The sequence below is a fragment of the Pseudoalteromonas sp. SG44-1 genome, assembly GCF_014164315.1.
GTDB lineage: Bacteria > Pseudomonadota > Gammaproteobacteria > Enterobacterales > Alteromonadaceae > Pseudoalteromonas > Pseudoalteromonas rhizosphaerae.
The window spans coordinates 57672-115064 of record NZ_JACJEW010000011.1 but is presented as its reverse complement, the minus strand read 5'-3'; the positions used below and the strand labels follow the sequence as shown (position 1 = coordinate 115064).

Annotated in this window: 47 protein-coding genes (1 of these 47 cut by a window edge); 19 read left to right on the top strand and 28 right to left on the bottom strand. The window is 40.6% G+C overall.

The features are described 5' to 3' along the window. The 4 genes from H5187_RS07550 to H5187_RS07535 form a co-directional block, all read right to left on the bottom strand. The coding region (locus H5187_RS07550; protein WP_182739595.1) for a transposase family protein at positions 1 to 126 on the bottom strand (126 nt) is incomplete at its 3' end. A gap of 433 nt (positions 127 to 559) precedes the next feature. Then, the gene (locus H5187_RS25175) at positions 560 to 850 is read right to left on the bottom strand and encodes a GreA/GreB family elongation factor (protein ID WP_409072545.1); all 291 of its coding nucleotides are present in this window, start codon (positions 848 to 850) and stop codon (positions 560 to 562) included. A gap of 332 nt (positions 851 to 1182) precedes the next feature. Further along, positions 1183 to 4272, bottom strand: a complete 3090-nt coding sequence (locus H5187_RS07540) for an efflux RND transporter permease subunit (RefSeq protein WP_182739541.1) — start codon at positions 4270 to 4272, stop codon at positions 1183 to 1185. After that, entirely contained in the window at positions 4272 to 5321 is a 1050-nt protein-coding gene (locus H5187_RS07535; protein ID WP_182797688.1) for an efflux RND transporter periplasmic adaptor subunit, read from the bottom strand. The genes H5187_RS07540 and H5187_RS07535 overlap by 1 nt, the downstream gene beginning before the upstream one ends. 170 nt (positions 5322 to 5491) lie before the next feature. Here H5187_RS07535 and H5187_RS07530 point away from each other — a divergent pair, with 170 nt between their 5' ends. Further along, positions 5492 to 6097 (top strand): TetR/AcrR family transcriptional regulator, encoded by a 606-nt coding sequence (locus H5187_RS07530; RefSeq protein WP_145234238.1) that lies wholly within the window; start codon positions 5492 to 5494, stop codon positions 6095 to 6097. A gap of 17 nt (positions 6098 to 6114) precedes the next feature. Here the strand turns inward: H5187_RS07530 and H5187_RS07525 are convergent, their stop codons facing one another. Next, entirely contained in the window at positions 6115 to 6804 is a 690-nt protein-coding gene (locus H5187_RS07525) for a VC0807 family protein (protein ID WP_149980025.1), read from the bottom strand. 107 nt (positions 6805 to 6911) lie between these two features. Further along, positions 6912 to 7820 carry a LysR family transcriptional regulator gene (locus H5187_RS07520; protein ID WP_182797687.1) on the bottom strand — a complete coding sequence of 303 codons (909 nt, stop codon included), beginning with the start codon at positions 7818 to 7820 and terminating at the stop codon, positions 6912 to 6914. 120 nt (positions 7821 to 7940) lie between these two features. Between H5187_RS07520 and H5187_RS07515 the strand changes: the two genes are divergently transcribed. From H5187_RS07515 to H5187_RS07505, 3 genes are all read left to right on the top strand, one after another. After that, positions 7941 to 9929, top strand: coding sequence for a ligand-gated channel protein (locus H5187_RS07515; protein ID WP_182797686.1), 1989 nt, complete (start codon positions 7941 to 7943; stop codon positions 9927 to 9929). Between the two features lie 433 nt (positions 9930 to 10362). Continuing rightward, entirely contained in the window at positions 10363 to 12390 is a 2028-nt protein-coding gene (locus H5187_RS07510; protein ID WP_182797685.1) for an ATP-binding protein, read from the top strand. A 244-nt stretch (positions 12391 to 12634) separates the two neighbouring features. Next, positions 12635 to 13498, top strand: coding sequence for a diguanylate cyclase domain-containing protein (locus H5187_RS07505; protein WP_182797684.1), 864 nt, complete (start codon positions 12635 to 12637; stop codon positions 13496 to 13498). 72 nt (positions 13499 to 13570) lie between these two features. Here H5187_RS07505 and H5187_RS07500 read toward each other — a convergent pair whose 3' ends face one another. From H5187_RS07500 to H5187_RS07490, 3 genes are all read right to left on the bottom strand, one after another. Next, positions 13571 to 14434 carry a DMT family transporter gene (locus H5187_RS07500; protein ID WP_182717761.1) on the bottom strand — a complete coding sequence of 288 codons (864 nt, stop codon included), beginning with the start codon at positions 14432 to 14434 and terminating at the stop codon, positions 13571 to 13573. Positions 14435 to 14565: 131 nt separating this feature from the next. Then, positions 14566 to 16140: a PepSY domain-containing protein gene (locus tag H5187_RS07495; RefSeq protein ID WP_145234223.1), complete on the bottom strand. Its 1575-nt coding sequence runs from the start codon at positions 16138 to 16140 to the stop codon at positions 14566 to 14568. Next, positions 16137 to 16433, bottom strand: coding sequence for a hypothetical protein (locus tag H5187_RS07490; RefSeq protein ID WP_145234221.1), 297 nt, complete (start codon positions 16431 to 16433; stop codon positions 16137 to 16139). The genes H5187_RS07495 and H5187_RS07490 overlap by 4 nt, the downstream gene beginning before the upstream one ends. A gap of 356 nt (positions 16434 to 16789) precedes the next feature. Here H5187_RS07490 and H5187_RS07485 point away from each other — a divergent pair, with 356 nt between their 5' ends. After that, positions 16790 to 18865, top strand: coding sequence for a TonB-dependent receptor (locus H5187_RS07485; RefSeq protein ID WP_182797683.1), 2076 nt, complete (start codon positions 16790 to 16792; stop codon positions 18863 to 18865). A 61-nt stretch (positions 18866 to 18926) separates the two neighbouring features. Here H5187_RS07485 and H5187_RS07480 read toward each other — a convergent pair whose 3' ends face one another. From H5187_RS07480 to H5187_RS07460, 5 genes are all read right to left on the bottom strand, one after another. Beyond that, a complete protein-coding gene (locus tag H5187_RS07480; protein WP_182797682.1) occupies positions 18927 to 20588 on the bottom strand; it encodes a methyl-accepting chemotaxis protein in 1662 nt (553 codons plus the stop codon). Between the two features lie 236 nt (positions 20589 to 20824). Next, entirely contained in the window at positions 20825 to 21814 is a 990-nt protein-coding gene (locus tag H5187_RS07475) for a Gfo/Idh/MocA family protein (protein ID WP_182797681.1), read from the bottom strand. A gap of 2 nt (positions 21815 to 21816) precedes the next feature. Beyond that, entirely contained in the window at positions 21817 to 22620 is an 804-nt protein-coding gene (locus tag H5187_RS07470; protein WP_182717765.1) for a class I SAM-dependent methyltransferase, read from the bottom strand. An 8-nt stretch (positions 22621 to 22628) separates the two neighbouring features. Beyond that, on the bottom strand, positions 22629 to 23000 hold the full coding sequence (locus H5187_RS07465) for a hypothetical protein (protein WP_145234209.1): 372 nt from the start codon (positions 22998 to 23000) through the stop codon (positions 22629 to 22631). Between the two features lie 57 nt (positions 23001 to 23057). Beyond that, a complete protein-coding gene (locus tag H5187_RS07460) occupies positions 23058 to 23477 on the bottom strand; it encodes a DUF3429 domain-containing protein (RefSeq protein WP_182797680.1) in 420 nt (139 codons plus the stop codon). Positions 23478 to 23722: 245 nt separating this feature from the next. Between H5187_RS07460 and ahpC the strand changes: the two genes are divergently transcribed. From ahpC to H5187_RS07445, 3 genes are all read left to right on the top strand, one after another. Next, the gene (gene ahpC, locus H5187_RS07455) at positions 23723 to 24292 is read left to right on the top strand and encodes an alkyl hydroperoxide reductase subunit C (protein WP_145234205.1); all 570 of its coding nucleotides are present in this window, start codon (positions 23723 to 23725) and stop codon (positions 24290 to 24292) included. Between the two features lie 103 nt (positions 24293 to 24395). Next, positions 24396 to 25970 carry an alkyl hydroperoxide reductase subunit F gene (ahpF, locus tag H5187_RS07450; protein ID WP_182797679.1) on the top strand — a complete coding sequence of 525 codons (1575 nt, stop codon included), beginning with the start codon at positions 24396 to 24398 and terminating at the stop codon, positions 25968 to 25970. A gap of 135 nt (positions 25971 to 26105) precedes the next feature. Continuing rightward, complete coding sequence (locus H5187_RS07445; RefSeq protein WP_182717767.1) at positions 26106 to 26510, top strand: GFA family protein; 405 nt, start codon at positions 26106 to 26108, stop codon at positions 26508 to 26510. Positions 26511 to 26608: 98 nt separating this feature from the next. Here H5187_RS07445 and H5187_RS07440 read toward each other — a convergent pair whose 3' ends face one another. Both H5187_RS07440 and H5187_RS07435 read right to left on the bottom strand, forming a co-directional pair. Further along, positions 26609 to 27079, bottom strand: coding sequence for a DM13 domain-containing protein (locus H5187_RS07440; RefSeq protein WP_145234199.1), 471 nt, complete (start codon positions 27077 to 27079; stop codon positions 26609 to 26611). A 200-nt stretch (positions 27080 to 27279) separates the two neighbouring features. Next, positions 27280 to 28092, bottom strand: coding sequence for a transporter substrate-binding domain-containing protein (locus H5187_RS07435; RefSeq protein ID WP_259398462.1), 813 nt, complete (start codon positions 28090 to 28092; stop codon positions 27280 to 27282). A 140-nt stretch (positions 28093 to 28232) separates the two neighbouring features. Between H5187_RS07435 and H5187_RS07430 the strand changes: the two genes are divergently transcribed. Beyond that, positions 28233 to 29858 carry a methyl-accepting chemotaxis protein gene (locus tag H5187_RS07430; protein WP_182717769.1) on the top strand — a complete coding sequence of 542 codons (1626 nt, stop codon included), beginning with the start codon at positions 28233 to 28235 and terminating at the stop codon, positions 29856 to 29858. 156 nt (positions 29859 to 30014) lie between these two features. Here the strand turns inward: H5187_RS07430 and H5187_RS07425 are convergent, their stop codons facing one another. From H5187_RS07425 to H5187_RS07390, 8 genes are all read right to left on the bottom strand, one after another. Further along, on the bottom strand, positions 30015 to 30860 hold the full coding sequence (locus H5187_RS07425) for a patatin family protein (RefSeq protein WP_259398468.1): 846 nt from the start codon (positions 30858 to 30860) through the stop codon (positions 30015 to 30017). Positions 30861 to 30889: 29 nt separating this feature from the next. Then, positions 30890 to 32125, bottom strand: coding sequence for an ABC transporter permease (locus tag H5187_RS07420; RefSeq protein WP_145234192.1), 1236 nt, complete (start codon positions 32123 to 32125; stop codon positions 30890 to 30892). Next, positions 32125 to 33321, bottom strand: a complete 1197-nt coding sequence (locus H5187_RS07415) for an efflux RND transporter periplasmic adaptor subunit (RefSeq protein ID WP_182717771.1) — start codon at positions 33319 to 33321, stop codon at positions 32125 to 32127. Before H5187_RS07415 ends, H5187_RS07420 begins: the two co-directional genes overlap by 1 nt. Then, positions 33318 to 34478 (bottom strand): efflux RND transporter periplasmic adaptor subunit, encoded by a 1161-nt coding sequence (locus H5187_RS07410; RefSeq protein ID WP_182717772.1) that lies wholly within the window; start codon positions 34476 to 34478, stop codon positions 33318 to 33320. Before H5187_RS07410 ends, H5187_RS07415 begins: the two co-directional genes overlap by 4 nt. After that, a complete protein-coding gene (locus tag H5187_RS07405; RefSeq protein ID WP_182717773.1) occupies positions 34468 to 35439 on the bottom strand; it encodes an efflux RND transporter periplasmic adaptor subunit in 972 nt (323 codons plus the stop codon). Before H5187_RS07405 ends, H5187_RS07410 begins: the two co-directional genes overlap by 11 nt. Further along, positions 35433 to 36107, bottom strand: a complete 675-nt coding sequence (locus H5187_RS07400) for an ABC transporter ATP-binding protein (RefSeq protein WP_182717774.1) — start codon at positions 36105 to 36107, stop codon at positions 35433 to 35435. Before H5187_RS07400 ends, H5187_RS07405 begins: the two co-directional genes overlap by 7 nt. A 318-nt stretch (positions 36108 to 36425) precedes the next feature. Continuing rightward, positions 36426 to 36878 (bottom strand): NfeD family protein, encoded by a 453-nt coding sequence (locus tag H5187_RS07395; protein ID WP_145234181.1) that lies wholly within the window; start codon positions 36876 to 36878, stop codon positions 36426 to 36428. An 18-nt stretch (positions 36879 to 36896) separates the two neighbouring features. Further along, positions 36897 to 37850, bottom strand: coding sequence for a slipin family protein (locus tag H5187_RS07390; protein WP_145234179.1), 954 nt, complete (start codon positions 37848 to 37850; stop codon positions 36897 to 36899). A gap of 339 nt (positions 37851 to 38189) precedes the next feature. Between H5187_RS07390 and cas6f the strand changes: the two genes are divergently transcribed. Continuing rightward, complete coding sequence (cas6f, locus tag H5187_RS07385) at positions 38190 to 38399, top strand: type I-F CRISPR-associated endoribonuclease Cas6/Csy4 (protein ID WP_182717775.1); 210 nt, start codon at positions 38190 to 38192, stop codon at positions 38397 to 38399. An 874-nt stretch (positions 38400 to 39273) separates the two neighbouring features. Beyond that, positions 39274 to 41274 (top strand): transketolase, encoded by a 2001-nt coding sequence (gene tkt, locus H5187_RS07380; RefSeq protein ID WP_182797678.1) that lies wholly within the window; start codon positions 39274 to 39276, stop codon positions 41272 to 41274. A 107-nt stretch (positions 41275 to 41381) separates the two neighbouring features. Here the strand turns inward: tkt and tal are convergent, their stop codons facing one another. Then, positions 41382 to 42335 (bottom strand): transaldolase, encoded by a 954-nt coding sequence (tal, locus tag H5187_RS07375; RefSeq protein WP_182784227.1) that lies wholly within the window; start codon positions 42333 to 42335, stop codon positions 41382 to 41384. A 242-nt stretch (positions 42336 to 42577) separates the two neighbouring features. Between tal and H5187_RS07370 the strand changes: the two genes are divergently transcribed. The 8 genes from H5187_RS07370 to H5187_RS07335 all read left to right on the top strand — a co-directional run bounded on the left by H5187_RS07370 (position 42578) and on the right by H5187_RS07335 (position 53505). Next, positions 42578 to 44230 (top strand): ribulokinase, encoded by a 1653-nt coding sequence (locus H5187_RS07370; protein WP_182797677.1) that lies wholly within the window; start codon positions 42578 to 42580, stop codon positions 44228 to 44230. Beyond that, on the top strand, positions 44227 to 44928 hold the full coding sequence (locus H5187_RS07365) for an L-ribulose-5-phosphate 4-epimerase (protein ID WP_182717779.1): 702 nt from the start codon (positions 44227 to 44229) through the stop codon (positions 44926 to 44928). The genes H5187_RS07370 and H5187_RS07365 overlap by 4 nt, the downstream gene beginning before the upstream one ends. Positions 44929 to 44950: 22 nt before the next feature. Further along, the gene (araA, locus tag H5187_RS07360) at positions 44951 to 46450 is read left to right on the top strand and encodes an L-arabinose isomerase (RefSeq protein WP_182784223.1); all 1500 of its coding nucleotides are present in this window, start codon (positions 44951 to 44953) and stop codon (positions 46448 to 46450) included. An 88-nt stretch (positions 46451 to 46538) separates the two neighbouring features. Next, complete coding sequence (locus H5187_RS07355) at positions 46539 to 47129, top strand: HAD family phosphatase (RefSeq protein ID WP_182717781.1); 591 nt, start codon at positions 46539 to 46541, stop codon at positions 47127 to 47129. Between the two features lie 216 nt (positions 47130 to 47345). After that, a complete protein-coding gene (locus tag H5187_RS07350) occupies positions 47346 to 48413 on the top strand; it encodes an aldose epimerase family protein (protein ID WP_259398463.1) in 1068 nt (355 codons plus the stop codon). Next, positions 48413 to 50380 (top strand): glycoside hydrolase family 97 protein, encoded by a 1968-nt coding sequence (locus H5187_RS07345; RefSeq protein WP_182797676.1) that lies wholly within the window; start codon positions 48413 to 48415, stop codon positions 50378 to 50380. The genes H5187_RS07350 and H5187_RS07345 overlap by 1 nt, the downstream gene beginning before the upstream one ends. After that, entirely contained in the window at positions 50352 to 52322 is a 1971-nt protein-coding gene (locus tag H5187_RS07340) for an RICIN domain-containing protein (protein WP_182797675.1), read from the top strand. The genes H5187_RS07345 and H5187_RS07340 overlap by 29 nt, the downstream gene beginning before the upstream one ends. A 415-nt stretch (positions 52323 to 52737) precedes the next feature. Beyond that, positions 52738 to 53505 (top strand): ABC transporter substrate-binding protein, encoded by a 768-nt coding sequence (locus tag H5187_RS07335; protein ID WP_182717785.1) that lies wholly within the window; start codon positions 52738 to 52740, stop codon positions 53503 to 53505. A gap of 289 nt (positions 53506 to 53794) precedes the next feature. Here the strand turns inward: H5187_RS07335 and H5187_RS07330 are convergent, their stop codons facing one another. From H5187_RS07330 to H5187_RS07320, 3 genes are all read right to left on the bottom strand, one after another. Further along, positions 53795 to 54214 carry a hypothetical protein gene (locus tag H5187_RS07330; protein ID WP_259401715.1) on the bottom strand — a complete coding sequence of 140 codons (420 nt, stop codon included), beginning with the start codon at positions 54212 to 54214 and terminating at the stop codon, positions 53795 to 53797. A gap of 114 nt (positions 54215 to 54328) precedes the next feature. Beyond that, positions 54329 to 56230, bottom strand: coding sequence for a carboxylesterase/lipase family protein (locus H5187_RS07325; RefSeq protein ID WP_259399669.1), 1902 nt, complete (start codon positions 56228 to 56230; stop codon positions 54329 to 54331). A gap of 229 nt (positions 56231 to 56459) precedes the next feature. Then, positions 56460 to 57393 carry the final stretch of a LamG-like jellyroll fold domain-containing protein gene (locus tag H5187_RS07320; RefSeq protein WP_182761411.1) on the bottom strand. The gene runs 2495 nt beyond the window's last position, so 934 of the gene's 3429 nt are visible here — the last part of the coding sequence; its start codon lies beyond the right edge, outside the window; the stop codon is at positions 56460 to 56462.

The following is a 57393-nucleotide window of genomic DNA, read 5'->3' as shown; positions in this document are numbered from 1 at the left end:
TTGGCACCCAGATATGACAGCGCTGACAGCTAAGAATATGATATCAAAAAGTTTATGGACAACTTTACCCTGCTGGCGAGGGTCGTCAATTGATTCGAAATATTTAAATAGTTGAATATCAGGCACGGGGGCTCCTTAAAAAGGAGTATAAGATCATACTTTTAAGTCAAGGTAAAGTTCGTGATCTTGCCCTGGACTATAACGTAGATCCGCTAGGCTCTGTATCAATTATTACCGTGCCAACAATACAGTAGCTAATTCAGTTTTATTTAAACTTCATCTATAACAAAGGTCTCTATTGAGGCCTTTGTTATTAATATATTTAAACGATAAAAGCCCGACATTATTATAATGCCGAGCTTTGGACTTTATTAAGGTTTCCATGAAACGTTATATGTAAAGTGACAACTCTTTACTTTTCGGTTGTCTTTGTTTTCTCCTTACGTATTTTTCGCTTTTCTTTTAACGTCATTTTTGCTGGTTTTTTAGCTTTTTCTTTACTCATTATAAATAACTCCAATTAAATATATAAAAATTAATAAATAAAAATTGAAATGATTTACTCTATATAATTCTCCTTACTATTAATTGCTAATATTTGCCAAGAGTGAAAACATCCATATTCTTTACACTCAAAAATGTGACCTATTTTATGTCCTAAAAGATCAGTACCTATAGGAGAGTGTAATGACACAACATTATTACATAGCCCCTTTTTTGCAGCCGGAACTAAGCTTATACGGCGTTTATAACCCGTATCAGTATGCTGGATGACTACGGTACAGCCAATTTGTACATGTGGGCTAAACTTTGACCAAGGTCGTTGTGAATACTCTATTTTTTGCAACACATGCGCGAGTTTCAGCGGATGTAAAAATGCTGAACTTTGGCTTAAATAGTTTTTATACTTATAAAAAGCAGGGGTTTTGTACCCGAACAGAAAAGCAAACACGGACTAAATCTCCACGAAAACTGAACCGAACTTAAATTTAAAATAATACAGTGAGACTGCCGAGTGTAAGAGTTACACTCGGCTTAAATGTCGAAGGTGAGATTTGTTTTTTGTGGATGAGATATTAATATAAACATGATGTTCCTCTTATTTAAAGTAATCATACCTCATAAAAATATTATATCAATGGTGTTTTATAATTTAAAAATAAAGATATTAATTTAAATTTACTAGTGTGCGTTAATTCCATGTTTTTTTGTGCGTAGCGTGCGTTTTGATACTAAATAATATGCCACAGGAACAAAGTAAAATGACAACACAGTGGTTAATACAGTACCACCTGCGATAGCGACGGCAAACGGAGGCCAAAAACCTCCGCCGGCGAGTATGAGTGGTAAAAAGCCACCAACGGTGGTGATAGTCGTGGAGCTGATATGGCGTGAGCAAGTCATCACAGCGGCAACGATTTTGTTTTTATCAGTGAGGGCTTGCAGTGAATTTAACTCTGATAAAATGACAATGGCGGCATTTATGGCCAGTCCCATTAAGCCCAATAAACCAATGATCACAGTAAAACCAAACGGGTAGCCAGCAATAAATACACTGAGCAAGCCCAGCATTGCAGCTTGCAGGGCGTTTATTAAGATTAGCCCTGTGGTGGTAAATGAATTAAATGACATCACCAGTACGGTGATCAATAACACGACAATAATCCCCACTTGGCCAAGCAATTTACCAACCGCTTCGTTGCGTTTTTGCGACTCACCACCGAGCTCTAATCTGTAGCCATGGGGTAATACAAAGCCTGATTGTGCAATGGTGGCGGTCATTTCATTCAGTACGGTTTGCGGTAATACGCCAGTTGCTAAATAAGCTTCGATAATATTAACACGTTCACCGTCACGGCGAGCGATAGAGCCACGAGAAGGGCTCAGTGTTGCACTGGCAAATGATTCAACCACTAGCGGTTGTGCAGTATCTATTTGGTTTGAACTAGCTGGCGTATTTAACTGCGTACTAAATAGCGAGCTAATATCATCTCGGCGCTTATCTGCAACTCTAACACGTACGGGAACGGTTTCGGTATTATCAATAATACTGCCGACCACGACACCATTGAACTGGTTTTGTAGTTGTGTTGCCATATTACTTAGGCTTAATCCTGCATGAGTCAGCGCTGCTTCATCGGTGTTTAACCATAGTTTAGGCGAGCCCGACAATAAGGTTGGACGGGTGTGGGTTATATCGTTATGAGCAATGAGCTGCGTGCGTAATTGTTGGCCCAGTTCAGAGAGAGTATCTAGGCTTGGGCCATAAATACGCATTTCAATTGGTGCATTGAATGGTGGACCTTGCTCAAGCTTTCTGACTAAAGTTTGTGCGTTTGGAAATGCTTTATCAAGTTGTATTTGCAAGCTTTTTATTAACTCGTTGGCACGTTTAAAGTCGGTTACTTTTACCATCGCTTGCGCATAGTTATTGGCGCCGCGATTACGCTGGAGCATATTATAGTAAAAGCTTGGGAAATTAGTTCCGATCATCCAATCGAGCTTTTCAATGCCTTCAGATTGCCGAATTAGTTGATCCATTTTCTCTATGGCTTGTCGAGTTGATGTAATACTCACATGAGGGGCAAAATGCACTTCAATTTGAAACATATCGCGATCTGAGGGCGGGAAAAACTGCTCGGTGAGTTGTCCTGCCCCAAAAAAACCGGCAACAGGGAGTATAAAGACCAGTAGTAAAGTGAGTATTGGTTTTTCTAGGCTACGTTTTAACGTTGCTTCAAAGCGTTTACTGAGTTTAGGTGTGCGTATACCTTGATAAAAGATACCAGTACGCTGTTCGTTATTGATAAATTGCCCTGCAAATACCACCACTAAAGAGTGTGAAATCAGGTATGAACCAATTAAGGCAAAAATAACACTTAAGGCAATACCGCCAATAAACTCTCCTGCAGCACCTGGCATCAACACAATCGGTGCAAACGCTAAAATAGTTGTTAGAGTTGAGCCAAGCAGTGGAAGCCAAAAATGTGCCACGGCTTTTTCTACTGCGGCTAAAGCTGTTAGGCCTTGTTGGCGAAAGCGCTGAACAGCATCGGTGATGACAATGGCGTTATCAACCATAATGCCCAGGGCCACGACTAAACCGGTAACCGACATTTGATGAATAGGTAAGCCATAGAGCTGCATACTTACTAACGTAAACAATACGGTTAAAGGTAACGCGGTGCCGACAACTAGAGCAGCTTTAAAACCTAAAGTGATAAATAGTACCACTAGAATAAGCACAAACCCCACGGTAATATTGCTGAGTAAATCGGCTAAACGAGTTTGGGTATAACCGCGTTGATCAAAAATATCTTGGAGTAAAATTTGGCTTGGTAAGTCTTGGCTAAAGTTATCGATGGCGACATCAACACGCTTAGAAAAAGTATCGATACGCAAGTTTGGTAACATGCGGATCGCAATATAAATACCGGGTTTTCCATCAATTAATGCAATTTCGTTCACGGGGGTTTTTACTGAGCGAGTAATTTGGGCTACATCAGAGAGTTGATATTGCCCTGCATTTTGATTACTACTTAGTGGAATTGCGCCAATGCGAGCAATCGAGTCAAACGCACCGGTCACTTCAATTTGCATTTGCGATTTGTCATTTGTAAGGGTACCAGCGGCTACTTTTGCATCTGCACCTTGAATAGCTGCATGAATATGCGCTAAAGGAATACCAGCTAAACTGGCTTTTTGTTGATCAACCGCAACTAAAATTTCCTCATCAACTTGGCCAAAAAAATGCACCAACTCCACACCTGAAACATTACGTAATTGATTTTGCAGTTCTTTTGCATAGCGATTAACCGTTGCTAATGTGGTTATATCGTCATTGGCGTTAAGCGATAAGATACGAGTATAAGCATAGCCACGCTCGTCATCCAGTAGCGGTGATGAAGCATTTACTGGCAACTGGTTGTTGACATCACCTAATAAATCACGCATTCGCGACCAAATGGGTTTAACGTTCGTGACTTCGTCTTTTAGCTCAATGGTGATCACTGAGAGCCCAGGACGAGAAATCGACGATAAATGCTTTACTTCAGCTTGGGATTTTAGTTTTTGTTCGATTTTCTCACTTATTTGCACCTCAACTCGTTCAGCACTGGCGCCAGGTAAAGCAGTGGTTACGATAGCGATACGATTAGTTATTCGAGGATCTTCACTGCGCGCTAAGCCACTGATCGCAGCTAAACCACTAACGATAAGTAACGCCACTAAAAGCGCTTGGACACGCCCGTGATTAAATAAATAGCGGATCATCACAGCACCTTGGTTGGTTGATTTGCAACAACATTAACCGAAATGTTGGCCGACAGCTTATGCATGCCATTGGCAACAATTTGCGCACCATTGTGTAATGGGGCGCCAATAAACGCATAGCCATCATGGGCATAATAAAGCTGCACAATGATAGGTTTTAGTACCTTGTTTTTTATTTGATAAACCTGCCAAGTACCGCGCACACCATCGGCAAGGGCATCAAGAGGCACCCAAAAACCGCTTTGTTGCTGATATTGTTGCACTGTTAATTTTGCTAATTGGCCAGCATAAACAACTGCGCTAGTTGGCAAAGAAAAGCGCATTGTTAAGGTTTGTGTATGTGGGTCGATACTCGCTCCTTTACTGATAGATTGTGCAGTAAAGTTTTGTCCGGCAATCTCAATGTCCATGCTATTTTGGATGGTGCTTTGCAGTGTCAGTGGGATCCCCATGCTAACTTGCGCATGTTGGTTTTCGATTAAACGCACAATCGGTGTACTGGCTGCAACAATTTCACCTTGTGAGGCAAAGCGCTGGCCTAAAATACCGTTGAATGGCGCGGTTAAATGTGCCTTTTCAGTGCGGATACTGACTTCATTCAAGCTTGCTGCTATTGCGGCTAGTTCTGCGTTAAGTACAGCGATATTGGTTTTAACTTGGTCAAGTGCCGAGGTGGCAGAGTAGTTCTTTTTATCAAGTTCTGCTAAACGCTTTTTTTCAAGTTCAGCGAAGGTAAGTTGTGCTTGAATTCGTTGTTTTTGCGCCTGGAGTTTTTGTTCTTCGATAACTAAAAGCTGCGTATTTTGGCGTGCAATAATATCGCCTTGTTTTACTTGCTCGCCTTGATCAAAATAAATTTGTGCAATTTTTCCTGGAAATTCAAAACTCAACTTTGCATCGTTTTGTATGACCACTTTGCCACTAAGCGTACGTGTTTGATAATAGCCCGCCTCTTGTTGTACTGTGTAGGCAGCTACATGAACCAGACTTTCGCCGTAACATATAAATGATGTGAATAAAATGAATGCACTTAGCAGATATTTTTTCATTATAATATCCTTATTTATCGCCATGTTAAATCAGCGTGGTTAGTCAGGTGCATTAAACACAGTTATGCTTTGTGCTAGACGCAGAATGATTTAGAATTGGACTCAAGAGTCTAATTTTGTATGAATATAAACCAATCAAACTAGACTGTCTAGTTTGATTTGAGGTGAAAATGGAAATAACTACCCTAAGTCGGTCAGAACAAAAACGACAACAAATTATTACAGCTGCAACGACCTTGTTCATGGATAAAGGCTTTCCTAATACCAGCATGGATCAAATTGCTAAATTAGCCCAAGTATCTAAACAAACGGTTTATAGTCATTTCAAAGACAAAAATAATCTATTTGTTGAAACTGTAACAGCGCATTGTTCCTCCTCAAACTTACGTAAAGAGCGTTTTGAGCCAGCGCAAAGCCTAGAGGAAAACTTACTACGTGTTGTGACTAATTTTATTACACTGGTATTTTCACCCGAGGCATTGAAAGTATACGACACGTGCGTAGCGCACAAAGATGAATACCCTGAGTTGGCCTTATTGTTTTATGACGCCGCCCCTAAAGTAGTGATGCAGCAGGTAGAGGTCTGCTTATGTAGTATTGCACAGGCGGGCTTGCTTGATATCGACAACCCTAAGTTTGCCACGTTACAGTTACTGGGCATGGCCACAGGTGATTGGAAATTACGCCATGCACTTGGGCACGCAAAAATTAATGATGTACCGCCAGCAGCATATATTGAAGATTGCGTAAGGCGGTTTATTAAAATGTATCGCTAAGGCTTTTGAGTAACCACTTACTGCAATATAAATTCATCGATAGGTTGTTTAGTTAATTTACCTATTTGCTTAAAAATGAAAATAATTGCTCCGCCTAATAGCACCATAGTCGGCGCCACAATGACTGGGTAGCTTAACCAAGTCATACGTCCTAACTCTTCGGCATAAGCTGTGGTGCCTGGCATACTAACAACAATACTTTTTGCTAAAAAGTAGTTGAGTGTTGCAGATAAAAAGAACGCACTGGCAACAATAAAACCGGCAAGACGCATTTTTGCATCAAATACCGCGGTGTTGTTTTGTTGCTCTAACGAATGCATAAGTTTATCAATATCAAGCAATTCAGGATTAATTAGTAATTTACGGATCAGCGGATAAGGGGTGTACTGGCTGATCAATACAATCACACCAATAATTGCTGGTACCATCGCTTCTTTAATCGCGATATAAGCTGGGTCAAGTTCAAATAAACTGATACCGCCAGTAAGTAGTACGCTGATAATGCCAAGTACTGAGAAAAAGTTTACTTTGCCTGATTGTTTAAGTTCCCACAAACCAAATAACAGCGGAAAAGCAAGTGCTACCACTACTGCCCATACCGGGCCTAACGTATCAGGTGTACTAAAGCGGCTTAAAATCACCGCAGGTAAAATAATATTAAAAATTATATTACTGAAAAAATTACTCTTCTTTTTTGCCGCTGTCATTATGCATCAATCATTGGTATTCAATACATAAAGTATATACACAAGTTACTTTAAGATATAGACCCGCTGTGTTGCAGTAGTTACAAGTAAGTTTAGGATAATTTGCTTTATGCAGACTGCTTTAATGAATCTGAGATTTCATCACAGTGCTGTTTTAAAATTTCGATAGCCACTTTGGTTTTACCTGCCAAAATATCTCTTGCTGGGGTAATTGCATACACACTGTAGGTTGGCAGTTGCCAGTCAGTGCATAACTCAACGAGTTCTCCTTCTAGCAATAATGATTGTACTTCTGGCTTTGGTAAAATTGCATAACCAACGCCATCACACACTAATTGAATAATACTGTGCATGTTATTAACCACGATACGTGGTTTTGGGAGCGCTTTTTTTTGGCTGTTTAAACTATGCGTTAATGGGTGATCTGCAGTGCAATGCGAGATACGAGTATAATGGTTTAACTGCCAAGGCGACAGTGTGCAATGCTCAGCCAATGGGTGACTTTTATGTACACATAATACGAGTGGCCACTTCGCCAAAGGCCGAGCAACTAAACTTGAATCATCCAGCGGGCCAATCGCTATAGCCAAATCAGCGCCCGACTTTATTATATCAAGGGGTTCGTCAGATAAAGTCAGTTGCACATCAAAATAAGGGTACTGGTTGGTTAATTCTTTAAGCGGTTCACTTAATATTCCGCCACCGAATCCAACCGGTGCTACTAACTTTAATTGACCACTAGGGCTGTTTTGTAAAAATTGCAGCTTTTCACCAGCTTGTTTTGCAGCGGTGAGGATGGTTACACAGCTTTGATAATAAATCTCGCCAGCCTCGGTGAGTGTCAGTTCTCGTGGACTGCGATTAAATAAGCTCAACTTAATATCAAGCTCTATTTGTTTGATTTGTTGGCTAATTGCTGATGTGGTCATGGCAAGATCAACTGCGGCTTTACTCATACTACCCGTTTCAACAATGCGCACAAATACAGTTAATGCGCGAAGTAATTTTGTATTCATTTGGTTAAGTCTTACTTAATACTGTTTTAAGAAAATACACATTGTAGAAAAAGGAACATCTCACTACCATGCAAACGCTAATTATTATCATTTAAACTGCATTTGTCACGGAGAAAAATCATGAACACGGTAAGTTGTAAGTTAATACCGTTAACTAGCGCCATTTTAACCGCGCTTAGTTTATCCAGCTCAATAGTGTTAGCTGATGAAACGAAACAAGATATGGAAGTTATCGTGGTATCAGCGTCAGGTTATGAGCAAATGTTAAAGGACGCGCCAGCAAGCATCAGTGTGATTGATCGCGCAGATCTGGAAAAACGCTTTTATCGTGACTTAACCGATGCAATGACCGATGTTCCTGGAGTTGTGGTTACCGGCGGTGGCGATCGCAAAGATATAAGCTTGCGAGGCATGGCTAGCCAATACACATTAATTTTAGTTGATGGCCAGCGACAATCATCACGTGAAACAAGGCCAAACAGTGATGGGCCAGGTGTTGAAGGTGCATGGACACCGCCAATCTCTGCAATTGAACGCATTGAAGTGATACGTGGGCCTATGTCGTCCTTGTATGGCTCAGACGCTATCGGTGGGGTGATAAACATTATTACTCGAAAAACACCCCAGCAGTGGTATGGTGAGCTGCGTTTAGACAGTACAGTTCAACAAAGTAGCGACTCAGGTAATACTAATCAAGGTAGTTTTTTCGCAGCTGGTGGACTTGTCCCAGAATTATTAGGTGTGCAATTATATGGGCAGTTTTCAAAACGTGACGAAGATAACTTTACTTCAGGCTTTAGGGGCAAAGAGCAAAGTAACCTTAAAGCAAAGTTTATTTTAACGCCAAACGATAATCACGAAATAATGCTAGAGGTTGGCAGCGCGCAGCAAAAATTTGAAAACACACTGGGTAAAACAGTTGAACCATTGGCGCCGGGTGAAAGCTGTGGCCGAAGAGGTTGCCCAGAATCATCGACAACAGAGTATGAGCAACAAACTTACTCGTTAACCCATAACGGTTATTATGACTTTGGTAACTCGCGCAGCTATTTAAAATACGATAAGTACGATAATACTTCTCGTGAAATGTTTGTTGAAAACACGGATGCGCAAACCAGTTGGACTTTACCGATTTTTGCCGGTCATAACGCGACGCTTGGTGCAGCCTACTTAAAAGAAGTGCTTGATGATTACACGAGTAATAGGATCAGCGAGTTAACCCATGTAGAAAATAAACAGTGGTCGGTATTTGCTGAGGATGAGTGGAGCACCAGCGACAAATTTAAGCTCACCACAGGTTTGCGTTACGACCACGACGATAATTTTTCAGGCCATTGGAGTCCACGTTTATATGGTGTTTATACCGCCTCTAAGGCTATCACTATCAAAGGTGGTATTTCGACAGGTTTTAGAGCGCCTAATATTCGTCAATCAAATGCAGACTGGGGGCAAGTAAGTCGAGGCGGCAATATCTATGGCAACCCAGATCTTAGTCCTGAAAAGTCATTGAATTATGAAATGGGTATTTATTACGATCCACGTGGTGATTACACAATCTCAAGTACGGTGTTTTACAATGAGTTTGATGACAAAATTACGCGAATTGCATGCCCACTTACGCAATGCACGGATGGCCAAAATCAGTTTGGTTCAGATCCGACAACCTATGTAAATGTTGATGAAGCCGTGACTCAAGGGTTTGAATTTTCAGTTTCTTACGACTTAACCAGCGATTTAGGTTTAAGCGCTAATTACACTTATACCGATTCTGAGCAAAAAACCGGGCAATATAAAGGCAGTCCTCTCAATCAGTTACCTAAACATATAGTGCAAACATCGTTAAACTGGCAGCCAAGCGATAAGTTAGGGGGGTGGTTACGTGTGCATTATCGTGGTGAGGAAAGTCAACCAACCACAGGACCTTCACAAAGCAGCCTAATTGCACCTAACTACACGTTAGCCGATGTGGGTGGTAATTATGTTTTGACTAAAAGCGTAAAGTTAGGCTTTGGTATTTATAACCTATTTGATAAAGATATCACTGAGAATGAATATGGTTATGTCGAAGACGGACGCCGTTATTGGGCATCGCTCGGGTGGCAGTTTTAATGCATACCACTTAGTAACCCCTGCTTAGGTTAAGTAATAAGGTCTCAATTGAGGCCTTATTTTATAAATGGAGCTTTATAACTAACTGAAAATATAAATAAACTATTGCTGATGAAAAGTTTCTACTCTAAAGTTAGGGTAGCGTGTGTTTCTATTTCGAAGTTTGCAGCAATGTGTTTGGCTTTTAGGCTAGGCTGAGCTTATGTAGTGTGGTAATTCCCCATAAATAGGCGATAACGCAGCATAACTGGCAAACATACTATGCTCTAAGTGTTAAACCTAAATTGAACAAATTTTAATCCCGAAAGGTCAGTCTCCTTAGTAAGGTAAATATTTAATTACACGCTATAATAATTAACCAATATGAAGTGGTTAGATAAGATTTTTTAGCTATAGCATCTGTCGCTATGCAAAAATAATACGAGGTATTTATTTGAATTTCCTTCGAAGCTTCCATGATATTGTATCTGATCAAAGTCAAAGTTTTGACGAGAAAACGCATAGTTTGCTCAAGTTTGGGCTTGATGTATTTAATTTAGATATCGCGATTGTTAGTAAAATTGAACAAAATATTTATACCGTGCTCTACGTTATAACACCTGATAATTCTTTAGCTTCTGGTACAACGTTTGATTTAGAAGGCACTTATTGTGTACATACACTCGCAGCAAATGCCGCGCTTACTTTTCATAAAGCGTCGAGTAGTCGCATTGCAAACCACCCATGTTACCTAAATTTCCAGCTCGAATCTTATATTGGGGCGCCAATAAAAGTCGGTTCAAATGTATTCGGTACAGTTAACTTTTCATCACCGGCTGTATCAACTCCCTTTTCACAACAAGCCCATGACTATGTTGAGTTATTTGCACAATGGCTGGGTGCTGAGTTTGCCCGCAAGATCACCAATGAACAGCTTATTAAAAACAACAATACGCTGTTAAAATTAGAGGCTGTAGCAAATATTGGCACGTGGGAAGTTGATTTACTCACTGATAAAGTCACTTGGAGCGAGCAAACACGACGTATTTACCAAGTTAGTGATAGCTATGTTCCTGATCTTAATGCTGCGACTGAATTTTTTAAAGCAGGAGAAAGCAGAGAAAGCATCGTTAATGCAGTGAACTCTGCAATGCAAAGTGGCGAGAAATGGCATCTCGACCTCGAACTTGTTACCGCTAATGGACAGACTTTGTGGGTATCAACATTTGGTGAAGCTGAATTATTAAATGGTCGATGTGTGAGGTTATTTGGTACCTTACAAGACGTGACTGAATCGGTCATGCTTCGCGAAGAGTTAAAAAATAAAAAAGCAGAAGCAGAGCGCATGTTAGAAGATAGAAGCATGCTACTAGCTAAAATAAGTCATGAACTCAGGACACCATTGAACGGCATAACCGGAATGTTAACTACGCTATTAGGTGAGCGCCGTGAAGATAAGAGAGTTGAAAAACTAAAGATAGCTTTGCGTAGCGCGGATATTTTATTGAGTATAATTAACGAAGTGCTCGACTTTTCAAAAATAAACCACGGTGAGTTAAAACTCGAACCAAATCATTTTTTATTAAAAACAATTTTTGTTGATCTTGCTTCGTTGTACATTCCATTGTTTAGAGATAGTAAGGTTGATTTTCAAACAAGTATAACGATAGCAGATGACTGTTGGGCTTATTGCGATAATGCTCGGCTGAGCCAAATTGCGTCAAACTTATTAAGTAACGCGTTAAAATTCACTGACGAAGGCTTGGTAAAATTTAATGCTGATGTGAATGTAGTCGGTGATAAATTAGCCTTGCATCTTGAAGTGTGTGACAGCGGAAGGGGGATGACCAACTCATTTTTAGATTCATTGTTCTCACCTTTTACACAAGAAATAGACGCCAAAAAGAGTAAAGGTGGTACCGGCTTAGGCTTGGCAATCGTAAAAGAATTGATTGATTTTATGGGGGGGACAATAACGGTTGATAGTACTTTTAATCAGGGTACGACATTTATCGTGGATATCCCACTTGCAGTCGGCGCAGTACAAATCGAAAATAATCCTCGGGTAAACGTTGTCATAGCGGCAACTAATTTATCGGTTTTAGTTGTTGATGATAACCAAATAAACCGATTGGTACTGGACGCTTCGCTTGAAAAATTAAATATTAAAGCCGATTTTGCAGTTGATGGCGAAGACGCAATTTTAAAGTGTAAGCAAAAAAAATACGATCTTATTTTTATGGATTGCGTGATGCCGCAGCTGGATGGACTTGAGGCCACTAAAATTTTGCGAGCACAACATATTTGTCCTTATGCAGATACCTTAATAGTGGCATTAACTGCAAATACATCATCTACCGATAAAGTTGCGTGCAAAGAAGCTGGCATGGATATGTTTATTTCAAAGCCTTTTAAACTACATTCGATTGAGGAAGCGGTAGTTAATGCTGTAGGAAAGAACAAAACTAAAGAAATAAGCTAGTTTATTAACAGAGAAACATAACGTGGCCTAATATTTGTATGTTTTTTAATGTGGTATTTGATAAAACGCACTATGATTAGTTTTATTATCGCAATATATTATTATTTCTTTATAGCTCTCAACAGCAATGAACCGTATCCTAAGATACGTTATACACTATTACGCAATGATTGATTGCTTAACTGATGGGTACTGTAAATAAATAATAAAGACTGTATTTTTACTGTTTGAGGCATGGAGTTGAATGAAAAATAGTGGTGTGATTTGTCTCTCGGATGTACTTGAACTGATGCTTGACGCTGTTTGCGTGGTTGACAAGCAAGGGGTATTTGTTTTTGTGAGCGCGGCTTTTAAAGACATTTTTGGTTACGAGCCTTGCGAAGTAATTGGTAAACCAATGCTCGACTTTGTTTATAAAGAAGATATTGAGATCACGCTTGACGCAGTAAATACGTTATTATCTGGGGGCTCTAAACCGCGCTTTGAAAATCGTTGGGTGAGAAAAGACGGGCGAGTGGTGCATATATTATGGTCTGTCCGCTGGTCTGATTCACATCAGTTCAGAATTGCTGTTGCTCATGATATCACCGAGCGCAAAAAATTTGAAAAGCAATTACAACATATGGTGGGACATGATCAGCTAACGGGTTTACCCAATCGCATGCTGTTACTTGACCGAATTCAATCAACATTAAAGAAGGCTGACCGACAGCAAGTTGAATTATCGCTACTATTTATAGATTTTGATGGTTTTAAAGAAGTTAATGATTCATATGGGCATCAATGTGGTGATCGATTATTGCAAGCAATTGCAGCTCGGCTGCAAGGGTGTATTCGAGGATCTGATACTGTTGGGCGCTTAGGTGGCGACGAATTTTTAGTCTTACTTCATGGGATTAGCTTACGCTCAGACGTACATAAAACAGCTGAAAAAATCCGCAAAGAGTGCGAACAAGCTTTTGTGATAGATGAACATTCATTACAGCTTTCAGTCAGTATCGGTATCGCCAGTTATCCTGAAATGGGCGAGAATGAACAACAACTTATTCAACATGCAGATCAAGCAATGTATGTTGCAAAAAATGCAGGGGGTAATCGTATTGTCTAAACACGTTACTCCCCTTTGATCAAAATCAACATTTAGCTTTATAACTAATATTTTTACGTCTTTTTTGGTTTGTTAGTTGCTGTCTTTACTTGTAGACATTGAACTGCCAACCGATGCAACTATCACCAAAAGAATGGCTAACCATTGCCAAAGAGTTAATAACTCGCCTAAAATTATAAAGCCAGCAAGTGCCGCAATAGCGGGCTCTAAGCTCATCATAATACTAAATCCTTGTGCAGGCATATTACGCAGTGCAACCATTTCCAGCGTATAAGGTAGGGCACTTGACATAATAGCAACCAATAAACCTAAAGGGATCACTTCCCAGCTTAGTAGTGCACCACCTTGAGAAATAGCACCATAAGGCACTAATATAAGCGCCGCGACACTCATACCAAGGGCAACAGTCATCCCGCCAGAGCTTTGATTCCCCGTTTTTTTGCCAAATAAGATATAGCCAGCCCAACATGCACCAGCACCCAGTGCCAGAATCACGCCCAGTAGATCGAGACTTTCTTCACCTTTCATATCCGGGAGCAACATTACGATCCCCGATATAGCACAGGCGACCCAAAATAAATCTCGCTTACGTCGCGATGATAGCAGCGCTACCGCTAACGGGCCGGTAAATTCAAGGGCGACCGCAATCCCCAATGGAATACGCGCAATGGCGTAGTAAAAAAAAATGTTCATACCGCCTAAGCATAAGCCATAAACAATAATTGGCATGCGTTGACCCAGTGGCGGAAAGGCGCGCCAAGGTTTAAACACTAAGCACAATATCGTTGCTGAAAAACCTAAACGAAGTGCGGTTGTCCCTTCAGGGCCAATTAATGGAAATAGTTGCTTAGCAATTGAAGCGCCTGACTGAATAGTCACCATGGCAAGTAATACACATATAACAGCAATGAAAAAAGGAGAAATAACTCGAGACATAACGTATAAAAAATGAAAAAGGAAATTATCTGCAGAGTGTACAGATTAATGTAACAATTTAATATATTTGCGATAAATAGCAGCCATTAAGTGATGCAGGCTCACGTATTAAACAATGCGTGAGCCTTTATTTACCTTATGAACTCTATTGTTTTGTGATCCAGAATTACTTTATCTTTAATGGGTTTTTGCTTTAAGCGTTTAGCGATAAAGAAAAACATAACTGAGAAAAGTGTGGCTATAAAATCAACAGAATAGCTTTCGTAATAGGGGAGCAGAGCTAAATTATTCAGGCCTTGAATAACACTCGAGATGGGTAAACATACGGTTAAAATCGATAATGTTATTAAGCCAGTATAGCTTGCTTTGTTAGCGCCTAGTGTAAAGCAGTAGGCTAAGGAAATAAAAAAAACAACATAATAACACTGCATATAATGGTGATTAATGTTATTTATCAGTATGTTACTCCATTTTGCTAACAATAATACTGCAACAACAGCGAGCATGGATCCTAAACACACGCCAATCGTTAACTTTGCCATAATATGTGTGCCGGTTTTATTTGCATCTTTTTTCATTCGTTTGTCTATCCATAATAAGTTGCCTGAATAAAAAAGCAATGCGCCGAATAGTCCCATTATAAAGTAAGCCCAGCGACCCCACTCACCGCCATATGTTCCAAAATGCAGTGAAAAGATACTCGCGACAAAATTGCCCCAGAAGCTTTCTTCACCCTGTGGGTAAGTTGATCCGCTGATCTCTAAAGTATACGGGTTCATAAATAAATAATCCGTATCAGGTCCACGTACCACTGCAGAATCATTACTCATTTTAAATACAGCGGAAGGGGACGCTAAATTCAATCGACTGTAGCTAATATGTATTGGCTCATAGCCTGTAGCATAGCCCTTAGCCGCTAGTATTTGTGTATCAATACGTTTCAGTTCGCTGATGTTATAAGCGTGTGTTGCGGTTGGGGGACGCTCAAATAGTGGTTTGTCACCATAAAACTGGGCCAAACCATCATAAATTAAGTCGTGAAAAGCAAATACAATAACAGTAAACGCAATGATCAAATGAAAGGGCAAACTCGCAACGCCAATAAGGTTATGGCTATCTAACCAAAAGCGACTCGGGCCTTTTTCTTTTCGCAGCGCAAAAAATGTTTTTACCAGTGTTGGTAAAAGGATAATTACACCGGACACCAAGGCTAAAAAATACAGTCCTGCAGCAATACCAAGAATGTAAACGCCAGATTGGTCGTGGCCAATTTCACCAATAAAGCCTGCGGTACGGTGTAGGTAATCGATTAAATCAGCAAGTTTATGTTCTGCTTGATCAGCAATTATCAGCTTTTGATCTTCATCAAGATATGCTGTTTGCTGTTGATTATCTAGGTGCATGCCACGAGCTTGACCTTGTGTATACCACGACAGTGGCGCAGCTGTTGTTAAAAGGTCGAGTTCAAAACCTTTTGCCATTTGCTCAGGATAAACAGTGATGGCTTTGTCGACTAAGCTTTGATAGTTTGTAGTAGTGGGATCGGTAAGTGGTGCAGTAGTTGGCTCTGCCCATTGTTGGATTTCATGTTTAAACATGGTCAAACTACCAGCATAAAAGCCGATGAAAAGTACTAAACCTGCAATGATCCCCGTCCATGTATGCACACCTTGGTAGGTGCGTAAAATATCGGCTCTTACTTTCATAATCCACCCCTTAACAGCAAAAATAAACTATACAAGATAACATTTGCTCCACCGAGTATGAGCCAAGCTTGCCTCGCTGAATTAAATAAATAAGTAAAACTAAAGAGCGTGAGCCATAAAATCGGGATCATCCACATATTAAATTGAACCTTGTCTTGGGCATCAATTCCGCCTGGGCCGTACCAAGCAAAAAAAGCAATCAGAATATAAGCCAGCGCTAAACCCAGCAATACACCAGCTAAACTTTTACCAAGCCAAGTTGGTTGAATTTTTTGTCTTTGCTCAGATGTCATTTCTTAGCCCTTTCACTTTAATTAAGCTTGCAAATGGCATGACCATTAAAGCGAGCATCAGTATTAAAATAATAAAGAAGCTTGCTGCTAATTTAGACAGTGTAGAAAAAGAAATGATAATTGCAGTTATAAACAGCATTAGCGCAAGTGTACGCCAGTGTTTAGAAATAGGTTTAGTAAGTAATCTTTGATGGCGATTACTGCAGTAGAGCACAGTTATAGCAATGAGTAAGATAACAATAACGGTAAATTGAGACATAAGAGCAATAATAGTTTATTTTTAATGTTATTCTAAATGATAAGTAAACTCAATTGCAATACTGTAGTTGATATGGTATTTTTTCGCGCAATTTAAAATGTCTCAAAAAAAGGAAATTATTTTGGCTGCTTTATTTAAACGCAATAAGCTTTCACTGCTTATTGCCAGCGCGCTGTTATTTACTCAAGCTCAGGTATTAGCAGATGATGAGGGTAATCGCGAATCAATTGATACTATCGTTGTTACGGGTGAAAAAATAGCAAAATCACTTAAAGACACTATTACCTCAGTTGCGGTCGTCGATAAGTCGTTATTAGAAAATGGTCAGCTAGCATCTGTTTCAGAAGCGCTTGCAGAAATGGCGAATGTAGTGGTGTTAACGGGGTCAGTTCCTGATATGCGTGGTGTGTCAGGTAACGGTGGAGCAACAGGGTTTAATTCGTTTAGTGGTGGCTCTAAAGCGCGAGTATCAACGTTAGTTGACGGTGTAAGTCAGCCGTTTGTCGCTGATTTAACCGGTGATACTGGTTTGTGGGATATGGAGCAAATAGCAGTGTATCGAGGTCCACAATCAACAAGTAATGGTCGTAATAGCATTGCTGGCGCTGTTTATATGACAACCAAAGCACCGATTCAAGACTTTGAAGGCGCAGTGCGAGTCGGTTACCGCAATCAAGATAGCTACCTTGACACCGCAGCCGTTGTTTCCGGTGCATTAGTTGAAGATGTACTTGCTTTTAGGTTATCGACTCAATATGTTGATGGTGAAACTTACAGTAACCCAACTGTCTATGAAACAAATCCGACAGATCGCGATCTAAATAAATTAAACACCTCAAGCACCCGAGCAAAATTACTTTATACTCCATTTGATGATCTATCAATTCAACTAAGTTATTCAAACTACAGTGAAAAAGGAAATTCTGGTCGTCATTATTATGAAGGTGACAACCCATCTGATTATATACCACTGTTTCAACGTATAATGGATACAGATTCAGATACAACACAAATCGATTTTGAATATAAGATTGATGAGAACTTCTCTGTGGATCTGCTGGTGGCATATATGGATTATCATTGGGCGTTTGATGCTTATGAGCCGCTAGCAACAGCAGAATCTGATGTTACTATGGATGAAAAAAATATTACCATTGATGGTAAATTAAACTTCGGTCTTAGTAGTGATTTTTACTCAGGTTTTATTGGCTTAGCTTATTTCGATCGAGATCAAGATTTCGACAGTACTGGAGCAACAGATTATTTTGGTGATGATAGCAGTGATTCGATAGCTATTTACTCAGAGGCAAGCTTCAACCTAACAGATAAGTTAATAGTAACAGGTGGCTTGCGGGTTGAACATGAAAGTCAACTTCGTAACTTTAACATGGCATTTAGAGGCGATACCTTAGCTGAACAGCTAGATGATTCTAATACTATTAAATTACCTACCTTAGCTATTCAATACAAAGTTACCGAGGCAACTACTTTATCAGCCAGTGCGCGGCGTGGTTATAATCCCGGCGGTGGTGCACTCGACTTTAATGCTGAAGATTATTATTACTATGATGAAGAAACTGTTAATACCTATGAGGTAGGCACACGTAGTGTATTAAATAACGGCGACATTAATATCAGTGCAAATGTCTTTTACAATAACTTTGACGGTTATCAGGCATTAAGTTCAGATCGTAGAATTACTAATATCGATGACGCTCATAGTTATGGTTTAGAGCTTGAGGCTTACAGTATGTTAGGTGAGCAATGGCAGTTACATGCTGGTCTAGGATTGTTAAAAACAAAAATTGACGCATCTACAACGTATTCTGAAGCGGTTGGTAACGAACTTAATTCAGCCCCTTCATTTACAGCCAGTTTAGGTCTGTCTCATTGGTTTACTGACAACCTTAAAATCAATGTCAGTGCAAATTATGTCGATGAGTATTACGGTGATCTTACTAACAGTGAAGAGCGCATGGCAGGTGATTACACTATTACTCGCGCTACAATAAGCTATGACACAATGAATTGGTTAATTAGCGCTTATATTAATAATGCCTTTGATGAACAAGGTTATACCAGTGTAGAGCCTGTAAGTGGCAGGTATCCAACTGGTTATGTCTCTGTTGTTAGCCCACAAACATTAGGTGCTTCAGTTACTTATCGTTTTTAGCTACTCTAAAACCTTAGGCTGTTGCTGTATAAAAGCCTGAGGTTTTTAATCCAGAGATCCGTTAACTTAATTTAAACTTATTTATTTGTGTATTTAAATTAATCGCAACTTGCGCGAGTTCACTAGACGAAGACGAAATTTGTGCGGTTTGCGACTTCGACTGCATACTGGCATCTTGAATACCAGTTAAGCGTTCAGCTATATCTTCGGTTACTTGTGCTTGTTGCTCGGATGCAGCTGCAATGGTTCGGTTTGCATCTGAAATTAAGCGCACTTGGGTGCTTATTTCTTTGAGCATTGAGCCCACTTTTTCTGAGTTTGATACTGCGTCTTTAACCCGCGTATCACTGCTACGGATCCGTTCGGTTACAGCGTTACTTGCAGACTGTAAGCTATTGATTTTTTGTTGTATCTCAACTGTTGAGCTTTGTGTTCTGCTCGCTAATGTCCTTACCTCGTCGGCAACGACGGCAAAACCTCGACCTTGTTCGCCAGCTCGTGCGGCCTCAATTGCAGCATTAAGTGCTAATAGATTAGTTTGTTCAGCAATATTGCTGATCACATTTAAGATCACCGCTACTTTGTTAACTGAAGATTCGAGATCATTTAAATCATTAATTGACTCGGTTAATATTTCAGCAACCGATTCGACAGAATGAATACTCTGATTAACGACATCGATCCCTGCTTGTGTTTTAGCATCTGCATCTCCTGCGTTTTGAGCCGCTTCAGAGCAGTTTTTTGATACTTCTTTGACGGCGGTGGAGTTTTCATATACTGAACTTGAGATCACCTCAATTGCTTGACTCTGCTCGTCATTAAGCAGTCTTGCCTGCTGTGCAATAGAATCTAGCTCGTTTGCAGCAATTTGGGCTTGTTGGGATTGCGAGTTAATTTCTGACAGTAAGGTAGATAGTTTATCGATCATAATATTAAAACTGGCTGATAACTCTGCAATTTCATCGTTACCGGAGTGAGCAATTTTATGCGTTAAATCACCATTGGCGATTCGTTGTGCTTCATTGACTAATAGCGTGGTTGTCTTTATTACGCGCTTCTCAAGCTGTAAGTAGCATAAAATTAAAATAGTGATTATAACTAATACCATCACAATACTAATAAGGCTTAAATTAGCAACACGATTGTTATTATTCATTACTTCTTGCAAGCTGCTGTTTTCTACCGCAGCTAAAAATTCTTGCACCGGTGTCTGTATTTTAGCTACTTCATCCATATATCCCTTATCGGTTAGCAGTCCTATTGCCTGTACCCACTGTTTTGATTCGCTCGTATTTAATAATGATGGTGATTGCCCAGCAAAACTACTTACCAATTGAAAAGCTTGTTCTTCAGTGTTGACTAACTGCAAAGAGAGCGAGTTAGATTTATTTAGCAAAGCAAGTTCTTGTTCATTTACATTAAATTCTTTTAAGCGATCAATATAAGATTTTTTACGACCGTCTAACCAGGGTTCAGTTCCTTCAATTTGATTTACAAGTTCATAGTATTGTTTTTTATAGCTAGGTTGTAGGGTGACAACATATTGTCGGGCGAGTTCTGTTAGCTCGATAGAGTTGGAGGCCGACAGCTTAGCAAAATGACTTAGCTGATAGCGTTGCTGAGCTGATTGTTGACTATCAGATAATCCTGTTTTTAACAGTAATATGATAATGAGTAGCCCTGCTGCAATTGTGATTGCTAGAGCAAAAACAGTTCTTAGCATTAATCTTATTGTCAAAATTGCCTCTGATGCGATTTAATAATAATGCTAAATAACTATAGAATATAATTTCAATTAACTAAAGAATTCATGAATTTTATTTGCAAACTAGGAAGATTTGGATACGCATTAAATTAGTGAGCAGATTGCAAGAGTATGATAAAAGTGACAACAACATTGACAAGCCTCAAAGCATTGAGGCGTTGAGGCGTTGTTTTGCGTGAATAATATTTTGTAGCTTATAGTCGGTCGGCTGGATAAATAACACCAAGTTGCTGTCTTGCTTTATCAAGTACAGCCATCACATTGATACTTAGTTGATGGGTATTGATAGGTGATTCGAGTTGTCCTGTGTTGGCAATTGTAATGAAATGGGCAACTTCGTGGCGCATAAAGTGTTCATCAAATGGCTGTGATAATTCTTCAACACTGCCATCATTAGCAATAAATTGTATCTGTTTTAATAACGAAACGGCTTCAATTCTGATACGGCCCAGCTCACCTTGGATTTCTGTAAAATTATCACCTTGAGATATTTTTGAATAACTGATCACTGCTTGCTTATCACTATAATTTAGTAATACATCACCAGCACCATCTACCCCTGTTTCAAGTAATACTCCACTGGCTTTTACCGTGTTTGGTGCACCCCAAAGTGCAATCAAGATATATAGCGGATAAACCCCTAAATCGACGAGCGCACCATTAGCGAATGCTGGCAAAAAGGTGTTAGGGCGCTCACCATTTTTGTATTTATCATAGCGTGATGAATATTGACTATACTGACCTATGTATTTACGTGGCGTCCCAATTTTGGCAATGGCTTGTTGTAAAACGGCAAAGTTAGGCAAGTGAGTGGTCATCATCGCTTCCATATAAAGGCGATTATTTTGTTTTGCTGCGTCCACTATCGCGGCTAATTCTTGGCTATTTGCTGCTGCAGGTTTTTCACCTAACACGTGTTTTCCTGCATTTAAACAGGCCACAGCATAGCTTTTATGCAAACTATTGGGGGCTGCTATATATACAGCGTCTACACTGTCGTCGCTGCATACTTGCTCAATAGTCGTAAATACTTTTGCATTTTTTATAGCGTGCTTAGCTAAAAATGCATGACCGCTTTGTTCGGCTCGCGAACATACGCCATATAATGAAAACTCACTGACTGTTTTAGCCGCTGCAAGTAAAGTATCGCTAATAAAATTAGTGCCGACTATCACAAAATTCATGGTCACTCCTGATTGTTGAATTGTGCAAGCCAAGCTTGCCAGTCTGCCTCAAAGCCTAACATTTGTTGGTGCTTTTTAGCTAATAGGTGTTTTTGTTTATCTTCACTGGCTTGAAATGGACCTACTCGGCACAGCGAACAGCTATCAACTGCTAAGTAGCTTGGTATAGTTAATCGATTATGGAGTTCAGTCGTTTCTTTGGGGCTGAATACATAAGTGGTGCCACTGGTGTCTTTTACGTGTTTGTCACGATCAACATTACGGATTTTATAGCCAGGGAAAGGACTGATATCAAATGGCATTTGGCCGATATAGCGTGATGCTAAGCCATAATTTAAGCTGCCTTCAATATTCCACTCACGATATGGTTTAACATCTTTTGAGGTGATGTAGCACAACATTGGGCCATTGTTATCAAGAGCATAGCTGGTGGCATATTTAATATATTGGTGTAGCAAAGCCCGGTTGAGGGTGTTCATACTGGTTGTTTGGGTGTTTTCACGATAAGCACTCTCCCCGACAAAAGCAGGAATAAGCGGAAATTGAAAAATCACCACATCAAATAGCTCGCCATTTAAGCGTTGCCAGGCTTGTGGGTCAGTCACATCAAAACTATCAAGTACCGTAATGTGATGATCTTGCAGTGCATTTAGTGCGTTATCAGCATATTTGGAGGTGATCGTGGCTGCACTATCATAGGTAGAAGCAACTAACTTGGCCGGCTTTAGATCAGTAGATAAAGCATGAGAAAACGATAAGTCGCCATCGCCAACGGTAAGGATCCGCCAATTAGGATTTAAATACATTAATTCAATTATTCTAGTGGTGTGTTTTTAGCATCATGATCAATTAAACGTAAAAACGCTAAGCGAGTCTTTAGTCCTTCAATCGCGATTTGTTTGATAATTAAATTAAACGTGATTAATACTGCAAACGCAATATGAATAGGGCCATGAGTAAAGCCTGCGTCAGGATCGAAGAGCATTAAGCCAAACAGTAAAAAGAGTACCACGAGTGCAATTTCAAGCCATTGATTAGAATAAAACGATAATCGGCCTTCACTCTTATGATCTTTCTTGATTTGAATAGCACAAAAAAAAGGGATCACTTTAATTTTGAAATGAGCGCTTTTCTCAACATAGTTTTCACCGAGTTGATCAAGCTGTTGGCGCAATTGGTCTATCATTTTAGTTCCTCAAAAAGCAGTGCACGGATGGTACATTAATCCGTTTTAAAGGGCGAGCTAGTTAGGGTATAAACTAATGCCTATTACTAATATATGGCAAACAAACACCACTGAGGTTAATACAAAGCGCATTTTTTGATAATCAGCATGATAGCTTTGCCATTGCGGGCTGGTTTTTTCAAATAGTAATACCAGCCAAAAACTAACCGCTAACCAAGCCAAGGTTATGTGTTGTGGTAAAAAAGCTAAAAAGCCAAGCGGTAAAATCGGTAGTATAGCCTTAACCGCATCTCGATAACTCTGTTGTCCAGCATGCCATAAGTTACCACTCATAAAAGCCAAAATCGCAATACTATAAAAAGTAAAAAACTGCATATTAAAGTTATTACTACCGACTAATAACGGCCAACCGACACACGCTAAAAAGGGCAATAAGCCTAAATAGCCTAACTGGATATGATTGATGAATTTATTCATGGCTTACCCCAAAATTAACTAAAAATACGTATTCGCGATATTTTTCAGTGAGCATTGTAACATTAGACGCAAAAAAAGCTTTAGCCCTATCTGTCCAGATGACAATGACCGATTCAGTCAATAAAATCGATTGAATTAATCTAAACAATCAATTTTATTAATTTTTATTTACACCTTATTGTATTACTCAAGCCAACGCAGCAACCTGCGTTGTTTACACTTTAAATAAACAAATGAGGAATACTATGAGCACTTCATTAATTAACACTAAATTACAACCTTTCAATGCAACGGCTTACCACAATGGTGATTTTGTTGAACTATCAGAACAAGATGTTTTAGGTAAGTGGTCTATTTTCTTTTTCTACCCAGCTGATTTTACCTTTGTATGTCCTACGGAACTGGGTGATGTTGCAGATCACTATGCGCAATTACAAGAAATGGGTGTAGAGGTTTACTCAGTATCGACTGATACTCACTTTACTCACAAAGCATGGCACGATACATCAGACACTATTGGTAAAATTACTTACCCTATGATCGGTGACCCAACAGGACGTATTACACGTAACTTTGGTGTAATGATCGAAGACGAAGGCCTAGCACTTCGCGGTACGTTTGTAATGAACCCTGAGGGCGAAATCAAAATCATTGAAACACATGATTTAGGTATTGGCCGTAGTGCCAAAGAACTAGTACGTAAAGTACAAGCGGCACAATACATTGCGACTCATGATGGTGAAGTATGTCCGGCTTCTTGGCAGCCAGGTGAAGAAACATTAGCACCATCGCTTGATTTAGTTGGCAAAATTTAAATCTACTATTACAAAGCATTAATATGCTTGAAGGCTCATCATCACAATTTTATTAAGCACATTAGCGTGATGATGGGCATTTTTGCTAAAACAAGGGTAAGTCATGTTAGATACCAACATTAAAAATCAATTAAAAAGTCACTTTGCAGCTATTGCTGATCCTGTTGAGCTAATTATCGCCTTGGATGACAGCAAAAAATCAATAGAAATTGACAATTTAGCCAACGATATTGCGTCGTTGAGCGACAAATTTTTGGTGCGAGATAATCCAGATAGTGGCGTACGCCGTCCATCAATAACGGTATCTTCACCTATTCGAGATAGCCAAATTACCTTTGCTGGTGTGCCGATGGGGCATGAGTTTACCAGTTTGGTATTAGCGTTGTTACATACGGGCGGGCATCCGAGTAAGGCGTCGGCTGCAGATCTTGACCAAATCAAGTCACTGACTCAGCCACTTGAGTTTGAAGTGTATATTTCATTAAGTTGCCAAACATGCCCGCAAGTCGTACAAGCGCTTAATTTAATGGCTGCTAATAATAGCAACATCAAAGCAACTATGATTGATGGGGCATTATTTCAAGATGAAGTAGAGCAGCGAAATATACTTGCAGTACCCGCGGTGTACTTAAATGGCCAGCCCTTTAGCCAAGGTGCGATGAGCTTAACTGATATTTTAAATAAAGTTGATAGTAAAGGGGCAGAGCGCCAAGCCGCTTCTCTCAATGAAAAATCACAATTTGATGTGCTTGTCGTAGGTGGTGGTCCTGCTGGTGCATCTGCAGCAATTTATTCAGCACGTAAGGGCTTAAATACGGGCATTGTTGCTGACCGGTTTGGTGGACAAGTAGCTGATACGCTAGCAATCGAAAATTTTATATCTATTAAAGCAACCGAGGGGCCTAAGCTCGTAGCTCAGCTTGAAGAGCATGTTAAAGAGTACGATGTAGATGTCATGCATAATCAACGAGCCGTCGCTCTTAGTTATAAAAATGGTTATGAAATCACGCTTGAAAACGGAGCTGTGCTCAGTACTAAATCGTTAGTACTGGCAACGGGCGCTCGCTGGCGTGAAATGAACGTAGCTGGTGAACAACAATACCGTGGTCATGGTGTAGCGTATTGTCCACATTGTGATGGACCGTTATTTAAAGGCAAACCTGTTGCCGTTATTGGTGGTGGTAATTCGGGTATAGAAGCGGCAATTGATTTAGCTAATATTGTTGAGCACGTTACGGTACTTGAATTTGCAGATACGTTACGCGCCGATGACGTCCTTATTCGTAAAGCCAATAGCTTAGAGAATATCACCATTATTAAGAATGCCCAGACTACAGAAGTACTCGGTGATGGTAAAAAAGTGACGGGCTTAAGCTATACTGACCGCACCTCAGGTGAGAACAAACAGTTAAACTTAGCAGGTATATTTGTGCAAATTGGCTTAATACCTAACACTGAATGGTTAAAAGACAGTAATGTTGAACTCAGTCAGTTTGGCGAAATAATAATAGATGCAAAAGGAGCGACATCTTTAGCGGGAGTATATGCTGCGGGAGATGCAACGACCACACCATTTAAGCAAATCATCATTGCGATGGGCAGTGGTGCAACAGCAAGCCTAGGGGCATTTGATTACTTAATTCGTCAAACACCTAGTGAAGAGCAACGCGTAGCATAAATCAAATTATAGTCTCTTGATATAACAGCTCCCACCCATAGCTGTTTGTTCACCCAAGCCGCCCTCTCCAAAGGCGGCTTTTTTGGATAAAAAATTGTGCTAGTATTTAGGCTTATTTTTTTAAAGAGTTTTAGCATGTATCAAGGAAGTTGTTTGTGTAACAAGGTCACAGTGCAAATTGATGGCCCGATCCAGAGCATTATTCATTGCCACTGCTCGTTGTGTCGTAAAGCCAGTGGCACTGCATTTGCAACCAATGGATTTATCTCTCGTGTTGACTTTAAAGTAACCAAAGGCAATGAGTGGTTAAGCAGCTTTGAATTTAAACCAGGGCGTATCCGCTATTTTTGTAGTGCATGCGGTAGCCCAATTTACAGTGAAAACCTTGATGATATAAGCAGACTAAGGTTGCGTCTGGGTATACTCGATAGTGATATTACAGAGCGGCCAATTAGTCATAATTTTGTCAGCTCAAAAGCGAATTGGGAGCAAATAAATGCTGATATCCCACACTATGATGGTTTTGAACCGACCCGCTAAGTTCGTTGGCTGATAGTGTTTTTATAATAAGTAAACTGGTAAATAGTCTGTGCCGCAACTCTCTGTTGCTTTTAAAGCAGTTGTTTCCCAGTACTTGTTCATTGGTACTGAGCCGCGGTTATAAATTGTTCAAAACTCTCACACCACACAATAACAGTGTTAAAGCGTGCAATATTAATATCGGCTGGCACCTTAATTATAAAACCATCGAATGTATTTATGCTTGCAACCCTTGTCATTGTGCCTTTATAGGCTAAAAAATCGGCTTCATTATCAATAAAGCGATTAGCTAAATAAAGTTGGTAATCTGGGCCTGGGCTCAAGGTGCCATCAAAAGAGATCATTGCATTGGTTAATCTGACTTGGCCGTTACCATAATGCAAAGCATCGGAGCCTGCGAGGTCAGCTTTGAATTCACCACTATAAAGTGCTTGCTGAGCATGTGTGGCTAGCTCAAGTTTGCTGGGGGATGGTGGGGCCGTTAAAATTGGCAGTGTGTATAACCCCGCAACAAAGCCAACACAAAATATCATCAGATAAACGACTACCTGCCACAATTTACGCATCATAATAAGGCCTTATCCATGAGAGTATTCAGTATATAGGGCAAAACAAGCGGATGCCTTCATCTATAGTTATAAGCTAGCTTACAAAATTGGATTGGGCGAGTTCAATCTTCATTTAAGTATTTACTTTATTAGGGTGCTTGACCCTATTGTGAACTGACTTAGTTGTTAGCTCGCAATAAGTAATGTGAGCTATGGTGTCGCTAATTTAGGTGAAAAACTTTTCTCGATGATAATGCGAGATCTCGTTCTTTTTCACCAAAAAATTGTTGATAAAGCTGCGCAAACTTACCGTTTTTTTGAAGTTTTAGTAACCCTGCCTCTAACTCCATTAGTAAAGCATCGTTTTGTTTATGAGTGTAAAAATAATAATGACTCGGGTATTGCAACATGATCGTTGGTTCAATCATTAAGTTTTGATGCTGCAGTTTAGTCACCTCAGCGGCAATAGCTGATACAGAGCGAGGAAAATAATCTGCCAAACCTGTCTCGAGTGCTCTAGTCATGCCTTTATAATCTAGCTCACCATTAACAGTGAAGCCATTGCGGATAAGTACATCATAATCAGACCAACTTTGCTTTTGTAATGCGATTAAAGGCTTAAGCTGTGCTGAAGTTGATATTTCAGCGAAGCGCGGTTGTTGATTTTTATTAATTATTAGTAATCGCTTGCCGTGTAAACCTTGGTAAATTGACAATGAGGTATGATGTAAATCTGGGTAGCTAGTAGCAGGGAGCGATAGCCAAGCTAAATTAATACTGCTTGCTTTTGACAACTCTTCCACCACGCGTTTTTTATTCATTGGTCTAATGGAGTATATAAAATTAACCTGTTTTCCTTGCTCAGCAAAGGCGAGCGTTAACAGCGCATGAATATAGTGATTACGAGGGGTATCGGTGTTGCTGGGGCTGGCTAAATGAAGATTAACGATTGCTTCATTTGCGTGTACAAAGCTAGTAAACGCCAGAGGCAATAACAATAACCAGAGCACGCCAAAATTATACAATTTCATCATTGAGCTATAACTTAAAATTTTATGACTCTAGTATAGCAAAATTATAATACCTTATTTTCGCAAAAAATATTATAAAAACGTAGAGGCTTTTGAATTACGTATTATACTTGTAAATATTAAAGATGTAGCTTTGGAATACTATGTTAAATAATTATTTGGTCCGTTCCCGTTTAATTGTATTAGCGCTTTTACCTGTTGTAATATTTACGATTACTGCCATATATTCAATTAGTACTATGGGAGGGTTAGTCAAAGGAATTGACAGTTTATATGAAAACCGTGTCGTACCATTGAAACAGATAAAAACAGTGTCAGATAACTACGCAGTTAATATTGTTGATTTACTTCATAAATTTAGAGCTGGGACTATAAGCCAAAATGATTTATTAGCGGCAGTACAGCAGTCTCAAAATACAGCCGATAAAGAATGGAATACTTACCTTAGTACAGACTTAATCAGTGAAGAAAAAAGCTTAGTAAATACTGTTGAACAAAAACTTAAGCCAGTTCAAGCGCACCTCAAAAATTTGTTGAATAAAATACGCAATGGGGATTTCCAGTCACTCTCTCAACAGCAGTTTGTTACTGATCTATATGATGTATTCGATCCGTTAAGTGCGAGCTATCAAGCTTTAATAGAGCTGCAATTAAATGAAGCGAATCACTTTAAAAAACAAGCCGACGAAAACTTTGCGTTAGTAAGTCTAGTGATGAAATTATCAGTAGCACTGTTGATTTTTTTGTTGTTAGCCATTGCTTATTTTATTTATCGTTCAATTCAAAATCCATTGATGGCGCTGCGCGATACCATTACGCAAATTGCAAATAATGCTGACTTGCGAATACGAGCCAATGTACTTGGTGAAGATGAAATTGCAGATACTGCGCGAAACTTTAATAATATGTTGTCACGTATACATACTTTAGTAACCGATGTATCTGGGGCGACGTTAACTTTATCTTCTGCGGCAGAAGAAATGAACTCAATTAGTGAGCAAGTGGCCTCAACAGCCACAGAGCAAGAGCAACAGTCTACAATGATTGCGACAGCCATTACGCAAATGAGTAGTGCGATTGAACAAGTGGCACAAAATGCGATGGCCACATCAGAAAAAGCCACTAATGCAGATAGTAAAGCACAACAAGGGCAGCAAGCCGTTGCTGATAATATTAGCTCAATCCAAACGTTATCTAAGTTAGTAAATACAAATACACAATTAATAAACGATCTTAATACACAAACAAATGATATAAATCAGGTTGTAATGATGATCCAAGGCGTTGCAGAGCAAACTAACTTACTGGCTTTAAATGCTGCGATTGAAGCCGCAAGAGCAGGGGATTCTGGTCGTGGTTTTGCTGTTGTTGCCGATGAAGTAAGGCAGCTTGCTCATAATACCCAAAAAGCCACAGCGAGTATTAATGAAATGATCAGCAAGCTACAAGGTATGGCTCAACAAGCTGTTGTTGCTATGGGCAACGCTGAAAGTAGTGCACAAGAAAGTGTTGATCATGCAGAATATTCATCACAAGTTTTAACTGAAATAAATCAAGAGGTAACCGAAATTGCCGATATGAACACGCAAGTGTCAACAGCCACTGAAGAGCAAAAAATGGTGGCCAATGAATTAAGTAGTAACATCAACGAGTTTAGTTCTAGTATTGCATCAGTGAGTGAAAGTTCACAGCAAAACGCACAAGCATCACAGGAGTTGGCCTTACTCGCAAGTATGTTACAACAACAAGTAAATGAGTTTAAAATATAACACTGTAATGAGTGTACCTTGTTATTAATAGAGTACGAATGACAAGGTACAGTCTAAATTTATTCGTTTTCACAAGGTTTGGTTCGCGCAGTTTTGTGACAACATCAGCAAAAAAAATAAGCTGCCACACACTTTTTTATAGATAAAATCATTGTTCTATAGCTGTATGCTTTGCAAATGTTGCTGTGCAGCCACAATCCCCATTTGGTAACCATCGCTGAGCTTTTGATAGTTTTTAGTGGTGCGGCCAACGTTAAAGTCAGCCGGTGGTGCGATGATATTTATTTTACAGTCTGCAGGTGGATTATGAATAAACGCAATACTGGCATTATAGTTATCAGCTCGCGCTAAAGATGCACTGGCAAGTGCCGGGTGGTTTTTATAAATGCGGCGTGTAAACCATGGGGCCTTACTGGTTTTTTTACGATATCCAAGTGGTTGTGATAAAACGACCGTGATTTCTTCAGCTCCCATTTGATAGGCTTTTCGGATCGGAATTGAATCAGCCACACCGCCATCGGTCATGGCAACACCATCTATGACTGGGTAATCTCGATAAGCAATAGGAATCGCACAGGAGGCTTTTAACTGTTGCTCCATTTGCTCTGCTGTCGCTTTTAAATATTGCGCTGATGCTGTGTCTATATCGGTAGCGACAATATAAAATTCACAGTTCTGTGTTGCAAATGTGCCAAGATCTAAACGAATATCAGCCATGGTGGTTTGCCATAACCAATCTAAGTCAAATAAATGTCCGCCACGGATAAAGCGCGCTAAATTAATAAACTCGGGTCGACATGAATAATCAGTGATCACTTTATGATTACGTTTAGCTTGTTGGCATAAATAAGCCGCAATATTAGTTGCCCCAGCAGAAACACCAAAGCAGCGATTAAATGGTTGGTATTGTGCCCCTAAGAACGCATCAAGTACGCCGGTGGCAAATATGCCGCGCATTGCACCACCTTCGACAACAAGGGTGTGTTTGTTGTTGCTCACCAAATTTTCTCCTTTAACTACTAACATTCGAGTTAATCACTTTGCAGTGCTTCAATAGGGTCAAGCTGTGACGCTTTGATCGCGGGGTATACACCAAAAATAAGGCCGACTAACGCACAAATACTAAACGATAGCACGATGGCGGTCATTGACCACGATACCGCCCACTGCGAGTACATAGAAATAATTTCAGACAAGCCAATACCAAATACCACACCCAGTAGGCCACCTAAAATAGAAATGGTAAAGCTCTCGGCAATAAATTGTATTCGAATGTCTTTTTGTGTTGCACCAATAGCACGCAGTAAGCCAATTTCTTTAGTGCGTTCAAGCACCGTCGCCAACATGATATTCATAATACCGATACCGCCAACCAGGAGTGAAATGCCTGCCACGCAGGACATTACAATATTAAATATTTGCTGGGTTTGTTTTTGCTGGGCTAATAATGCGGCAGGAATAACTAATTCAAAATCATCAATATCACTGTGGCGATTTTGCAGTAAATGTTCCAGTGCTTGTGCGGCAACAATTGGATCAACCGATTTATCAATGGCTAGTTTCAAGCTGCTGACTTCACTATCAAGTAAGCCACTTTCAAAGCGGTGTAATGCAGTACTAAGTGGAATAAATACTTGGTTTTGTTCGTTACCGAGTTTGACTCCTTGAAATTCTTTTTTCTTTAAATAAGGCGCTTGTAAAATACCGACTACTTTAAACCATAAGTGGTTAATTTTTATTTGTTGACCGAGTGCGTCACCTAACGGAAATAGTTGCTTGGCAGTATTTGCGCCAAGCATTGCCACTTGAGCAAACCGTTGTTGATCGTTTTTATTTAATATACGCCCAGCAAATAGTTGAAAATGTGACAGCTGAAAATAATTAGCGCTTACACCTACGGCATTGGCGTCGCTGTTATTGTATTGGCTAAAAATATGATACGTCTCGATGGTTTTTTGTGCGGCAAAATCGGTAACAAAAGGCAGCGAGTCGTGGGCAACTTGGGCATCACGCAGGCTTAAACCGGCCGAATGCTTACGTTGCTCTTTGAGTTCTTTTTCATCGAACTCTTTGCCATTAACAATCAAATTATATAACCCCATAGAGTCAATCATTTTCATGGCTTCACGTTCAGCACCTTCACCAATATTGAGCATAGCAATGACGGCACCGACACCAAATATCATCCCTAATAAAGTCAGTAAAGTACGTAATTTATGCTGTGCAAGCTCTAAGGCGGTGTCGATAAATAAAGTTAAATATTTCATCAGATGTCCTTTATATCAATGAGTGAGATCACATCATTAGCAGCTAAGCCTGCGAGGATCTCTACATGACTAAGGTTATGTTTGCCTAATGAAACGGTCTTTTTGACAAATTCGCCAGCTTCTTCAACATAGACATAATGCGCATTTTGTTCGGTAAAAACACTTTGTTTAGGTACCACTAAACGCTCACTTTGCGGTGTCACTAAAATAGTCGCATTGAGTTTTAAACCCGGGCGTAAAGCGTCACTTTGCTGATTTATCGTTGCTTTTAGTTCGTAAAATTTTTGTGGGTCGCCGCGTTTTATTGATTTAGGAAACGGTGATACTTCAATTAACTCGCCACTAAATTGCTGCTCAGGCAATGCAATAAGTTTGAATGTAAGTGACTGACCTACGGATAAATCGATTGCTTCACGTTCAGACACATATAACATCAACTGCATTTGGCTAACATCAGGCAGTGCTGCTATTTTTTGACCAGGCCATAAGGATTCACCCGCTCGCGGTTTTTCGCCGCGCCAATTAGTACTATGGGTTAATAAGCCATCGTGAGGGGCGATGATCTCAAGCAATGATAGGTTAGTGTTCAACGTTGCTAATTTTTGTTTGTATTGGTCTTCTTTCATTTTTAATAACATCAACTCTCCGGTGGCACTTTGCTCAAAACGGCCAGTTTGCCAGTCGTAGTAGTTATGTTTTGCATTTAAAAACTCAACATTTTGTTGTGACTCTAAAATATCTAATTTAGAGCGAATGCGTTCATCTTCAATTGAGTAATCTTCGGCAAATTGCTTTTCTTCATTAACCAATACAATATCGTGCTCTAAAATAGTCTTATCTTTATCTATTTCTCCTGATTTTTGTGCTAAATCTTGCGCTGCTAAAGCCGCTTGATTAGTGTTTTTTTGGCTTTGCCGACGCATTTGTTCGCCATCAAAACGAGCAATGACCTGACCTTTTTTAACTTGGCTATATTCTGGCATTAACCACGCTAAAGTTTGTGGCCCACGGCTTGATGCTGGCGCAACAATCAGGGTTTCATTTGCCGCGATCAAATGCCCTTTGGCTTCAACCTCAGTTTTAAAACTGTGTTCACTAACCGTATAAGTAAGCGCGTTTTGAATTTCATGTTCTTTTGAACAACCGCTGATAAATAAAGCTGTAACGATTAAGCTAAGTGCAAAGCTCGTTTTCATAATTTTACCTCGTCGCCTAGTTGTAGGCCGCTTTTAACTACGGCGAGATTATCGGTAAAGTGACTTATCTCTATAAATTGTTTGTTATTTTCAGTGGTTGTAACATAGGGACCTTGTTGATCATATTGCAAACTGGTTAAAGGAATACTTAATACCTGAGGTAAGCGAGCGGTGGTGATCTCTAAGCGCGCAGTAAGTCCTGGGCGAATAACACTGGTGTCAATATTATCAATACTAACAATGGCATCCACAATCCGACGCTTATCTTGATATGACTTTTCTCTAAATACACGACCCAAACTCTTTATTTTCCCTGACACAACTAGTTCGCTACTGCCATCAATGGTTATTTTAACGGTTTGCCCTGGGGCAATTTTACCGCTGTCGGGTTCATCGATTTGTGCTTTTACTTGCATATTTTTAAGTACAGCAAGCTCAATAACAGGCTGACCAAATTGCACACTTTCACCAATGGATGACTTTTCACCTTCATAATTGGTTTTATAAATTACCAGCCCATCAATTGGGGCTTTTACCTTAAGGCGTTCAATATCTTGTAAATACTCGTCTACCTCACTTTGCAGCCGTGCAACTTTACTTTGCACCATTTTTAAGTTTAGTTCTTTGCTCTGTTGCTGAAACGTTTGCTTACTTTTAGCAAGCGTTAGATCGTTGTTTGCAATAGTAAAATCAATTTGTGACTTTTTACGTTCAACTTCAGAACGAGATTGATCAACAATCTCTGCTTTGCGTTTAGCTTTATCGTAGTTCATTTTCATTTCGGCAACGCTGAGGGTCAGTTCTTGCTCTTTGATAAGCTCTTTATTTTGCGCATTTTCGAGTTGTTTTTTTGCTCGCTCTAATGAAGATTGTTTGTCGATTAGCTTATCGCGAACTTGTTTGTCGTCAAACGATACCACCACTTGGCCTTTTTTAACTTGGGTGTTCTCCGCTAGCATAGTCTTAATTTGGTATTGCCACATACGGGCAACTGACGGCGGGGCAATGATCGCACTGGTTGATGACTCCAGTTCGCCATTGGCATTAACCGTGATAGCAATATCACTCTTTTTCACTAGATAATGTTGTTGCTCATCGTCATTACATGCAGTTAATAGCAACATACTCAATATTATGCATAAAACGTTATGATTCATCAGAGTCTTCTCCGATTGTTAATTTTGCACTCATGCCCGGTAACAGTTTTAAATTCTGAGCGTTAAAGTTAAAGCGAGTTCTAAAGTAGGCATCTTTGCCCCACTGAAGGCGTTCTTCTGGCTGAGTTGAAATTTCGCTTAAAGTCGCATTGAGCGGCTGTTGTAAATAGGCGTCAAATAACAATTGCGCTTGTTGGCCAAGTTGTAAATGTTGATAATCAATTTCGTGTACCCAGGCTTCAATGTAGAGTTCACTCATGGCCGGTATTTCGACAATTTTCCAGCCTGGTTGGGCTGTCATACCAACAAATGCTTTTTCGCCATTCCACGGATGGTTTGCATATAAAACGGGCCCTGTACGCTGTGCCTTAATGCTCATACTTGCCAGTTGCGTTTTATTGTATGCAAGGTCTGTTTTTAGTTGTTCAATAGTCAGTAACTGCTTATTGCGCGCAACGGTATTTTCAGTTTTAACTTGGCTGAGTTCTTCGGATGATTTTTGTTTATTGATCAGGGCTTTTTCAAGTTCGAGCTGATTTTTTTGATAATCATAGGTACTTAAGTTAGCGTGTGGAATAGCAGCATCTATGCGGGCACGCGCTAGTAAAAGCTCAGTGCGCTTAAAGTTAAACTCAGCTTCTATTTGTTTTTCTTGATTGCTAGTGGTGATCCTAAGCAGCTCTTCTTCGGCGGCCTCTAAACTTACTTCATCTTGTTCAATTTCACTGGCAATCGAGCCACTATCAAACACCACAACAACATCACCTTGTTGCGCTATTTCGCCTTCTTTCATCATCCATTGTACTTGTACTCGCCAATTGTCTGATTTTGGAGCATAAAAAATTTGCTTATCGCTGGCTTTTAGCTCACCACTGAGTAATAAACTTTGCGCGTTGCTTGAGAAAGCTAAGCTGTAAAGTAATAATCCTAAACAGGCTTTGAAACATTGATTTTTTAACATCCGCTATCCTCTATAACTATGCCATCTTTCATCCGAATAATTCGCTTAGCATAAGCAGCAATATCTTCTTCATGGGTTACCATGACCAAAGTATGCCCTTGCTGGTGGAGTGAGCAAAGCAACTGCATAATTTCATGAGACGTTTTACTATCGAGGTTACCCGTTGGTTCATCAGCAAAAATGACTTTTGGCTCGTTTACTAATGCTCTGGCAATAGCAACTCGTTGCCGCTGACCACCGGACATTTCAAAGGGTTTATGGTGTGCGCGATTTTGCAAGCCAACCTTATCCAGCATCGCCATAGCGCGCTCACTGGCTTGCTGTTTTGGGGTGTCGGTATAGCGCAGTGGCAAAGCCACATTTTCTTGAGCACTAAGGCGAGTTAATAAGTGAAAGGTTTGAAATATAAAGCCAATTTTTTTATTACGGATAGCTGACAAACTTTCGTCATCTATTTCTTTAATACTTTCACCAGAGAGCAAATAACTGCCTGAGGTTGGTGTATCGAGACACCCAAGGATATTCATTAAAGTCGACTTCCCTGAACCGGAAGCGCCCATTACGGCGACAAACTCACCTTCTTCAATATGCAATGAAACATTACTTAATGCAATGACTTGCGTTTCGCCTGCGCCATAAGTACGGCAAAGATTTTCGACCCTGATCATACAGTTACTTTTTGTTTTTATTATTATCTGATTGGTTAAACTAGCGAGTTTTATAGCGAGACACAAGTCCAAATATAGTAGTTAAACATACGTCTATTTGCAGCCTTTAATTGTTTTAACATTTAAAGGCTAATTTAATCATTGTCAGTTAACAATTGCGTGGTTTTATATTTCATTTATTGCGTTTTAGCTAAGAGTTGTGCGGGTTTAGCGAATATTTTTTGTTACAAAAAAGCCAAGTAATTCGATAAAAACTTCTTGGCTGGCTTTATGGTAAAAATCATACAGCATATTCAGAGTGTTATACCCACATCTAGGTTAAATTGCTGCAACCCACATAACACCGACTTCTTTTTTTACCACTTTTACATGGGTGCCAGCGCTTAGTGGTTGCTGGCTTTTTAGTTTCCAGCTCACTCCAGAATACGAGTAGGTACTAACACCTAACTCATCAACATCGCTAGTGAGCACAAAATCAAGCTCTGCAAAGTCACTTTTCACTTCTTTATTATCAACATTATCTTGCATGCGTTTTAGCGGTTTCCATAGTAAAACAGCGCATGCGGCGGTGATCAAGGTGTTACTCCAAAGTGCGGTGGTTAATGAGTCTTCTAACAGCGCGAAGTTCATCATTAATCCAGTTGCAAATAATGATATACCCAAAAACAATAATATAAAGGTCGACATTCCCAGCACTGCTACTTCAATTATCAGTGCCAGTACACCTAAGATCATCAGTGTTTGGGCTAAATTATTGGTAATGAACTCCATAGTTTGCTCCTTTACAGCTTAACCTTTTTGTTTGGTATTTAAGGTATTAATAATCGACATCGCTTGCGCTACCATAGAGCTGGCATCGGTGCCGTTATCGGGTAATAAAACAACTGACGATTCTTTAGCAATGGCTTGTTTTGCGGCAATTGCTTTTGAGGCGAGGTCTAATTGAATGGCTTTTTGACCTTGCTCAGTATCAGCTGCTTCACCTACTTTACGTAGTGCATCAGCTTGTGCTTCGGCTACCGCAATAATGGCTTTAGCTTCACCTTCAGCACGCAGGATTTGCTCGGCTTTTTCTGCTTCAGCGGCTAGTACTTGCGCTTGTTTTTTACCTTCAGCGACATTGATATTAGCTTGACGATCACCTTCTGATTCTAAAATTTGTGCACGTTTAACACGTTCCGCTTTCATTTGTGCTTCCATCGCTTCCATTACTGATTGCGGTGGCACAATATCTTTAATTTCATAACGTAATACTTGAATACCCCAAGGATCTGCGGCTTGGTTAATTGCCGCAACAATATTAGTATTTAGTACATCACGTTCTTCAAAGGTTTTATCCAGCTCCATTTTACCAAGCTCTGAACGCATCGTTGTTTGCGATAATTGCGTAACGGCAAACACATAATCATCAACGCCATAAGTGGCTTTGTATGGATCCATAACACGGAAATACAATACACCATCAACAATCAATGAAATATTATCTTTGGTAATAGCAGATTGCGACGGCACATCTTGCGCTTGCTCTTTTAAACTACGATCAGCGGCAATACGATCAACAAACGGCACAATAAAGTTTAGGCCTGCTTCTTTAGTTGATTGATACTTACCAAAACGTTCAATGAGCCACGCACGGTTTTGCGGCACAAATTTAACACTACTTTTTAGCAGTACTAAAACAAAAATGAGTAAAAACGCCTCAACAGTGAATAACATGTTGAGAACTTGCGTTATCGGGTCCATAGATACTCTCCTTTAATAGTGGCCAATATGGCGTGTCACATATTTATTTAATTTATATACTTATAAACGTGACTAACCCTACATTACCATTGAGCTGTAAGCCCAGCTAGTGAAAAATCGTGACAAAGTATGTCGGTAAGTTAATTACGATTGCAATATTATGGTCATGTTTTTTGAAGATGCACACAGAAAGTATGTTTGATTTTTGATCTAAAGCAAATAGTTCAGGCAGAAAGGGAAGTCTGTTTGTGAGCCTCTCAGTTAATTTAAGATTAGCAAACTCAAAGTGAATACCTTACATAGTTAAACTCACCTTCATGTAAGAATAGACCCCGCACCATGTTTAGCTCAAAACAACGTACACATTTTTTCAAACAATGTAAATATGTACTTGGTGCTGCTGATAATCCTTATCTAGATTTGTTCAGCGGTTCAACAGAACAAGTGCATCGCAAATTCTTTGCGTTTAGTGATTTAAAAGATAAACCTATTGATGGTAAGTTTGATTCTTATGGATTAAGTAAAGTTGCCACGATACCTTGGTTTTAACCCTTTATTTTTTCTCTTTAAAATTCTCTATAAAAACAATGGGTTATAACATATCGTTTTTGATAAGGTAAAATAGTAATATTTAACCTAATGGCTTGTTGTAACTTATTTTTATGCTGATATTCTATAGTTTACTGCCGCACAGGCAGCTTAGAAAAGGAACGCGCTCCACAAAGTGCCCTTTAAGCCGTTTACTGCCGCACAGGCAGCTTAGGTGACGAGGGACCGACAAAAATATCGGGAATATTTTTGAACTGCGAAGCAGACCTTTATGGCGAAGGGCAGGACGCCTAAAGTAAACGGCATACCTAGCAAAGAGTGCAGCCTGAGGAAGTGAAGGTCGTGGCAGATTTTTGTTCCCGACAAAATCTAAGTACCTAAATCCATTTAGGTAATGACCGATGTAACCAAGCTCCATGGACGGATTGTTAAACCTTTGGTTTATTTGAAGTACTGTCGCGCCAGTAAGCTTAGCGCCTACGGTGGATAATATTGAAAATGGTGTTGTATATTTGTGCGCCAGCAAGCTTAGCGCCTACGACACAGGCAGCTTAGGTGGCGAGGCAGTGAAACGAGTTTTTTGATCACTATTCGGCGCTAAAGCGCTCTTCTACAAGCCACACTACGGATGCTTACGGCGACGATATGCTTAACGTGCTAAGCACGAGCTACAAATTATTTCATGGTTTCTCATTTACCCTCACTGTCTGTTTTTTGTGCAACAAATCGTTAAGTTCTAGGAAAATGATTTGCAGAGCTGCATTTGTATGCGCTGAAGAACTGTTTTTAGCGAGTTCGGGCGATTTCTGATTGCTATTTATATTACATTTTGAGATATTATTTATAATATAATATTAACAGGAAATAGTAACAGATGACTCTGCCCAGTTCTCAATCTGCAAATGCAATCCGTATGCTTGCTGTCGATGCCGTTCAAAAAGCTAATTCAGGTCACCCAGGTGCACCAATGGGGATGGCCGATATTGCTGCTGTTCTTTGGCAAAACTTCCACCGCCACAATCCATTGAATCCTGATTGGCCTAACCGCGACCGTTTTGTGTTGTCAAACGGCCATGGCTCTATGTTGCAGTACGCATTACTACATTTAAGTGGTTATGATGTCAGTATTGAAGACATTAAACAGTTTCGCCAACTGCATTCTAAAACGCCGGGTCACCCAGAGTATGGTTATACACCTGGGGTTGAAACAACTACAGGGCCACTTGGTGCTGGTATTGCCAATGCGGTTGGTATGGCAATTGCTGAAAAAACCTTAGCTGGACAATTTAATAAACCACACTTTGATATTGTTGATCACTTCACTTACTGCTTTTTAGGTGATGGTTGTTTGATGGAAGGTATCTCTCATGAAGCATGTTCATTAGCAGGTACATTAAAGTTAGGTAAACTCATCGCTTTTTGGGATGACAATGGCATCTCAATTGATGGCGAAGTAGAAGGCTGGTTTACTGACGATACCCCAAAACGCTTTGAATCATACGGTTGGCAGGTTATTAGTGGCGTTGATGGTCACGATATGGCCGCGATTGCCAGTGCTATTGAAGCTGCGCAAGCTAACCCAGATCAGCCAACGCTTATCTGTTGTAAAACGGTGATTGGTTTTGGTTCGCCCAATAAATCGGGTAGTCATGATTGTCACGGTTCACCACTGGGTAATGATGAAATTGCAGCGGTTCGTGAGCAACTAAATTGGCCACATCCAGCGTTTGAAATTCCTCAAGATCTATACAATGAGTGGAATGGCCAAGCCAAAGGCCAAGATTTAGAAAGCGCATGGCAACAAACCTTTGCCGCTTACAGCAAAGCACACCCAGAGCTGAGTAAAGAATTTAACCGCCGTGTAACGGCTAAATCATTACCGAGCAACTTTGCAGAAATTGCTGATCAGTACATTGCCAAGTGCCAAGAAGATATGCAAAACATAGCAACCCGTAAATCATCACAAAATGCCATTACCTTCTTTGCTGAGCATTTGCCTGAACTTATGGGAGGCTCCGCTGATTTAGCCGGTTCCAACTTAACTTTATGGCCTGACGCGAAAGGCTTGCAAGATGATGCTGCCGGTAACTATGTATTTTATGGCGTACGCGAGTTTGGCATGAGCGCGATAATGAATGGTATTGCGCTGCATGGCGGCTTTATCCCATTTGGTGCAACTTTCTTAATGTTTATGGAATACGCGCGTAATGCTGTGCGTATGGCGGCATTAATGAAAGCACACAGTATTTTTGTGTATACCCATGATTCAATTGGTCAAGGTGAAGATGGCCCGACCCATCAGCCAATTGAACAAATTGCTAATTTGCGTATGACGCCAAATATGTCGACTTGGCGCCCATGTGATGAAGTTGAAACAGCGGTTGCATGGAGTCAGGCATTAATCAAAGAAGCTGGCCCAAGTGCATTGATCTTTAGCCGCCAAGGTACTAAAGCAATGCCGCGCACTAAAGAGCAACTAGCGAATGTTGCTAAAGGTGGCTATATCTTAGTTGATAGCGAGCACACACCTGAGCTGATCATTATTGCCACTGGTTCTGAAGTTGAGTTAACGGTAAATGCAGCAGCTGATCTAACCGCACAGGGTAAACAGGTTCGTGTTGTATCTATGCCATGTACAAATCAGTTTGACTTGCAAGATCAAGCCTATCGCCAGAGTGTATTACCTGTTGGTGTTGCTAAAATTGCGGTAGAAGCTGCACATAGCGATTTTTGGTATAAATATGTTGGCCAAGATGGCGATGTACTAGGTATGACTACCTTTGGTGAGTCAGCGCCAGGACCAGTTCTGCTTGAATACTTTGGCTTTACTGTGAGTAACCTAGTTGCTAAGGCTAATGCGTTACTAGACGCTTAATTGTTTTGAACTTGGGTTAAAAATTTACCTGAACAAAAAGCCCGCTGATTTAATTAAATCAGCGGGCTTTTTTATTTGCAGAATTGATTTTATATAACGACTGAAGCTTAGAACAGCTCAGCTAGAATGGCTTCTAGTTTTTCTTGGTCAATTGCAAATTGGCGAATACCTTGGCTTAGTTTTTCAGTGGCCATGGCATCTTGATTCATTTCCCAGCGAAATGCTTGCTCAGTCATAGGCGTTGGCGGGGCAACTGTTTCAGTAGCAGCAGTCAGTTGACGCGCTAATGGGGCATCTGTTGCGGCTAGTTCTGATAATAGCCCTGGGCTGATAGTTAATCTATCACAACCTGCCAGTAATTGGATTTCGCTGATGTTTCTAAAGCTTGCACCCATAACGATGGTTTTATAATCGTGCTTTTTGAAGAAGTTATAAATATGTGCAACAGACTGTACGCCTGGATCATTAGCACCGCTAAAATCGCTATCAGTTTGGTTTGCTTTATACCAATCAAGAATACGACCAACAAAAGGCGAGATTAAATAAGCACCTGCTTCAGCACAGGCACGAGCTTGAGCAAATGCAAACACCAACGTTAGGTTACAGCGAATACCTTGTTGCTCAAGTACTTTTGCCGCTTGAATACCTTCCCATGTAGACGCCACTTTGATCAGTACGCGCGAGGTATCAATATCTTGCTCTTTATAGAGCGCAACAAGCTCAAGGGCTTTATCAATAGTTGCTTGAGTGTCAAACGATAAGCGCGCATCTACTTCGGTAGACACTAACCCTGGCACTTGAGCCATTAAATTTGCACCAATTAGTACCGACAGTTTGTCAGCAGCTTTGCTGATCACCTGTGCATTGTCACTTGTTTGTTGCTTAGCCCAAGCAACGGCTTCAACAGCCAGTGGGCGGTATTTTTCAATTTTAATCGCATTGAGCAATAACGATGGATTGGTAGTGGCATCTTGCGGCTTATATTGATCGATTGCTTCAAAATCACCGGTATCAGCAACCACAGTGGTCATGGTTTTTAATTGTTCTAATTGGCTAGACATAGACATCCTATTTTCATCATACAAAATAAATTAATTAACGGCTTTTAGCATTGCTTATGACATGGTTTAAGCCCTTTATTAGTGCAAAACATTAGTTTAAAGGGCACAGGTGTCACGAATATTTCAGAATAAATCTGTTAATAATATTTTTATAATACCTTTACAATCCGTCATTATTGATATTATCATACAAATAACAGTAATGACTAACATTGTTAGTATCCAATTAGTGAAAGGTATTTATGTCTCGTTATACATTGGGCTTAGATTATGGTTCTGATTCAGTAAGAGCACTGCTTGTTGATGTAACCACAGGTAAAGAGCTGGCTAGCCATTTAGTGAATTATCCGCGTTGGGCGCAAGGTTTATATTGCGCTCCAAGTAAAGATCAATTTCGCCAGCATCCACAAGACTACATCGACAGCTTGATTGAGGTCGTCAATGGTCTATGGCAACAAGTACCTGCGGGAACTGCGGATAAAGTAATAGGTATGAGCTTTGATACCACAGGCTCAACGCCAGTGGCGATTAATAGCCAAGGCACGCCTTTAGCGCTGACTGAAGAATTTGCTGAAAACCCTAATGCGATGTTCATTCTTTGGAAAGACCATACGTCGATTAAAGAAGCGAATGAGATCACCAAAGCCGCGACCAATAACGAGGTTAATTATCTTTCACACATGGGCGGCATCTATTCATCAGAATGGTACTGGGCTAAAGCATTACATATTTTTAGAGATGATGCGGCTGTAAAAGCGGCAACTTACTCGTGGGTTGAGCATTGTGATTGGATGACGGCATTGATGTGTGGCACCACTCACCCAGAAGTATTAACACTGGGACGCTGTGCAACGGGCCACAAACAAATGTGGAATGAGCAATGGGGTGGTTTCCCACCAAATAGTTTCTTCAGCAATATTGACCCATTATTAGATGGTGTGGTTGATACGCTTAATGCAGCAACCCAACCAAGTGACCAAGTCGCTGGTAAATTAACAGCGCAATGGGCTGATAAACTTGGTTTATCACAGAATGTAGTTGTAGGTTACGGTGCGTTTGACTGTCACATGGGGGCAGTTGCTGCCAATGTGCGTCCAGGTGTTTTAACTAAAGTAATGGGTACTTCAACTTGTGATATTACTGTTACTTCAAAACAGCAACTTGGCGATACCTGTGTTAAAGGTATCTGTGGTCAAGTAGATGGCTCAGTGATCCCAGGCATGATTGGCCTTGAAGCGGGGCAATCTGCGTTTGGCGATTTATACGCATGGTTTAAAAACCTAATGCTGTGGCCAACTCGCCAGTTAGCAAATTTAAACGACGTTGAACAAAGCTTGATCAATAAAATTGAAGACTCAATTTTAGTTGATTTATCAAAAGCTGCCAGTGCGTTACCGGTTAAAAATACCGATGTAACAGCACTTGACTGGGTCAACGGTCGTCGCACACCTGATGCAGATCAAAGCGTAGCAATGGCCATGACGGGCATGAAAATGGGCACTGACGCGCCGCAGTTCTTTAAAGCATTAGTTGAGGCGACGGCCTTTGGCGCACGCGCCATTACTGAGCGTTTTCAAAGTGAAGGCGTGCCGATTGATTCAGTAGTGGTAATTGGCGGCATTTCAAAAAAATCAGATTACGTAATGCAAACCTGTGCGGATGTATGGAACTGCCCAATTGACGTACTTGAAAGCGAGCAAAGCTGTGCGCTTGGTGCTGCAATTATGGCTGCTGTGGCAGCGGGCGAATATGCAACAGTGGCGGATGCTCAGCAAGTTATGGCTTCTGCTGTATGTCATCAGTATTTACCTAACCCAGAGCGGGTTGCGGTTTATAACGAACTCTATGCTAACTATCAAGCGTTAGCACAGTATGTTGATGGAGCAAAAGCATGAGCTACACAGAATTAAAGCGCGAAGTATTTGAAGCTAACATGGAATTACAACGTCGTGGTTTGGTGATTTACACCTTTGGTAATGTATCGCAAATTGACCGCGACAAAGGCGTGATTGCGATTAAACCAAGTGGTGTTTCGTATGACCAAATGAAAGCAGAAGACATGGTAATTGTTGATTTACAAAACAACATTGTTGAGGGCAGTATGCGTCCATCTTCTGATACCAAAACTCATATTCACTTGTATCGTCATTTTAATGACATTGGTGGCGTAACGCATACTCATTCAACTTACGCAACAGCATGGGCACAAGCAAAGCAGAGTATTCCATGCTTTGGGACAACGCACGCTGATTATGTGCACGGTGACATTACCTGTACACGTGAGCTTACCGATGCGCAAGTAAATGGCGATTATGAGCTTGAGACAGGTATTCAAATTACTGATGCTTATAAAGACCGCGACCCAAAAGCAGCACCAATGGTGATTGTGGCAGGACATGCACCGTTTACGTGGGGTAAAGATGCAGCGCAATCTGTGTATCACGCAGCACTGCTAGAAGAAATTGCTCGCATGGCTTACTTAACTCGCACGCTTGATCAAAATGCAGGTGCGCTTAAGAAGTCTGTGATGGATAAACATTATTTAAGAAAACACGGTAAAGATGCCTACTACGGCCAAAGTAACCGTGGCTAACAAGTACAAGAGGAATTTATATATGCCGTCGTCAATGAAAGAAGTTTGGTTTGTAACTGGGTCACAACATTTATATGGCCCAAAAGTGTTAAACACCGTTGCAGATAATAGCGCTGCAATTGTTGCTGGTTTAAATAGCGAAGCAAATTTACCGGTTAACTTAGTCTGTAAGCCAACGGTAAAAACACCTGAAGAAATTCATGCGGTTTGCCAAGCAGCAAACACTGATCCTAACTGTGTGGGTTTAGTATTGTGGATGCATACATTCTCACCAGCAAAAATGTGGATTGCCGGTTTAAACGAATTACGTAAGCCATGGTTACACCTTCATACACAATTTAATGCCGCGTTACCGTGGTCTGAAATTGATATGAATTACATGAACACCCACCAAAGTGCGCATGGTGATCGTGAGTTTGGTTTTATTGGTACTGTAATGCGCAAAGAGCGTAAAGTAGTGGCAGGTCACTGGCAACGTGCTGACGTGCAAAAGCAAATTGATGATTGGTGCCGCGCTGCTAAAGGGTGGGCTGAGAGCCAAACACTTAAAGTGGCACGTTTTGGCGATAACATGCGCCAAGTTGCGGTTACAGAAGGTAACAAAGTATCAGCGCAAATCACTTTTGGTTATGAAGTACACGCCTTTGGTGTAGCTGAGCTCGTTAAAGTTGTTGATACCGTGACAGATGCTGAAGTCGATGCCCAGCTTGAAGTATACAAAACTGACTATGTGATCAGCGATGAAACGTTGCAAGATGACTACAAAGTATCGATGCTACGCAACGAAGCGCGTTTAGAGCTTGGTATGGAACGCTTTTTAGAAAAAGGTGGCTTTAAAGCATTCACTAACTGTTTTGAAGACTTGTCTGGTTTATCAGGTTTACCAGGACTTGCAACGCAGCGCTTAATGGCTAAAGGCTATGGCTATGGCGGTGAAGGCGACTGGAAAACAGCCGCTATGGTACGCATCATGAAAGTAATGGGTGAAGGCCGTGAAGGCGGTTGTTCATTTATGGAAGATTACACGTATAACATGGGTGATACCGACCAAGTACTAGGTGCTCACATGTTAGAAGTATGTCCATCGATTGCAGCGCAAAAACCACGCCTTGAAGTTCACACTCACACCATTGGGGTGAAATGTGATGTGGGTCGTTTATTGTTTACTGCTAAAGCCGGTGCGGCAATTAACGTTTCGCCAATTGATATGGGTAATCGTTTCCGTATTTTGATCAACGAAGTAGATACAGTAACGCCACCGGCTGAGTTACCGCATTTACCAGTTGCATCAGCATTGTGGGAACCAAAACCGAATCTATCAGTGGCGTCTGCTGCGTGGATCCATGCCGGTGGTGCGCACCACACTGCGTACAGCCAAGCTGTTACCACCGATATGATTGTTGATTTTGCTGAAATGGCAGGTGTTGAAACGATGATTATCGATGCTGATACCAGCATCCGTGGTTTCAAAACAGAGCTACGCCACAATGCAGCGTATTACATGTTAAAACGTGGGCTTTAATCACCTATAACAGCAGTGATCTAAGTTAACTAAATAAGCCAACTTTATAGTAAAGTTGGCTTTTGTTTTCTAAGACTTTGGAGTACACATGCTCGATCTCACAAAATACCAAGGCATTATTTTTGATATGGATGGCACGCTTATCGATTCGATGGGCTCTCATTTACAAGCATGGGAGCTGACCTGCCATGCATTAGGTTATCCGTTTGACTATGACTATATGTATAGTTTAGGTGGCGTACCAACACTTGCCACTGTTGATATTCTCAATGAAAAATATGGACTTAGTCATGATCCTGATGAAGTTGCCAAGCAAAAACACCAATTTTGGTTAGGCTTAAACCATCAGCCAGAAATCATTACTGAGACAGTCGATGTATTAAACTATTACCATGGCAAAATGCCTATTGGGGTAGGTACTGGCGCGGACCGTGCGCATGCCATTGAGCATCTAACTCAAACAGGGTTAATCGATAAAATAGACGCATTAGTTACTGCCAGTGATGTTCGCCACGGTAAACCACACCCAGAAACTTTTTTAAGCGTAGCCAAACAAATAAACATTCAACCACAAAATTGTGTGGTGTTTGAAGACACGCAAATAGGCTATCAAGCAGCTCAGGCTGGTGGTATGGACTGCATTTTAGTCAAAGACGGCAAAATACAACTAAAAAGTTAGGCGAATAAATTTGCAATCGATCACTATATTGTATTATAAAAGTATAAATGCAATTATAATAAGGTTATTGTCATGTCATTGCAATGTGTAACTCAGCGCCTAACAGCGGTTCATCAGTCGTCAACATCGATTAAAAAATTATCTCGCGGTATCTTTGCAATAGCAGTGTCCTTTGGGATTGCTTTAACCCCCGCGTGTGCTCACCAAGGAGACAATATGACCAATTCACCTTCTGCATTACTGCACGCTTATGGCAAGCTGGCAGACCAAACTCCGATCAACCAAGTTACCCTAACCAATAGTAATGGCGTGAGCGTTGATGTGATCAATTATGGCGGCATTATTACCCGTATCGAAACGCCAGACAGCAATGGCAACATGGGTAATATTGTTTTAGGTATGGATAATTTAGAAGATTACACTAATGCAACCACATACTTTGGCGCGATCATTGGCAGATTTGGTAACCGTATTGCTAATGGTAAATTTAGCTTAAACGGCACGGATTATCAGTTAGCAACTAACGATGGTGCTAACCATTTACACGGTGGTGTGCAAGGCTTTGATAAGAAAGTCTGGAATATGGTGCCATTTAGCACGCAAAACAGTGCTGGTGTAACACTAAGCCTCGTAAGTCCTGATGGTGACCAAGGTTATCCTGGTGAGCTGACCACACAAGTCACCTATACATTGACCAACAAAAATACCCTTGATATGCAGTTTGTGGCAAAAACAAATAAGCCAACCATCATCAATATGACCCAGCACAGTTATTTTAACTTAGCCGGTAAGGGCGATATTCTCGATCATCAAATGCAAATCAACTCAAACGCAATCACCCCTGTGGATGGCGGTTTGATCCCAACGGGTGAGTTAATGCAAGTGGCGGGTACACCGTTTGATTTTAGAAATCCAAAAGCAATTGGTAAAGAAATTAATGTGGATGATGAGCAGCTGAAGCTTGGTAAAGGTTATGACCATAACTTTGTGCTGAAAAACAAACCTAATCATGATTTGATTGAAGCAGCTAACGTTTATGAGCCAAGCTCAGGTCGAACCCTAACTGTGTATACCGAAGAACCTGCGGTACAGTTTTACTCAGGTAACTTTTTAGATGGAAGCAGTAAGCAAGCCTCTGGTTTAGTACATAAATTAAGAAGTGGTTTTTGCCTAGAGCCACAGCACTTTCCTGATGCACCGAATCAGCCAACATTCCCCAGTACAACTTTGATGCCTGGTGAGGTTTATTCAACGCGTATTGTGTATGAGTTTGGCACTAAGTAATGCACTTCGTTAATCAAATAGGGCTGCTGTTTGCAGCCTTAGTGATAACAACTGTGGCGCAAGCGACTGAGGTTGCGACTATTCATAGCCCAGATCAGCAGTTAGCCGTATTGGTTGATTTAGATGAGCAAGGGCAGTTAAGTTATCAAGTACAGTCAGGTAGCGATAAAGTAATTGAGCCATCTTTATTAGGTATCACGCTTAATAATACCGATTTTACTAAAAAGCTTAGATTATTAGCTGTTAAACAACAGCCGACAGTGAATGATAGCTACCAGCTTTTTACTGGTAAGCAACAGTTTGTTGATTACCAGGCTAACAGTACGGTTGTAAGCGTGACTAATCAGCAACACGAAACATTGAATGTTCGCTTTCAAGTGAGCAACGATGGGGTTGCTTTTCGCTACGAGTTAGATGGGGAGTCCTCGGATACGCGGGTCGTTATGAGTGAACAAACGGGTTTTAACTTCCCAAGTGAAACCGTTGCGTGGTTACAGCCTAAAGCGCAAGCGCAATCTGGCTGGATGAACACTAACCCTTCTTATGAAGAAGAATATTTACAAGCGACAGCATTAACGACCCCTGCAATAACCAATAATGGCTGGGTGTATCCGGCATTATTTAAGCACCAAGAGCAGTATATTTTAATCTCAGAAGCTGGTGGTGAAGACTATTACAGTGGTACTAATTTAACCAATAATAGCCAAGGGCAGTTTAAGGTTCGTTTTCCTGATCAGCGTGAAGTTACTTCTAATGGTGGCTATTTACCAGAGCATACACTGCCGCTGTTATCGCCTTGGCGTTTATTGGTAATTGGCACGTTGCAAACGGTTACTGAGTCTACTTTAGGGACTGACTTAGCCCGACCAAACCAGCTAACTAACACTGATTTTGTTAAACCGGGGATTGCTGCTTGGAGTTGGGGGTTATTAAAGGATGACTTTACAACCTTTCCTGTGCAAAAACAGTTCATTGATTATGCAGCAGATATGCACTGGCAATATGTATTGATTGATGCGGATTGGGATCAAAAAATAGGCTGGGAGAAAATGCAGCAGTTGGCAGCCTATGCTAAGCAAAAAAATGTTGATTTATGGGTTTGGTATAACTCATCAGGCGCGTGGAATAACACGGTTTATTCTCCTAAAAGTGCATTACTAACGCGTGCTGATCGCATTAAACATTTTGCAAAACTTCAAGCTATGGGAATTAAAGGCATTAAAGTCGACTTCTTCCCGGGTGATGGTTCATCTGTGATGGCCTATTACGAAGCTATGCTGAAAGACGCAGCAGCACATCAGTTAATGGTCAATTTTCATGGCACCACTTTGCCAAGGGGCTTGCAGCGAACTTATCCTAATCTAATGACCTCCGAAGCAGTAAAAGGCTTTGAGATGATAAGCTTTTTTCAAGCATTTGCCGATAAAGAAGCGCAGCATGCAGCGACCTTAGTGTTTACTCGGAACGTGTTTGATCCAATGGATTTTACACCTATGGTACTTGGTGATATTCCTAATATTGAACGCAAAACCAATAATGCCTTTGAGCTCGCGCTGCCGATTTTATTTACATCTGGGATACAGCACTTAGTGACAACGCCTGAGCAAATGACGAAAGTTTCAGAGCCAGTAAAAGCTTATTTGAAATCGCTGCCTACTCTGTGGGATGAAACAAGGCTCTTGCAAGGCAGCCCAGGTAAGCATGTGGTGATGGCGAGACGTTCTCGCTGCAACTGGTATGTTGCAGCTATTAATGCGCAGGATAAAGCTATTACGTTAGATATTGACTTAAGCTTTAGTAACTTCAGTTCAGCCCAGCTACTTAGCGCAGGTAAAAAATTAGCACAGGTTGAGGCGCAACAGCTCAACTCAAAACTGTTTTCTATAAAATTAAACCCCAATAGCGGGTTTGTTATAATAACTAAGGGTGATAACAACAATGAATGCACAACATCACTTGCGCACTAAATTAAAGCGTACTGCTAAAGCAACAGGCCTTGTAGGTTTATTCGCTTTGTCATTAAGCTCACTTACAGGGTGTGAATCTACAACCCGCGCAGACACACAACAAACACAAGATGCAGCACCAATCGCGAGCGCAAAAGCACCCACGCAAGATGATGGCGTATTCACTAATCCATTATTTCCTAATGGTGCCGATCCATGGCTTGAGTACTGGGATGGTAACTATTACCTAACGACGACAACATGGACATCTGAATTGGTGATGCGTAAATCACCTACTTTAGCAGGACTTGCCGATGCAACCCCAGTAAATGTATGGTCAGCGACCGATCCTGCGCGTTGTTGTAACTTTTGGGCGTTTGAATTTCATCGTGTTAAAGGCCCTGACGGCTACCGTTGGTACATGATGTATACAGCAGGGACTGATGGTACTTTAGATAACCAACATCTTAATGTATTAGAAAGTGCCGGTGACGACCCAATGGGTCCGTATGAATACAAAGGCGCACTCATGCCTGATGTATGGAATATCGATGGTAACTATTTAAGCTATAAAGACAAACTCTATGTTATTTATTCCCAGTGGCAGGGCGATCAACAGTTAAACATTATTGCTGAAATGGAAAACCCGTGGACGCTGAAAAAGAATTCACCGCACACTGTGATCACACGCCCTGAACTTGATTGGGAGATCAGCGGACGTAAAGTAACCGAAGGTGCTGAAATTTTGCAGCATAACGGTCGCACGTTTATGACTTACTCAGCAAGCTTTTGTAACACGCCAGATTATAAGTTAGGTATGTTAGAGTTGGTGGGTGATGATCCGCTAGATGCAAACAGCTGGAAGAAGTTTGACGAGCCGGTATTTGAACGTACTGATGAAGTATTTGGCCCTGGTCACAATGGTTTCTTCACTTCGCCAGATGGCAGTGAAGATTGGCTGGTATACCACGGCAATGACTCAGTAGAACACGGTTGTAGTGCCACACGTTCTTTGCGTGCGCAAAAATTTACTTGGCATGATAATGGCACACCAAACTTTGCAAAACCAGTAACACCGGGTGTTGAAGTGGCTCCACCATCAGGTGAATACGGCCCACTTGTAACTCGTGTGCAAGGTCAGCGTTATAACTTAGTTAATGCAACCAGCGGTTTATGTTTAGATATTGCAGCGGATCCTCAAGATGCGCGTGCCGTGCAACGCCATTGTGCAAGCACCAATGGTCAATGGGTGATTGATGCCACCACAGATGGTTTTGTACGTTTAGCAAATCGTGAAGACAGCAAGTTTTTAGAGCTGGCTAATTGCAGTGATGCTGATAATGCGAAAACACAATCTGCGGCATGGCGTAATAACTTCTGTCAGCAATGGAAAGTAGCACCAAGCACTGATGGTAATGTCACTATTACTAACCGTTACACTGAAAAACCATTAGCCGTAGCAGGGTGTTCAGCCGCGCAAAATCAAGCGGTTTTACAACAAGGTAAAGATACTGCATGTGCTGATTGGCAGTTACAGCCTGTAGGTAGTGTCGCGGTAATGAGCCAACAAAGTGGTAAAGCATTGAGCGTTGCAGGAGCTGTTAAAGCAGGTACTAATGTTGAGCAACAAGCGTTTACTCACAGCGACGCCCAACAATGGTTCTTTGCACCAACAGACACAGGTTACGTTGCTTTAAAGCAAGACCTTGATAGCGATTATTGCGCTGCTGTGGCAAACAATGCTTTAGTGCCTGGCGCTAACGTTGAAATGGCTTCGTGCGAAACTAAAACAGCACAATGGCGCATTACTCCTGTTGCAGGTGGCGGCGTGATGTTGATCAACCGTTACACAAAGCAAGCACTGGGTTTAAGTGATTGTGGCCTTGCAGATAAAACTAATTTTGCACAACAACCTGATTTAGGTAACAAGTGCCAAATTTTCCATTTACGAGAACCAAAGTAAATGTAAATAAGCGTTCGACTCTCACCAAGCCACTGTTTCGATAGTGGCTTTTTTATGTGTATGTAGCGTGCGTTTTAATTTTATGAACTTACATTTGAATAGTCGTGTTATTGCCATCATTAATAAAGTGCACTCGCGGCCTGTACATTTAGTATTTTTTAACAAACTGCCAAAGTTAAGCGATTCGCTCAATATCAAAGGTGGTTGTATTTTAAGCTGTTGTCGCTAATTTAATTAGTGTAAGGTGACGCAGCAAAGGTACAATTTGATTGTCCATAATTGTAAGATACAGTGAACCAAGTGTAATGTTAGCGTAGGCTGCTAATATGTAAGGTAAAGCCAAAGATAATTATAAAATAAACTTAAAAAATAGCGCTTTTTATAGATAGAAGCAGGCACAGGAATAGGAAGCCTCATGATATTAAGAATGATTTTATTATTGAGTTTATTGTCAAATATAAATGCAAACGCTCAGGATCCAGAGCCTGAACTTACAATTTTGTTGAACGACTGGCCACCTTATAATTTTAACAAAGGTGGTAAGCTAGTTGGTATTAGCACAGAGTTAGTAGAAGCCGCGCTGCAAAAAGCGAACATCAAATACAAACTGTTAGTTTATCCTTTTAAACGCGCTTTATACACTGTCCAACAAACTCCTAACACTTTGCTTTTTACAGTAGCTCGCATTCCTGAGCTCGAAAATATGTATAAATGGATTGGCCCTTTGCACACCAGAGAGGTATATCTGTATAAATTAAATTCCCGATCTGATATACAGATCAACAAAATCGCAGATATCAAACAATATAAAACTAGTGTGCTGATGGGCGGTTCAGTTGAGCAATTCCTTAAACGTAATCACTTTCAAGAAAATATAGACTACTATGTTACTGTTAATTCAGAACAAATATTAAAAGCTTTATTTAAAAAAAGGACAGATCTGATCCCTGGAGATCCATTAGATTTAGCCTATCAAATGAAAACGCTGGGCTATGATCAGTCAGCAATTGAAAAAGCCTATTTACTGTCGAACGAAGGTGGCTATTACATGATAGCTAATAAAAAAACATCAGATGAAATGATAACAAAAATTCAGAAATCTTTAGATGAAGTGCTTGCATCAGATAAGAAAGATAAAACTATCGAAAAGTATCTACAAATAAAAAGCGGTTCCTTTAACTAAAAATCTATCGATTAAACAATCACTAATTATTTTGGTGATTAAATTGCAAAGCTTATTGCGCCTGGTAGCAGAAGGCATTTTAATGGCCGATTTACTTTTGTCAGTAAAAATTGCTGCAGCAAGGAAATACGAGTGCACCAATCTGCCTAGCGATTGGCCAGTTTTTATAACTCATAATTATGCCTAATTGTTGATATTGCGCTTATTTAAGTATAGCTAAAAACACGATTGCTAATAATAGAATATGAGCAGTACTACAATAGTAACAACTAATCGCGATTTCAGTTGATCACACCATGGCACTGACAAGTGCACCTGTGTCGGTAATACCAGCTTCTTTCATCGCTTCAGCGATGGTTTGAACTAACGAACCCATTTGAGCTTGCATTGATACAATCATATTAGTTTGCGCTTCGACTTGTGCTTTAACAGCTTCATCTTGCTGGTTATCTAGCGCTTTTAACTTTTCGAGTTGCTCTTTTTGTTGTTCAATCTGTTCTTTGATTTTTTTCAGCTGTTCGATCATTTTAGCGATGTGATCGGGCATATCTGAATTGGCCTCTTTTTCTGCTTTCTCTTTAGTTTCCCGGCCTGATATATTGTCTAACTCTTTTTCTGATAAACGATAGCCAGTAGTATCGTTACTTTTTACCGTAGGCTCTGATGGTGACGCAATTGGCTGTCCCAGTGGTTTATGTATCTGCATCATGGCTCTTTATAATGTGATTTAATCATACTTATCGGCTGAAAGAGGCGTTACTAAAGGGGAGGCATGTAAATAAAAGCCAAATATTAATTTGGCTTTTATTTGGATAGCTGCACACTAACGAACTTGGTTAGCCCATTTTTCACCGGCTGGTGTGCGGCGCCATTTAAAATACTGATCAAGTGTTTCTAGCGCTTGTTTGTCGGGCACTGGGCCGACTTTCGCTTGCTGTTGAAAATACATAGTGCTGGGTTTGTCATTATTAAAAGCAGGCCAATTTGGTAATGCATCGTCATTTGGATTGCTATTTTTGGCAAAGTTAGTCCAGTAGGTTGCCATTATATCTGACATTTTTAAATCATTTTTAGTTACATTCGGATCTGCTTTATTAAGGTTTTTAAACATATAGGCTATTTCATGACCGTGGCCAGAGCCATAATCTTCATCTTTGCCGCCAAGTTTACGCTCAGGATGGTGATCAAAGTAATATAAATAAACAGGGGCTCTTCCATGTTCAGTTTGTAACTTAGCCCAGCTCCAAGTATGCCAACCAAAGGCAGCATCACGCACCAGATTACGGGCGCTGCGAGGGATGCTGTTTTTTGCAACAGGGTAAGCTTCAAGTAAGCTTGGCGCAAATTGACCGAAGCGAGTCTTTACTCCATCAACAAAATTATTAACATCAGGGTCCCACACAAAGCTGACGCCTTCATCCGAGTTATAACCAATTAAAGCAGGTACATCATTAAACTTGCCTTGCTGATAGAGCTTATATTGGTCGTCTTTTATCACATAGCCGTCAACAATGGGCCAACCACCGGGAAGTGACCAGCCTTTTGGTATAAAAGTTTTTGCGCTCATTTTTCGCAGTTGTGCAATGGAGCTTGTGCCAAACTGTTTTACATAGTCGAAACCTTCTGTTTGAGCCTGTTGTAAGGTTGACATGTTTTCACCGGGGTAGTTCTTAATGCGAGTAGGACCAAATGAACCACCACTTTGCGAGATAACTTTGTTAAATAACCCTTTAGCTAACGGTGAGGCGGCAAGCATGCTAACCGAAATGCCGCCCGCAGATTCACCCGCAATGGTAAGATTATTTGCATCACCACCAAACTCACTAATGTTTTGTTTAAGCCACTTTAAGGCGGCTAGTTGGTCGAGCAACCCATAATTACCTGATACGCCAACTGGGCTTTCCTTATTAAGTTCAGGATGGGCTAAAAAACCTAATTGACCAACGCGATAAGCAATAGACACTACTATCACGCCTTTATTGGCAAGTTCGCTACCATCAAAAATAGGATCTGATGAACTGCCAAAGCTAAAGCCACCACCGTAGATCCAAACGAGCACCGGGAGCTTTTCATTATTTGATTGCGCGGGCGTCCAAATATTCAGATATAAACTATCTTCACTGCTCCCAGATACGGGATCGCCTGCTTGAATTGGGGCAGGGGCATACGCTTGTGCTTTAAGCACACCTTGCCATTTTTCGGCAGGTTGAGGGGCTTTCCAGCGCAACTCTCCAACCGGTGGTTTAGCAAAGGGCACGCCTTTAAATACGGCTAAGTTTTGCTGGGCCGTGCCTTCAAGTTTGCCCTGTGCCACGCTGACTTGGGTTAATGGTTCTGCGTTTGCGCTGGCTGCTGCTGTAGCAAAAAATGTGGCCCATAAAAGCCGTTTAAGTTTTGATACGTTCATAATCATTCCTTTAAAATTGCTTTGCTTATCTTTTAATTGCCAATCAAGCTTATAGTTTGCTGTAGCAAAAAGTTGCGCGCCATCCCAGAATTGACCTGCAATAGCGATTTTTTGCAGATTTGCGCTTTGGTAAAATTCACTGAGCAGATTCGCAAATTGTGCTCTAATCCAATCAATGACGTGAGGGAGCATGCTATTTCTGGCCTTATTTAAGAATTTGTCATCAAGGCTGTTTTGCCTTTTGCCCAGTGCTATCACTAAGTAACCATATGAATTAATCTCAGACAGCATATGCTCAAAAGGAAATAAGGTGTCCATTCAGCCGCCGTTAGCAATAACTTTAAATGCTGTCATTTTGGCAAAGCAAAAACAGGGTATAAGAACATAAGAATACGGTACATAGCCCTTACTAAGTTGTTATTATAGTACAAATGGCACGGTAGAAGATAAGTGATTTTTTGAAATAATTGATAAATAAAAAAGCCAGACTCTCGTCTGGCTTTTCACGACAACAAACTATTGGGCAAGGCAGCTCGCCCAAAATAGTTTATTCTTGTGCAGTTGCTGCATCAAAGAGTGCTTTAATTGCATCAGCATCAATTGCACCGCTGAATACTTTTAACTCATCAATTGCACCAGCATAAGGCGTATCCCAATAGTTTACGCCTAACGCAAATTCATTGGTCTCGCCTGCAACAGTGAATACACGTGGAAAACCTGCAGCTTCAAGTTTTAATTCACCATTTACGTACATTTTTAGTGTATCACCATTGCTACCATCGACAGTCATGGCTAAGTGAGTCCATTTGTCTTTAGGTATACGAGTATCAAGCTCACCGTTATCGAAAAATGCGCCCGTAGTTGCCCAAAGTCGAGTTTTATCAGTACCATCCATTGATGGGACAAGGCTTAACCACGTTGACGAATTTGCACCGGCAAAGAATGCAGTCGTGTAACTGGTAAATACATCTGGTTTTAACCACAGTGAAATTGAATAGTCATTCGTTGTAATTAAGTTATCAGGTAATCTCACTCCAACATTACCATCTAGATGTACAGCTTGACCGATAATACCGTCAGTGAAAGTGACAGCACCGCCTTGGTTATCTATCCGGTTACCGGTTGCGTTACCTTTACCGTAAACGCCTTCAAGCTCAGCTAAATCACCTTCAAAGCTATATTGCGCAGGGGCAAGTGATTTAACGGTAACATCGAAGGTTTTAGTGTCAGTGAAGCCTTTATAGTTAATCGTTGCAGTTAAGGTGACGATTTGATCGCCTGCCAACGCACTTGGTTGATTAACGATAGCTGTGCCATTAACAGGTTTTAGGTATTCTTCATTATTTGATGTCCAACTGATACCGGATACAAATGGACCAACACGCGGTAGAGTGAGGTTATCACGCACTGCTGATACATCACCTAAATCTAATGCATCTTTTACAAAACCAGCGAATTTTGTTGGATCAGTTAAGTTATTG

Excerpts from the sequence above, each read along its gene's own strand:
- H5187_RS07540 (WP_182739541.1), bottom strand. The coding sequence starts at position 4,272 with ATGATCCGCTATTTATTTAATCACGGGCGTGTCCAAGCGCTTTTAGTG.
- H5187_RS07535 (WP_182797688.1), bottom strand. The coding sequence starts at position 5,321 with ATGAAAAAATATCTGCTAAGTGCATTCATTTTATTCACATCATTTATA.
- H5187_RS07530 (WP_145234238.1), top strand. The coding sequence starts at position 5,492 with ATGGAAATAACTACCCTAAGTCGGTCAGAACAAAAACGACAACAAATT.
- H5187_RS07525 (WP_149980025.1), bottom strand. The coding sequence starts at position 6,804 with ATGACAGCGGCAAAAAAGAAGAGTAATTTTTTCAGTAATATAATTTTT.
- H5187_RS07520 (WP_182797687.1), bottom strand. The coding sequence starts at position 7,820 with ATGAATACAAAATTACTTCGCGCATTAACTGTATTTGTGCGCATTGTT.
- H5187_RS07515 (WP_182797686.1), top strand. The coding sequence starts at position 7,941 with ATGAACACGGTAAGTTGTAAGTTAATACCGTTAACTAGCGCCATTTTA.
- H5187_RS07505 (WP_182797684.1), top strand. The coding sequence starts at position 12,635 with ATGAAAAATAGTGGTGTGATTTGTCTCTCGGATGTACTTGAACTGATG.
- H5187_RS07500 (WP_182717761.1), bottom strand. The coding sequence starts at position 14,434 with ATGTCTCGAGTTATTTCTCCTTTTTTCATTGCTGTTATATGTGTATTA.
- H5187_RS07495 (WP_145234223.1), bottom strand. The coding sequence starts at position 16,140 with ATGAAAGTAAGAGCCGATATTTTACGCACCTACCAAGGTGTGCATACA.
- H5187_RS07490 (WP_145234221.1), bottom strand. The coding sequence starts at position 16,433 with ATGACATCTGAGCAAAGACAAAAAATTCAACCAACTTGGCTTGGTAAA.
- H5187_RS07485 (WP_182797683.1), top strand. The coding sequence starts at position 16,790 with ATGTCTCAAAAAAAGGAAATTATTTTGGCTGCTTTATTTAAACGCAAT.
- H5187_RS07480 (WP_182797682.1), bottom strand. The coding sequence starts at position 20,588 with ATGCTAAGAACTGTTTTTGCTCTAGCAATCACAATTGCAGCAGGGCTA.
- H5187_RS07475 (WP_182797681.1), bottom strand. The coding sequence starts at position 21,814 with ATGAATTTTGTGATAGTCGGCACTAATTTTATTAGCGATACTTTACTT.
- H5187_RS07470 (WP_182717765.1), bottom strand. The coding sequence starts at position 22,620 with ATGTATTTAAATCCTAATTGGCGGATCCTTACCGTTGGCGATGGCGAC.
- H5187_RS07465 (WP_145234209.1), bottom strand. The coding sequence starts at position 23,000 with ATGATAGACCAATTGCGCCAACAGCTTGATCAACTCGGTGAAAACTAT.
- H5187_RS07460 (WP_182797680.1), bottom strand. The coding sequence starts at position 23,477 with ATGAATAAATTCATCAATCATATCCAGTTAGGCTATTTAGGCTTATTG.
- ahpC (WP_145234205.1), top strand. The coding sequence starts at position 23,723 with ATGAGCACTTCATTAATTAACACTAAATTACAACCTTTCAATGCAACG.
- ahpF (WP_182797679.1), top strand. The coding sequence starts at position 24,396 with ATGTTAGATACCAACATTAAAAATCAATTAAAAAGTCACTTTGCAGCT.
- H5187_RS07445 (WP_182717767.1), top strand. The coding sequence starts at position 26,106 with ATGTATCAAGGAAGTTGTTTGTGTAACAAGGTCACAGTGCAAATTGAT.
- H5187_RS07440 (WP_145234199.1), bottom strand. The coding sequence starts at position 27,079 with ATGATGCGTAAATTGTGGCAGGTAGTCGTTTATCTGATGATATTTTGT.
- H5187_RS07435 (WP_259398462.1), bottom strand. The coding sequence starts at position 28,092 with ATGATGAAATTGTATAATTTTGGCGTGCTCTGGTTATTGTTATTGCCT.
- H5187_RS07430 (WP_182717769.1), top strand. The coding sequence starts at position 28,233 with ATGTTAAATAATTATTTGGTCCGTTCCCGTTTAATTGTATTAGCGCTT.
- H5187_RS07420 (WP_145234192.1), bottom strand. The coding sequence starts at position 32,125 with ATGAAATATTTAACTTTATTTATCGACACCGCCTTAGAGCTTGCACAG.
- H5187_RS07415 (WP_182717771.1), bottom strand. The coding sequence starts at position 33,321 with ATGAAAACGAGCTTTGCACTTAGCTTAATCGTTACAGCTTTATTTATC.
- H5187_RS07410 (WP_182717772.1), bottom strand. The coding sequence starts at position 34,478 with ATGAATCATAACGTTTTATGCATAATATTGAGTATGTTGCTATTAACT.
- H5187_RS07405 (WP_182717773.1), bottom strand. The coding sequence starts at position 35,439 with ATGTTAAAAAATCAATGTTTCAAAGCCTGTTTAGGATTATTACTTTAC.
- H5187_RS07400 (WP_182717774.1), bottom strand. The coding sequence starts at position 36,107 with ATGATCAGGGTCGAAAATCTTTGCCGTACTTATGGCGCAGGCGAAACG.
- H5187_RS07395 (WP_145234181.1), bottom strand. The coding sequence starts at position 36,878 with ATGGAGTTCATTACCAATAATTTAGCCCAAACACTGATGATCTTAGGT.
- H5187_RS07390 (WP_145234179.1), bottom strand. The coding sequence starts at position 37,850 with ATGGACCCGATAACGCAAGTTCTCAACATGTTATTCACTGTTGAGGCG.
- cas6f (WP_182717775.1), top strand. The coding sequence starts at position 38,190 with ATGTTTAGCTCAAAACAACGTACACATTTTTTCAAACAATGTAAATAT.
- tkt (WP_182797678.1), top strand. The coding sequence starts at position 39,274 with ATGACTCTGCCCAGTTCTCAATCTGCAAATGCAATCCGTATGCTTGCT.
- tal (WP_182784227.1), bottom strand. The coding sequence starts at position 42,335 with ATGTCTAGCCAATTAGAACAATTAAAAACCATGACCACTGTGGTTGCT.
- H5187_RS07370 (WP_182797677.1), top strand. The coding sequence starts at position 42,578 with ATGTCTCGTTATACATTGGGCTTAGATTATGGTTCTGATTCAGTAAGA.
- H5187_RS07365 (WP_182717779.1), top strand. The coding sequence starts at position 44,227 with ATGAGCTACACAGAATTAAAGCGCGAAGTATTTGAAGCTAACATGGAA.
- araA (WP_182784223.1), top strand. The coding sequence starts at position 44,951 with ATGCCGTCGTCAATGAAAGAAGTTTGGTTTGTAACTGGGTCACAACAT.
- H5187_RS07355 (WP_182717781.1), top strand. The coding sequence starts at position 46,539 with ATGCTCGATCTCACAAAATACCAAGGCATTATTTTTGATATGGATGGC.
- H5187_RS07350 (WP_259398463.1), top strand. The coding sequence starts at position 47,346 with ATGACCAATTCACCTTCTGCATTACTGCACGCTTATGGCAAGCTGGCA.
- H5187_RS07345 (WP_182797676.1), top strand. The coding sequence starts at position 48,413 with ATGCACTTCGTTAATCAAATAGGGCTGCTGTTTGCAGCCTTAGTGATA.
- H5187_RS07340 (WP_182797675.1), top strand. The coding sequence starts at position 50,352 with ATGAATGCACAACATCACTTGCGCACTAAATTAAAGCGTACTGCTAAA.
- H5187_RS07335 (WP_182717785.1), top strand. The coding sequence starts at position 52,738 with ATGATATTAAGAATGATTTTATTATTGAGTTTATTGTCAAATATAAAT.
- H5187_RS07330 (WP_259401715.1), bottom strand. The coding sequence starts at position 54,214 with ATGATGCAGATACATAAACCACTGGGACAGCCAATTGCGTCACCATCA.
- H5187_RS07325 (WP_259399669.1), bottom strand. The coding sequence starts at position 56,230 with ATGGACACCTTATTTCCTTTTGAGCATATGCTGTCTGAGATTAATTCA.